This window comes from Gemmatimonadota bacterium, from assembly GCA_041390105.1.
In the GTDB taxonomy this organism is placed as follows: domain Bacteria; phylum Gemmatimonadota; class Gemmatimonadetes; order Longimicrobiales; family Gaopeijiaceae; genus JAGQIF01.
In genome coordinates, this window is the sequence record JAWKQO010000002.1 from 1 (window position 1) to 57,671 (window position 57,671).

The 57,671-nt window shown below is 68.6% G+C and carries 44 protein-coding genes (1 of these 44 running past the window's edge); 21 read left to right on the plus strand and 23 right to left on the minus strand.

Going from position 1 to position 57,671, the window contains the following annotated elements:
• The 4 genes from R3E10_09425 to R3E10_09440 all read left to right on the plus strand — a co-directional run.
• Positions 1-1,185 (plus strand): TonB-dependent receptor (locus R3E10_09425; GenBank protein ID MEZ4415966.1); only part of this gene is annotated, 1,185 nt, incomplete at its 5' end.
• A gap of 16 nt (positions 1,186-1,201) precedes the next feature.
• Positions 1,202-2,572, plus strand: a complete 1,371-nt coding sequence (locus R3E10_09430) for a RagB/SusD family nutrient uptake outer membrane protein (GenBank protein MEZ4415967.1) — start codon at positions 1,202-1,204, stop codon at positions 2,570-2,572.
• A 206-nt stretch (positions 2,573-2,778) separates the two neighbouring features.
• A complete protein-coding gene (locus R3E10_09435) occupies positions 2,779-5,829 on the plus strand; it encodes a SusC/RagA family TonB-linked outer membrane protein (protein ID MEZ4415968.1) in 3,051 nt (1,016 codons plus the stop codon).
• Between the two features lie 22 nt (positions 5,830-5,851).
• Positions 5,852-7,132: a RagB/SusD family nutrient uptake outer membrane protein gene (locus tag R3E10_09440; GenBank protein ID MEZ4415969.1), complete on the plus strand. Its 1,281-nt coding sequence runs from the start codon at positions 5,852-5,854 to the stop codon at positions 7,130-7,132.
• A 99-nt stretch (positions 7,133-7,231) separates the two neighbouring features.
• Here the strand turns inward: R3E10_09440 and R3E10_09445 are convergent, their stop codons facing one another.
• The 12 genes from R3E10_09445 to R3E10_09500 form a co-directional block, all read right to left on the minus strand.
• Positions 7,232-7,714, minus strand: coding sequence for a hypothetical protein (locus tag R3E10_09445; protein MEZ4415970.1), 483 nt, complete (start codon positions 7,712-7,714; stop codon positions 7,232-7,234).
• Between the two features lie 72 nt (positions 7,715-7,786).
• Positions 7,787-8,179, minus strand: coding sequence for a hypothetical protein (locus R3E10_09450; protein MEZ4415971.1), 393 nt, complete (start codon positions 8,177-8,179; stop codon positions 7,787-7,789).
• Between the two features lie 124 nt (positions 8,180-8,303).
• On the minus strand, positions 8,304-9,458 hold the full coding sequence (locus R3E10_09455) for a serine hydrolase domain-containing protein (GenBank protein ID MEZ4415972.1): 1,155 nt from the start codon (positions 9,456-9,458) through the stop codon (positions 8,304-8,306).
• Positions 9,459-9,528: 70 nt separating this feature from the next.
• On the minus strand, positions 9,529-10,653 hold the full coding sequence (cax, locus tag R3E10_09460; GenBank protein ID MEZ4415973.1) for a calcium/proton exchanger: 1,125 nt from the start codon (positions 10,651-10,653) through the stop codon (positions 9,529-9,531).
• 177 nt (positions 10,654-10,830) lie between these two features.
• Complete coding sequence (locus R3E10_09465) at positions 10,831-11,613, minus strand: 2,3,4,5-tetrahydropyridine-2,6-dicarboxylate N-succinyltransferase (protein ID MEZ4415974.1); 783 nt, start codon at positions 11,611-11,613, stop codon at positions 10,831-10,833.
• Between the two features lie 74 nt (positions 11,614-11,687).
• On the minus strand, positions 11,688-12,587 hold the full coding sequence (dapA, locus tag R3E10_09470) for a 4-hydroxy-tetrahydrodipicolinate synthase (GenBank protein MEZ4415975.1): 900 nt from the start codon (positions 12,585-12,587) through the stop codon (positions 11,688-11,690).
• Entirely contained in the window at positions 12,580-13,353 is a 774-nt protein-coding gene (dapB, locus tag R3E10_09475) for a 4-hydroxy-tetrahydrodipicolinate reductase (GenBank protein ID MEZ4415976.1), read from the minus strand. The genes dapA and dapB overlap by 8 nt, the downstream gene beginning before the upstream one ends.
• Positions 13,350-14,747: an aspartate kinase gene (locus R3E10_09480; protein ID MEZ4415977.1), complete on the minus strand. Its 1,398-nt coding sequence runs from the start codon at positions 14,745-14,747 to the stop codon at positions 13,350-13,352. The genes dapB and R3E10_09480 overlap by 4 nt, the downstream gene beginning before the upstream one ends.
• Positions 14,744-15,814, minus strand: coding sequence for an aspartate-semialdehyde dehydrogenase (gene asd / locus R3E10_09485; protein MEZ4415978.1), 1,071 nt, complete (start codon positions 15,812-15,814; stop codon positions 14,744-14,746). Before asd ends, R3E10_09480 begins: the two co-directional genes overlap by 4 nt.
• On the minus strand, positions 15,811-16,818 hold the full coding sequence (locus R3E10_09490; GenBank protein MEZ4415979.1) for a M20/M25/M40 family metallo-hydrolase: 1,008 nt from the start codon (positions 16,816-16,818) through the stop codon (positions 15,811-15,813). The genes asd and R3E10_09490 overlap by 4 nt, the downstream gene beginning before the upstream one ends.
• On the minus strand, positions 16,815-17,663 hold the full coding sequence (locus R3E10_09495; GenBank protein ID MEZ4415980.1) for an exonuclease domain-containing protein: 849 nt from the start codon (positions 17,661-17,663) through the stop codon (positions 16,815-16,817). The genes R3E10_09490 and R3E10_09495 overlap by 4 nt, the downstream gene beginning before the upstream one ends.
• Positions 17,660-17,902 (minus strand): hypothetical protein, encoded by a 243-nt coding sequence (locus R3E10_09500; protein ID MEZ4415981.1) that lies wholly within the window; start codon positions 17,900-17,902, stop codon positions 17,660-17,662. The genes R3E10_09495 and R3E10_09500 overlap by 4 nt, the downstream gene beginning before the upstream one ends.
• Before the next feature lie 204 nt (positions 17,903-18,106).
• Between R3E10_09500 and R3E10_09505 the strand changes: the two genes are divergently transcribed.
• Complete coding sequence (locus R3E10_09505; GenBank protein MEZ4415982.1) at positions 18,107-19,435, plus strand: hypothetical protein; 1,329 nt, start codon at positions 18,107-18,109, stop codon at positions 19,433-19,435.
• A gap of 42 nt (positions 19,436-19,477) precedes the next feature.
• Here R3E10_09505 and R3E10_09510 read toward each other — a convergent pair whose 3' ends face one another.
• Entirely contained in the window at positions 19,478-22,366 is a 2,889-nt protein-coding gene (locus tag R3E10_09510) for a 2-oxoglutarate dehydrogenase E1 component (GenBank protein ID MEZ4415983.1), read from the minus strand.
• A gap of 131 nt (positions 22,367-22,497) precedes the next feature.
• On the opposite strand from R3E10_09510, the gene R3E10_09515 reads away from it, so the two are divergent.
• The 3 genes from R3E10_09515 to R3E10_09525 all read left to right on the plus strand — a co-directional run bounded on the left by R3E10_09515 (position 22,498) and on the right by R3E10_09525 (position 23,929).
• Positions 22,498-23,235, plus strand: a complete 738-nt coding sequence (locus R3E10_09515) for a polyphenol oxidase family protein (protein MEZ4415984.1) — start codon at positions 22,498-22,500, stop codon at positions 23,233-23,235.
• Between the two features lie 229 nt (positions 23,236-23,464).
• Positions 23,465-23,656: a hypothetical protein gene (locus R3E10_09520; GenBank protein ID MEZ4415985.1), complete on the plus strand. Its 192-nt coding sequence runs from the start codon at positions 23,465-23,467 to the stop codon at positions 23,654-23,656.
• Positions 23,657-23,929, plus strand: a complete 273-nt coding sequence (locus R3E10_09525; protein ID MEZ4415986.1) for an OsmC family protein — start codon at positions 23,657-23,659, stop codon at positions 23,927-23,929.
• On the opposite strand, the gene R3E10_09530 is transcribed toward R3E10_09525, so the two are convergent.
• Genes R3E10_09530 through R3E10_09540 form a run of 3 tightly spaced genes read right to left on the minus strand, consistent with a single transcriptional unit; the run spans position 23,901 to position 28,437 of the window.
• Positions 23,901-24,755, minus strand: coding sequence for an alpha/beta hydrolase (locus R3E10_09530; protein ID MEZ4415987.1), 855 nt, complete (start codon positions 24,753-24,755; stop codon positions 23,901-23,903). The two genes, R3E10_09525 and R3E10_09530, sit on opposite strands and share 29 nt — an antisense overlap.
• Complete coding sequence (locus R3E10_09535) at positions 24,752-27,184, minus strand: AAA family ATPase (protein MEZ4415988.1); 2,433 nt, start codon at positions 27,182-27,184, stop codon at positions 24,752-24,754. Before R3E10_09535 ends, R3E10_09530 begins: the two co-directional genes overlap by 4 nt.
• Positions 27,181-28,437, minus strand: a complete 1,257-nt coding sequence (locus tag R3E10_09540) for a DNA repair exonuclease (protein MEZ4415989.1) — start codon at positions 28,435-28,437, stop codon at positions 27,181-27,183. The genes R3E10_09535 and R3E10_09540 overlap by 4 nt, the downstream gene beginning before the upstream one ends.
• Before the next feature lie 179 nt (positions 28,438-28,616).
• Between R3E10_09540 and R3E10_09545 the strand changes: the two genes are divergently transcribed.
• Entirely contained in the window at positions 28,617-33,536 is a 4,920-nt protein-coding gene (locus R3E10_09545) for an NAD-glutamate dehydrogenase (protein ID MEZ4415990.1), read from the plus strand.
• Between the two features lie 54 nt (positions 33,537-33,590).
• On the opposite strand, the gene R3E10_09550 is transcribed toward R3E10_09545, so the two are convergent.
• Complete coding sequence (locus R3E10_09550; GenBank protein ID MEZ4415991.1) at positions 33,591-35,174, minus strand: Ppx/GppA phosphatase family protein; 1,584 nt, start codon at positions 35,172-35,174, stop codon at positions 33,591-33,593.
• Positions 35,174-35,779 (minus strand): hypothetical protein, encoded by a 606-nt coding sequence (locus R3E10_09555; GenBank protein MEZ4415992.1) that lies wholly within the window; start codon positions 35,777-35,779, stop codon positions 35,174-35,176. The genes R3E10_09550 and R3E10_09555 overlap by 1 nt, the downstream gene beginning before the upstream one ends.
• Positions 35,780-35,989: 210 nt before the next feature.
• Between R3E10_09555 and R3E10_09560 the strand changes: the two genes are divergently transcribed.
• Positions 35,990-37,570, plus strand: a complete 1,581-nt coding sequence (locus tag R3E10_09560; protein MEZ4415993.1) for an alkaline phosphatase D family protein — start codon at positions 35,990-35,992, stop codon at positions 37,568-37,570.
• 83 nt (positions 37,571-37,653) lie between these two features.
• A complete protein-coding gene (locus R3E10_09565) occupies positions 37,654-38,709 on the plus strand; it encodes an amidohydrolase family protein (protein ID MEZ4415994.1) in 1,056 nt (351 codons plus the stop codon).
• 344 nt (positions 38,710-39,053) lie between these two features.
• Here the strand turns inward: R3E10_09565 and R3E10_09570 are convergent, their stop codons facing one another.
• The 4 genes from R3E10_09570 to lhgO form a co-directional block, all read right to left on the minus strand.
• The gene (locus R3E10_09570) at positions 39,054-39,884 is read right to left on the minus strand and encodes a DNA-formamidopyrimidine glycosylase family protein (GenBank protein MEZ4415995.1); all 831 of its coding nucleotides are present in this window, start codon (positions 39,882-39,884) and stop codon (positions 39,054-39,056) included.
• Positions 39,877-44,361 carry a crosslink repair DNA glycosylase YcaQ family protein gene (locus R3E10_09575; protein MEZ4415996.1) on the minus strand — a complete coding sequence of 1,495 codons (4,485 nt, stop codon included), beginning with the start codon at positions 44,359-44,361 and terminating at the stop codon, positions 39,877-39,879. The genes R3E10_09570 and R3E10_09575 overlap by 8 nt, the downstream gene beginning before the upstream one ends.
• 117 nt (positions 44,362-44,478) lie before the next feature.
• Entirely contained in the window at positions 44,479-45,084 is a 606-nt protein-coding gene (locus R3E10_09580) for a YidC/Oxa1 family membrane protein insertase (GenBank protein MEZ4415997.1), read from the minus strand.
• Positions 45,085-45,221: 137 nt separating this feature from the next.
• Positions 45,222-46,415: an L-2-hydroxyglutarate oxidase gene (lhgO, locus tag R3E10_09585; GenBank protein MEZ4415998.1), complete on the minus strand. Its 1,194-nt coding sequence runs from the start codon at positions 46,413-46,415 to the stop codon at positions 45,222-45,224.
• A 274-nt stretch (positions 46,416-46,689) separates the two neighbouring features.
• On the opposite strand from lhgO, the gene R3E10_09590 reads away from it, so the two are divergent.
• The 8 genes from R3E10_09590 to R3E10_09625 all read left to right on the plus strand — a co-directional run bounded on the left by R3E10_09590 (position 46,690) and on the right by R3E10_09625 (position 53,279).
• Complete coding sequence (locus R3E10_09590; protein MEZ4415999.1) at positions 46,690-47,226, plus strand: RNA polymerase sigma factor; 537 nt, start codon at positions 46,690-46,692, stop codon at positions 47,224-47,226.
• Complete coding sequence (locus tag R3E10_09595; protein ID MEZ4416000.1) at positions 47,201-47,656, plus strand: hypothetical protein; 456 nt, start codon at positions 47,201-47,203, stop codon at positions 47,654-47,656. Before R3E10_09590 ends, R3E10_09595 begins: the two co-directional genes overlap by 26 nt.
• Positions 47,653-48,111: a hypothetical protein gene (locus tag R3E10_09600; GenBank protein MEZ4416001.1), complete on the plus strand. Its 459-nt coding sequence runs from the start codon at positions 47,653-47,655 to the stop codon at positions 48,109-48,111. The genes R3E10_09595 and R3E10_09600 overlap by 4 nt, the downstream gene beginning before the upstream one ends.
• Positions 48,112-48,143: 32 nt before the next feature.
• Positions 48,144-49,256 carry a hypothetical protein gene (locus tag R3E10_09605; GenBank protein ID MEZ4416002.1) on the plus strand — a complete coding sequence of 371 codons (1,113 nt, stop codon included), beginning with the start codon at positions 48,144-48,146 and terminating at the stop codon, positions 49,254-49,256.
• Positions 49,257-49,368: 112 nt separating this feature from the next.
• Complete coding sequence (locus R3E10_09610) at positions 49,369-49,992, plus strand: outer membrane beta-barrel protein (protein MEZ4416003.1); 624 nt, start codon at positions 49,369-49,371, stop codon at positions 49,990-49,992.
• 73 nt (positions 49,993-50,065) lie between these two features.
• On the plus strand, positions 50,066-50,752 hold the full coding sequence (locus R3E10_09615; GenBank protein MEZ4416004.1) for a hypothetical protein: 687 nt from the start codon (positions 50,066-50,068) through the stop codon (positions 50,750-50,752).
• A gap of 173 nt (positions 50,753-50,925) precedes the next feature.
• On the plus strand, positions 50,926-51,477 hold the full coding sequence (locus R3E10_09620; protein MEZ4416005.1) for a Rieske (2Fe-2S) protein: 552 nt from the start codon (positions 50,926-50,928) through the stop codon (positions 51,475-51,477).
• Complete coding sequence (locus tag R3E10_09625) at positions 51,474-53,279, plus strand: cytochrome b N-terminal domain-containing protein (GenBank protein MEZ4416006.1); 1,806 nt, start codon at positions 51,474-51,476, stop codon at positions 53,277-53,279. Before R3E10_09620 ends, R3E10_09625 begins: the two co-directional genes overlap by 4 nt.
• A 9-nt stretch (positions 53,280-53,288) precedes the next feature.
• Here the strand turns inward: R3E10_09625 and R3E10_09630 are convergent, their stop codons facing one another.
• Positions 53,289-54,608 (minus strand): Na+/H+ antiporter NhaC family protein, encoded by a 1,320-nt coding sequence (locus R3E10_09630; GenBank protein MEZ4416007.1) that lies wholly within the window; start codon positions 54,606-54,608, stop codon positions 53,289-53,291.
• Positions 54,609-54,733: 125 nt separating this feature from the next.
• Here R3E10_09630 and R3E10_09635 point away from each other — a divergent pair, with 125 nt between their 5' ends.
• Both R3E10_09635 and R3E10_09640 read left to right on the plus strand, forming a co-directional pair.
• A complete protein-coding gene (locus R3E10_09635) occupies positions 54,734-56,656 on the plus strand; it encodes a CocE/NonD family hydrolase (protein ID MEZ4416008.1) in 1,923 nt (640 codons plus the stop codon).
• 455 nt (positions 56,657-57,111) lie between these two features.
• A protein-coding gene (locus R3E10_09640) for a DUF222 domain-containing protein (protein MEZ4416009.1) crosses the window boundary here: on the plus strand, positions 57,112-57,671 show its start. Its footprint extends 862 nt past the window's final position; only the first 560 of its 1,422 coding nucleotides appear in the window; its start codon is at positions 57,112-57,114; its stop codon lies beyond the right edge, outside the window.

Consider the following 57,671-nt stretch of genomic DNA (forward strand, 5'->3'; position numbering starts at 1 on the left):
CGTGTGGACGGGAACAGCGCGTTCGGTCAGGACCTGGGGCTGCAGGCCTATCCGAAGGTGTCGGCGTCCTGGGTGGTGTCGGACGAGGACTTCTGGAACGACAGCTACGGACAGTTGAAGCTGCGCGCGGCCTGGGGCCAATCGGGTCGTGCGCCGGGCGCGTTCGACGCGGTGCGGACCTACGACCCGGTGGGTTGGGGTGGTGACCCGGCGTTCTTCACGCGCAACGTGGGGAACTCGGAGCTGGGCCCGGAGCGGACCGCCGAGTTGGAGTTCGGCTTCGACGCGTCCTTCTGGGACAACCGGCTCTCCATCGAGTACACCCACTACAACCAGCACACGACGGACGCGCTGTTCAACGTGCGGCAGGTGCCGTCGTTGGGCTTCCTGGGCTCGCAGCTGGAGAACGTGGGCGAGCTGAAGAACCGCGGTCACGAGCTTGGGTTCAACGTGGCGGCGATCCAGGGCGAGTCGTTCGGGTGGGACATCGGCGGCTCCGTCTACACGAACGACTCCGAGGTCGCCGTGCTGCCGTCCGAGGTGCCGAGCTTCTCGTTGGGTGGTTTCGGATGGGTGGTCGAGGGTCAGCCCATCCCGGTCATCCAGGCCCGCTGCGTCACCAACCGCGGGCAGGCGGCCGATCCCATCATCGATAACGAGTGCAACTTCGGGCCCAACCAGCCGACGCTGACGATCAACGGCAACACGTCGTTCAGCCTGCCGGCCGGCATGTCGCTGACCATGCGCGGCGAGTATCAAGGCGGCCACTACATCGCCAATGGCGCTGCCGGTGCGGCGATCAGCCGCTCGGTGCGTTGGCCCGGCTGCTTCGAGGCCTACCGGATCGACGAGACCCAGGGCCGCGCCGCGGTCCCGGCCGAGCTCAAGGCCCTCTGCTTCGGCGCCCCGTTCCGGGACGACTACACGATCGACAAGGCGGACTTCTTCAAGATCCGTGAGGTGACGTTGTCGATGCCGGTGCCGGAACGGCTGCTGGTGGCGGGCGCGAGCAGCGCCACGCTGACGTTCTCGGGCCGCAACCTCTGGCGTTGGGTGAACAGTGAGTGGGGCACGTTGGATCCGGAGATGGGCAACAACGGCGGGTTCGACGAGCAGGTACGCTCGCTGCTGGAGCACATCCCGGCGCCGGCCGTCTATACCATGTCCCTGCGTCTTTCCTTCTGAGAGGGCTGAAGAAATCATGACTTCGACGAAGAAGACGATGAAGGTGGGCCTGGGGCTGGCGGTCGTGGCCGCCAGCTGGGCCTGCAACTTCGATGTGACCAACCCCGGGCCCATCCAGCAGGAGTTCCTGGCCGATCCGGACGCGCAGCCCGCACTGGTGTCGGGAGCGGGTCGGGCGCTGTCGGATGGTCTGAACTGGATCTCCTATACCAGCGCAGCGGTGGCGCGTGAGATCCACCCGTCGGGCTCGACGGGGAGCTTCGGGATCACGCAGCGCTGGCAGAACGGGGAGCTGGCATCGGACGACCCGGACCTCGACACGCACTGGAACCTGGCGCAGCGTGCGCGCTGGCTGGGTGAAGAGGCGATCCGCATCATCGACGAGAACGGGGAGTCCGAGCCCGGTCTCAAGGCACAGGCCAACCTGTGGGTCGGGTATGCGAACCGGCTGCTGGGTGAGAACATGTGCCGGGCCACCATCGATGGCAGCGCCCCGCAGGCGAGCACCGTGTTCCTGGATCGCGCCGAAGCGGCGTTCACCGCGGCGGCTTCGGCCGGCAGCGGGGCCGTGGCCACGGCGGCCGTGGCCGGCCGTGCGTCGGTGCGGGCCCAGAAGGGCGACTGGGCCGGTGCGGTGGCGGACGCCGCGCAGGTGGCGGATGGGTTCTCGTACAAAATGCCCTACTACGCCGGGTTCGGGGACGACCAGCAGAACCGGATCTTCCGGGCCATGGCGGGGAACCCCTACCGGGCGCACTCGGAGTGGAATACCTGGGTGGAGGACTACGGACTGTCCGCCAAGAACCCGAACGGTGACCCACGCGTGCCGTATACCTATCAGCCCGGGCAGAAGGGCGATGCGGCCACGGAGTGCTGCGGCTCGACCGAGTTCTATCCGCAGCAGAAGTTCAAGGACGGGGCCGCGGCCATCGAGCTGTCGTCCGGTGCGGAGATGCGGTTGATCGAAGCCGAGAAGCTGCTGATGGATGGCAACTTCTCCGGCGCGATGGACAGGATCAACGCGCTGCGCACCGCGGCCGGCATGCCGGCCGAGACGGCCGCCTCGGTGGCGGAGGCCTGGGGCTTCCTCAAGCGCGAGCATGCCATCGAGATGTGGCTGGAGGGGCGGCGCCTGGCGGCGCTCCGCCGCTGGCACGACGCGGGCCTGACCGAGGCGGACCTCGATCCGCTCGAGCAGGTCTCGGGGCGGTCTCCTCCGGGTCGCACCTGCTGCAGCGCGACTACTGCTTCCCGATCTCGGTGTCGGAGCAGCAGACCAACACCAACGTGGGCGTGGGCGGCTGAGTCCAGCCTCCACCCGCTGGGTGTGAAAACGCCCGGGTCGGCTCAGGCCGGCCCGGGCGTTTTGCTGGTCGGGACGAATTAAGTGTCTCCATGACAACCACATAGAAGGCTTTCCCGATCCCGCGGGTTTGACAGGCCCGTCACACCGAGTCTACAGTGACCCGTTTCCCCCTGCCCCCGGGGGGGTCCCGGGGACAGGTGTGTCCGGAGTGAAAGCCGGCGTCCTGCCATCAGGGCATCGACCGCGCTTCGGGCGCCATCTTCGTACTTCTTGGACGAGGAGACGCCATGATCGTCCCCGTGTTCGCACAACGGGGGGCTCGGGCCGTGGCCCGGGGCCTCCTGGCGTTCGGGGTCGCTTCTTCCCTGATTCTCGGTGGAGCCGGCAGCGCGACTGCGCAGGCGACCGGAACGATCACGGGGCGAGTGACCGACGCCACGACCCAAGCGCCGATGGCCTCCACACAGGTATTCCTGGTGGGAACGGGCCTCGGCACACTGACGTCCGCCAACGGACGCTACATCATCCTGAACGTGCCCGCGGGCACGCACACGCTGCGCGTGGAGCGGATCGGCTTCACGACGATCGACCGCCAGGTGACGGTGGGCGCGGGCCAGTCCTTGACGGAGGACTTCGCGCTGGCGCTGGAGCCACTGGGGTTGGACGAGATCGTGGTGACGGGGACGGCGGGAGCCGCCCGTCGGCGCGAGGTCGGGAACTCGGTGGCGCAGGTGGACCTGACGGAGGTGAAGCAGCCGTCGCAGACGGTGGAGAACCTCCTGCAGGGCCGGATCACCGGCGCGACGGTGACGCCGAGCACCGGCAATATCGGCGGTGGTAGCGCGATCCGCCTGCGTGGGAATGTATCGGTGGCGATGTCGAACCAGCCGATCCTGTACGTGGACGGGGTGCGGGTGCGGAGCGACGGGTACGCGCGCAACGTACCGGCGGCGGGCTCGACGCTGCGGAGCAACAACGACATCGCGAGCCCGCTCAACGACATCTCGCCGAGCGACATCGAGCGGATCGAGGTGATCAAGGGTGCAGCAGCGACGACGCTGTACGGGACGGAAGCGGCAGCGGGCGTGATCCAGATCTTCACGAAGCGGGGCCACACGGGCCGCGCGCAGTGGACGGCGCAGATCGATCAGGGGTTTGCGCGGAACTGGGCGTTCGGGCCTGACCTGAGCAACGGGTTGCCGCCGAGCGAAGTGGGAGTGGACGGCAACGGGATGTTGGCGTCGGGTGCGACGCCGGAGTTCATGTACATCGACCCGTGGCTGAAGGGGAACCTTCCGAGCTGTGACCTGAGCACGTTGGAGCCGGGCCAGCCGTGCGACAGCGGGTTGTTCAGCGACTGGGGCGCGTGGCAGCAGCGGTATTCGTTGTCGGTGGCGGGCGGCAGCGAGTCGCTGCGCTACTTCGTGTCGGGGTCGTTCGACAACAACGAGGGCGTGCTGCCGCTGGACGAGCAGAACAAGTACGTGATCCGGGGGAACTTCACGTTCAACCCTGTGGAGGACCTGCAGCTGCAGTGGAACACGTCGTTCACGCGTGACGACCTGCAGAACACGCCGGCCGGCAACAACGCGCAGGGCCTGACCCTGAACGCGTTCCGCCGTGACCGCAACTATGCGCGCTCCGAGGTCTTCAGCGACATCGACGCCGTGGTGCGGAACGCGGACGGTAGTCCTGCTTTCGACATCACGACGGATCTGAAGCACCTGATCACGGGGATGACGGCGACGTACACGCCGCGGACGGGGTTCACGAACCGGTTGACGGTGGGCTACGACCTGGCGCAGCAGGACAACCGCAACCTGCGTCCGTTCGGGTTCCCGCTGCAGCCGGCGGGTGTGCTGAACGACGGGCGCTTCGAGTTCTCGAACCTGACGTTCGACTACGTCGGGTCATTGGACTTCCGCCTGAGCGAAGACGTGCGCTCCAGCTTCAGCTGGGGCGGTCAGAGCGTGACGACAGAACGGAACTCGACGCAGGCGTACGGGGAGAACTTCCCTGGCCCCGGTGAGCCGACGGTCGATGCCGGCGGCACGACGCTCGGATTCGAGAACCGGATCCGTGTGGTGAACGCAGGCTTCTTCGTGCAGAACCTGTTCGACTTCAAGAACCGCTACTTCCTGACGGCGGGTCTGAGGGTGGACGGGAACAGCGCGTTCGGTCAGGACCTGGGGCTGCAGGCCTATCCGAAGGTGTCGGCGTCCTGGGTGGTCTCAGACGAGGACTTCTGGAACGACAGCTACGGACAGCTGAAGCTGCGTGCGGCCTGGGGTCAGTCGGGTCGCGCGCCGGGCGCGTTCGACGCGGTGCGGACCTACGACCCGGTCGGTTGGGGTGGTGACCCCGCGTTCTTCACGCGCAACGTGGGCAACTCGGAGCTGGGCCCCGAGCGGACCGCCGAGTTGGAGTTCGGCTTCGACGCGTCGCTGTGGGACAGCCGGCTGTCGCTGGAATACACCTACTACAACCAGCATACGACGGACGCGCTGTTCAACGTGCGGCAGGTGCCGTCGTTGGGCTTCCTGGGCTCGCAGCTCGAGAACGTGGGCGAGCTGAAGAACCGCGGTCACGAGTTCGGGTTCAACGTGGCGGCGATCCAGGGCGAGTCGTTCGGGTGGGACATCGGCGGCTCCGTCTACACGAACGACTCCGAGGTCGCCGTGCTGCCATCCGAGGTGCCGAGCTTCTCGCTGGGTGGCTTCGGATGGGTGGTCGAGGGTCAGCCCATCCCGGTGATCCAGGCCCGCTGTATCGCCAATGCGGGCCAGGCGGCCGATCCGATCGTCGACGACGAGTGCAACTACGGGCCCAACCAGCCGACGCTGACGATCAACGGCAACACGTCGTTCAGCCTGCCGGCCGGCCTATCGTTGACCATGCGCGGCGAGTACCAGGGCGGGCACTACATCCAGAACAACGCGGCCGCGGCGGCGATCAGCCGTTCGGTGCGTTGGCCCGGTTGCTTCGAGGCCTACCGGATCGACGAGACCCAGGGCCGCGCCGCGGTCCCGGCCGAGCTCAAGGCGATGTGCTTCGGCGCACCGTTCCGCTCGGACTACACGATCCACAAGGCGGACTTCTTCAAGATCCGCGAGGTGACGCTGTCGATGCCGGTGCCGGAGCGGCTGTTGGTGGCGGGCGCGAGCAGCGCCACGCTGACGTTCTCGGGCCGCAACCTCTGGCGTTGGGTGAACAGTGAGTGGGGCACGTTGGATCCGGAGATGGGCAACAACGGCGGGTTCGACGAGCAGGTACGCTCGCTGCTGGAGCACATCCCGGCGCCGGCCGTCTATACCATGTCACTCCGTGTCTCCTTCTGAGAGGGCTGAGATCATGACTTCGATGAAGAAGACGATGAAGGTGGGCCTGGCGCTGGCGGTCGTGGCCGCCAGCTGGGCCTGCAACTTCGATGTGACCAACCCCGGTCCGGTGCAGCAGGAGTTCCTGGCCGATCCGGACGCACAGCCCGCGGTTGTGGCGGGAGCGGGTCGCGCCTTGGCGCACGGCCTGAACTGGATCTCCTATACCAGTGCAGCGGTGGCGCGTGAGATCCACCCGTCGGGTTCGACGGGGAGCTTCGGGATCTCACAGCAGTGGCAGAACGGGGAGCTGTCCTCGGACGACCCCGATTTGAACACGCACTGGAGCGAAGCGCAGCGTGCGCGCTGGTTGGCCGAGGAGGCGATCCGCATCATCGACGAGAACGGGGAAGCCGAGCCCGGGCTGCGGGCACAGGCCAACCTGTGGGTCGGGTATGCGAACCGGCTGCTGGGCGAGAACATGTGCCGGGCCACCATCGATGGCAGCGCCCCGCAGGCGAGCACCGTGTTCCTGGATCGCGCCGAAGCGGCGTTCACCGCGGCGGCTTCGGCCGGCAGCGGGGCCGTGGCCACGGCGGCCGTGGCGGGCCGTGCGTCGGTGCGGGCGCAAAAGGGCGACTGGGCCGGTGCGGTGGCGGACGCCGCGCAGGTGGCGGATGGGTTCTCGTACAAAATGCCCTACTACGCCGGGTTCGGGGACGACCAGCAGAACCGGATCTTCCGGGCCATGGCGGGGAACCCCTACCGGGCGCACTCGCAGTGGAGCACCTGGGTGGAGGACTACGGACTGTCCGCCAAGAACCCGAGCGGTGATCCGCGCGTGGCCTACACCTACCAGCCCGGGCAGAAGGGCGATGCGGCCACGGAGTGCTGCGGCTCGACCGAGTTCTATCCGCAGCAGAAGTTCAAGGACGGGGCCGCGGCCATCGAGCTGTCGTCCGGTGCGGAGATGCGGTTGATCGAAGCCGAGAAGCTGCTGATGGATGGCAACTTCTCCGGCGCGATGGACAGGATCAACGGACTGCGCACCGCGGCCGGCATGCCGGCTGAGACGGCGGGCTCGGTGGCGGAGGCCTGGGGCTTCCTCAAGCGCGAGAATGCCATCGAGATGTGGCTGGAGGGACGGCGCCTGGCGGCGCTCCGCCGCTGGCACGACGCGGGCCTGACCGAGGCGGACCTCGATCCGCTCGAGCAGGTCTCGGGAGACATCTCGTCCGGGTCGCACCTGCTGCAGCGTGACTACTGCTTCCCGATCTCGTTGGGGGAGCAGCAGACCAACACCAACGTGGGCGTGGGCGGCTGAGTCCAGCCTCCACCCGCTGGGTGTGAACACGCCCGGGTCGGCTCAGGCCGGCCCGGGCGTTTCTCTATTTGGATGGAGCGGGTGTCGTGGGGCGGAGCCCTACCAGGGGATCGGGATTCGCAGCGGGATCCGCATGTCCACCTCTCCACCGGGCGGGGGTGGTCCTTCGCCCGGTCCTCCGTGCAGTTGCGCGATGAACACGGCCAGACCCGTTCCCAGGATCAGCGCGACCACCGTGCCCGTGCGGGTTCGGTTGAGCTCCTTCAGCTCGACCTCCAGCACCTGGTTGGGCGTGAGGGACACGCGCTGATTGAGGGCTTCACCCCGTCGCTCGACGGAGGAAACCACAGGGACGTCCAACGTCAGCCCGGTTGCTCCGGTCTCGACCACTGTCCCGTCCAGCTCCCTGCGCTCGTTCCCGCCCAGCACCTCCGCCAGGCGCTCGGCCTCGGCGGCGGAGATGCGGGCCCGCACCTCGGCTCGAGGGGCCAGGTCCGTCAGTTCCACCGGGCGGTAGGTATAGCAGCCGGCGTACACGAGCGTGAGTGCCAGGGCCGTCCAGCGAACGGGGCGAGAGTGCATCGATCCTCCTGGGAGCATGTCCGGACTCGGACGGGTCGGAGCAGGGGGTTCTGGAACTGTGCCGTTGGTCCTTCAGACCGTGCTTTGAAAGACCCCGCGGCCGAGGGCCAGGATCCCCCCCACCAGCAGCGCCAGCGCAATGAGGCCCCCCACCAGATGAGGAACGAACGAACGCTCGGCGGGCGGACGGCGGCGCATCACCGAAGGGGGAAGCTGGGCCACGACGGCGGCCAAGGCCATCACCAGGAAATGGAGGAAGACCCCGGTATAGAACCGACCGCTGAAGAGGACGGCGAACCCCAACAGGACCTGCAGGTGGAGCGTTCCCGCAAAGGCGGTGGCCAGGATCCGCATGCCTTTGTCGTAGGGGCGACGCGTCAGGACGCCGAACAGAGCGTACACCACGCTAGCGACCCCAAGAGCAAGGGCCAGATACCGGATCCCGGAGTGTGCGGCAAAGAACATGGCTACACCTGGTAGGAAGCGGAGGCGAACGAAGCGGAGGTGACCGACGGACGGTGGAAGCTAGCGCCAGCCGCCCCCCGCCCTCCAGATCCGGGGCCATCCACGACGGGGGATCGGAGGCTCTTCATCGAGCTCGCGCAAAGCGGGCGGCCACGCGCGCCGCGGTCTCGGTATGGCCGATGGAATCGAGGTTGGCCAGGATGGCCACGGCGACCCGGTGCTCCGGGTCCATCAGCAGCACCGTGCTTCCTCCCATGGCGCCTCCTGTGTGGAAGACGTAGCGCCGGCCCTCGATCTCCCGTGTGAACCAGCCGATCCCGTATCCGGTGGATTCTCCGGCCGTGGTACGTTGGGGCCTGAACAGCAGGTCTACGGTCTCCGGTCTGAGAATGTCCCCGTCCATCAGTGCGGAGGCCAGCCGCACCAGGTCGGAGGCCGTGGAGAGATAGCCGCCGCCTGCCCACTTGACGCTGTTGTCCACGTAGGGCGCATTGACCAGTCGGCCGTCGTCGCCCCTGAGGTAGAAGCGTGCGCGGTGGAACAGGATCGAGTCCGGATGCTCCGCGACCGTGGAGCGCAGGTTGAGGGGCTCGATGATCTCTTCCCGCATGAAGTCCAGGAAGGGTCGGCCCGCGGTGCTCTGCACCACCGCGCTGATGAGGTTCCAACCGTACGTGGAGTAGCTGTAGCGTTCACCGGGTGGCGAGAGGAGCGGGTCGTCCTGGAAGACCGCGAGGGCCGCGACCACGTCGTCGTAGTGGACGGCGCTGGCGAATTCGTCGCCTCGATAGTGACGGATCCCGGCGAGGTGACCGCCCAACTGCCGGGTGGTGATGACCGCTCCCTTGTCCGGAAAGCTCGGGACGTAGCGTTGCACGGGCGCGTCCAGATCCAACTGACCACGCTCCACCAGGAGGCCGACCGCAATGGAGGTCATGGCCTTCGAGATCGAGGCCACCCTGAACTTGCTTTCGGGCCACGCAGGTACGCGGTTCTCCAGGTCCGCGAACCCGAAGCCCTCCTCCCACACCACCTCACCGTCCACGGCCACGGCTACGGACAGGCCCGGTGCTCCCGTGCTGTCGGCGTGCCGGGCCAGCCAGGGGCGGGCATCGGAAACGGCCCCGTTCCAACGCCCCGGCGCAGGGGCCCAGGCCACTTCCTGAGCGGTCAGGGAGGGCGTGCCCGGCGCGGCCACGAGCAGCAACAGGGAGAGCAGAGCGGCCGGCGCACGGGGGGTGCGCGGCCCGGTCGCTGGGTGCAGCGGATGTGTGTTCATGCCCGAAGGTGGCACGCGCAGCGAAGGGCGGAAAGCGGTGCAGGCGCTTGCCCGACCGAGCGCGTCGCGCTCAGCCCGGCAGAAAGAAGAACGCGATGCCGATCACCAGATAGACGGCGAGAAGCTGCAAGCCCTCCATCCAATGGGACTCACCGTCCTGCGAGATCTGCGCCATCACCAGCACCGAGATCGCCACCGCGACGACCTCGAAGGTGGTGAAGAGCAGGTCCATGGGCTGAGGACCGATGACGTAGCTCAGAAACACCAGGAGGGGTGCCACGAAGAGGGCCACCTGGATGGAGGAACCCACAGCAATGTTGATGGCCAGGTCCATCTTGTTCTTCATCGCCATCAGCACTGCGGTGGAGTGCTCGGCGGCATTCCCGACCAACGCGACCAGAATGACACCCACGAAGACCTCGCTCATGCCGAAGGCGTGCGCCGCCTCTTCGGTGGCTCCCACCAACAGCTCGCTCATGACGCCGACCAACGCCGCAGCGACCACGAGCACCACCACGGCCACCCACGCCGGCCACGGATGATGTGCGTGCTCGGGTCCGGGGGAGTCGCTTCGTCCCTCGGCCGGCTCCGGAGGTCCGCTCTGCGCTCGGATCCCCAGGTACAGGTGGGAGTGGGTCTTGAGCGTGAACAGCAAGCTGGCCACGTACGTCACCATCAGCACCACGGAGATGTCCAGACTCAGACCACGCTCCGAGGCCGCGAACCCTTCGCCCACCACGAGGTGGAAGACCGCCGGGATGACCAGTCCGACGGCACTGAGAAGCAAGAGCGTGGCGCCGTTGGCCGCGGCCGTGCGGTTGAACTGCTGGCGGGCTCGTTTGAACCCACCGAGGAAGGCGGCCAGCCCGAAGACCAGCAGGATGTTGCCGATGATCGAGCCGGTGATGGAGGCCTTCACCAGATCGTACAGACCAGCGCGCAAGGCGATGATTGCGATGATCAGCTCGGCGGCGTTGCCGAACGTCGCGTTGAGCAGCGCCCCCAGGCCGGCGCCCAACCGTTCCGCCAGATGCTCGGTGGCGCGACCCATCCAGCCGGCCAGTGGGACGATGGCCAGGGCGGAGGCGAGAAACACCCACGGTGCTGCCGCGTGTGCGCCGTGCTCCAGCCAGAGCCCGATCGGCACGAAGAGCAGCAACAGCGAAAGGCCGTATTCAGACAAGAAACGCCGCATGTGCCGCCGAGGTTGTAAGCCCGTCCGGCGCTCGTCGCCGGACAGGTCTCAGTGACTGCGCGAGTTGTAGCGCGAATCGCTAGCGCGCGCCAGGGAGACGAACGCGTTCAGCGGAGCCACTGGAAGGGAGTCGCTCGCCGGTCCACGTCGCCTCGCGCGGTCGGTTGGTGGGGCCTGCTACCGCAGCGCGTCCTCCAGCGCCACCGCCGCATCCGTGTCGGCGTCACGGTATTTCACGATCACCGGCACGTAGAGCTGCACGCCCTGCTCCCCGGCGAAGTCGCCGCGGGCGGGGCGGCTTCCTGGCACCACCACCGCTCCCTCCGGGATCCGCAGCGGAGCACTCTCGCTGGCCGCGATCACGCGCCCGTGCACGAGGTCGTAGACGCGCGTGGCCCGGGTCAGGATGGTCCCGGGTGCCAGCACGGCCCGCCGCTCCACGATCGCGCCTTCATAGACTCCACAGTTGCCGCCCACCAGCACGTCGTCCTCGATGATGACGGGCATGGCTCCGACGGGCTCCAGAACGCCACCGATCTGGGCCGCGGCCGACAGGTGCACACGCTTGCCGATCTGGGCGCAGGAGCCCACCAGGGCGTGCGAGTCCACCATGGTCCCCTCATCCACATAGGCGCCCACATTGATGTACATGGGGGGCATGCAGACCACCCCGGGGGCCACGTAGGCGCCAGTGCGCACGGAGGACCCGCCGGGTACGATGCGTACGCCGTCTCCGGCCGCGAGCGGCCGCACCGGATAGGTGTGCTTGTCGAAGAAAGGGAAGCCCGCCGCCGAGTAGTCGTGCATGCGGCCCAGCCGGAAGCCCAACAGGATGCCTTGCTTGACCCAGGTGTTCACGGTCCATCCGGCGGGCCCCGGTGAGGCCGAGCGCACTTCACCGCGGGTCAGCCGGTTGCGAAGCTCCGTGAAGATGTCTTCCGCGTCTTCCGGGAGATCCATGGTCGGCAGGGCCGCCAGTGCGCGGATGCGCTCGGCCAGCTGCTCGACGCTCCAGGTGGTCAGCGACGTCGCCGTCATGGGGCCACTCCGGACAGGAGCCCGACGCGCCTGAGCTCTGCCTCCAGCGCAGGTCGGTTCTTCTCCTCCAGCGGAACCAGAGGAAGGCGATAGCGGGCTTCGCAGAGCCCCAGCATGGACGCGGCGGCCTTCACCGGAATCGGGTTGGACTCCACGAAACACAGCGCCATCAGTCCCGACAGCTCGTGATGGAGGCGGCGGGCCTCGTCGTACTGGGCGGAGCGCACCGCGCCGACCAGACGGCTCATCCGATCCGGGTCCAGATTGGACACGACCGACACCACACCCAGGGCGCCCAGCGCCATCATGGGCAGCGTCATGGAGTCGTCTCCGGAAAGGACGGTGAAACCCTTGGGTGCGTCTTTTAGGATGCGACTCACCTGCTCGAGATCACCGGAGGCCTCCTTCACGGAGCGGATGTTGGCGTGCTCGGCGAGCTCCAGTGTCACCTCGGCCGGCATGTTGCGCGCGGTGCGCCCCGGCACGTTGTAGAGCATGAGAGGCGCGGGAGATGCGTCGGCCACCGCCCGAAAGTGCGCCAGCATCCCACGCGGTGTGGGCTTGTTGTAGTAGGGGACCACACTCAGCACCGCGTCCGGCTTCAATCGTTCCAGACGGCGTACGAACTCCACCACGTCCTGCGTGGCGTTGCCACCGGCGCCGGCCGTCACCGCTACCCGCCCCTCGGCCTCCTCGATGACGATCTCGATGACCCGGAGTTGTTCGGCACGGGTCAGAGTGGCGCCTTCGCCAGTGGTGCCGCAGGCCACGATCCCGCTCACTCCGCCGTCCACCTGCCTGCGGACCAGGGCGCGCAGCTCGGGCTCGTTGACGGTGCCGTCCGGTGAGAACGGCGTGATCAACGCGGTATGGGTCCCACGGAAGGCGTCAGGCATCGTCACTCTCTCCGAACAAGGCATCCTCGATCGAAAACACTCCGCTGCGTCCCTGGATCCACTCGGCGGCGAAGACGGCCCCCTGGGCGAAGCCCATGCGGCTCTTGGCTTCGTGCATGAGTGTGATGCGGTCCACCTCTCCGTCGAAGCCCACCTCGTGGAGTCCGAAGGCGTGGCCTGCCCGCACGCTGCTCACCTGGAGGGCATCCTCGGCGATGCGCCCCTCCGGGTTGCCCACCTGCAATCTCCGCTTGCGACCGAGCGTCTCCAGCAGACTCCTCGCCAAGGTCTCCGCGGTGCCGCTCGGCGCGTCGACCTTGAGTCGGTGGTGGTACTCCAGCACGTAGGGATCGTAGTCGGCGAAGCGGTCGAACAGCCGGCCCGCGTTCCGGACGATCCGAGCGAACAGGTTGGCCCCGATCGAGAAGTTGGAACCGTGGAGCAAAGCCCCGCCGGCCTTCTGTACGCGGGTACGCGCCTCTTCCAGGTGGTCCGACCAGCCGGTGGTGCCCACCACCAGGGGGACCTGCGCGGCCAGGGCGGCATCCAGGTTGGGGAGCACGGCGTCCGCCGTGGTGAAGTCGATCAGCACGTCGGGTGCCTCCGCGCGGAGGCGAGCCGTCAGGTCGGTCGGGGCGGTGGCCGCCCCCACGGCGCCATCCTCACCCTGGGGGTCCACGCGCAGCACCACCAAGTGCCCCCGGGCCTGGGCAGCCTGCTCCACCATGCGGCCCATGCGGCCGTATCCCAAGAGACCGATCTTCATTCCGTTCCCTCTCCGGGGTGCGTGGGTCGGGAGTCGCCACCTTCGAGGAACGCCCGATGGAGCGCGCGCACCGATCGCTCCGCATCCGCCTCGTCCACCACGACGGAGAGGCTCAAGGGCGAGCTGCCTTGCGCGATCATGTGGATGCGCATCCCGCCGAGTGCCGCCAACGCGCGCGGCGCGATGTCGGGTGCGTTCTCAAGCCCGGCACCCGCGACCGAAACCAGCGCGCAGCGATCCTCGCGCTCCAGGCGTGCGCCCTCCTCGAGCTCAGCCAGCGCTCGGGGATTCAGCGTGGCTGTGGTCAGCGCCAGCGCCACGCTGCGTTCGCTCAAGGTAGCCAACTCCAGGGAGGCGTCGTTCCGGGCCAGCACGTCCAGCACCCAGCGGGCGAAACCGTCGTGCGTGAAGGTGCCGTGCGCGGGGCGCACGCGCAGGCTGGTGATTCCGCGGAGTAGCGCCACCGAGCGCACGGCGTCCGCGCCGGCGGGCGACTCGTCTTCGCTCAAGAGTGTGTTGCCTGAATCCGGCGCGCGCGAGTTGAGGATGCGGACGGGAATGCCGCGGTCGGAGGCGGGTCGTACGGCGTCGGGATGGATGACGCGCGCGCCCAGGTGCGCCAACTCCTCAGCCTCCGCGAAGGAGAGGGCGGGTAGCGTCCGGGCCTCCGGAACCACCCGGTTGTCGGCCGTGAGCATTCCGGAGACATCGGTCCAGATCTGCACCTCCTCCGCCCCCAGCATCGCGCCCACCAACGTGGCCGTGAAGTCGGAGGCCTCGAACCCCATGGTCGTGGGAACCCCCTCGGCAGTGGCCCCGATGTACCCCTGCAGCACCGGAACGCGACCGCTGGCGAGCACGGGAGCCACCGTGTGCAGCGTGCGGCGTCGCATCTCGCCCAGGTCGGGGCGGGCGCGCCCGAAACGGGAATCCGTGATCACGATCTCGAAGGCGTTGAGCAGCACGGCGTCCACGCCGTGCGCGCGCAGAGCCTCGCACAGCAGATGGGAGGACATGCGCTCGCCGAACGTAGCCAGGTGGTCCCGGGTGCGGGGCGTGCACTCGCGCAGCACGTCCACGCCCCCCAGCAGCCGGAGGATCTCGGTTTCGAACGCGTCGATGCGCGCCAGGATCAGTGCCTCCTCGGGACCCACCTTCAGGTCGGTCACCACCGCGCGGTGTCGATCCATCAACGCGGCCACCTCGGCGCGGGCTTCATGGATCTCCCCGCGCGCCGCGGTCTCGCCCACCGCGACCAGCGTGGCCGTGGCCCTGGCGATGGCCGAGACCACCACTAGAGGCTGGCGGGCGGTAGCACCGCGCACGATGTCGACCACGCGCAGGGTGGCGGCGGCGTCCTGGACGGACGTGCCGCCGAACTTCAGGACGATCACGGGCGTGCGCCGAGCAGGCCGCGAGCCGTCATCAGCTCCGCGTTGAGCACGGAGCCGGGCCCGGCTCCGCGGATCGTGTTGTGACCGAGGGCGACCATCTTGTAGTGGAGCACCGGACAGGGGCGCAGGCGCCCGATCACGGTGGCCATGGAGCGCTCGGTAGCGAGGTCCAGCATGGGCTGGGGTCTGTCCCGCTCGTCGAGCAGGACCAGGGGCCGCTCCGGTGCCGATGGCAAGCGCAGCTCCTGGGGGAGCGCGCGGAACTCGCGCAACGCCGCCCGCACCTCGTCGATGCCGGGGTCGGCCGCGAGCTCGAAAGAGACGGCTTCGGTGTGGCCGTCCAGAACGGGTACGCGGTGCGTCTGGGCCGACACGCGCATCGGCGCTGGCTCGACAGTGCCGTCCACCAATCGTCCCAGCATCTTCTGCGTCTCCGACTCGAGCTTCTCCTCCTCGCCGCCGATGAAGGGGATCACATTGCCGAGGATCTCCATCGAGGAGACCCCCTTGTACCCGGCGCCCGATACCGCTTGCAGCGTCGCCACCATGACCTTGGTCACTCCGAAGCGCTGGTGCAGAGGGGCCAGGGCCATGGTCAGGAAGGTGGCCGAACAGTTGGCGTTGGTGACGATGCATCCGTGGCCCGGAAAGCCGCGGGCCCGCCGCTGGGCGGGAAGCAGCTCCAGATGATCCGCGTTCACCTCGGTGATGACCAGCGGAACGTCGGGGGCCATGCGGTAGCTGCGCGCGTTGGAGAAGACCGCCACCCCCGCCTGGGCCCAGGCCGGCTCCACCGTGTCGGCGACGGCGGCATCCAGCGCCGAGAACGCCAGATCGATCGACGGATCGGGAGTCATGTCGGCGACCTCGAGTCGGGCCACCGCTTCCGGTAGCGGGCTGGGCAAGCGCCAATCGCACGCCTCCCGGTAGCTGCGCCCAGCGGAGCGCTCCGAGGCGCACACGCGAACGACCTCGAACCAGGCGTGCCCCGCCAGATGCTCGATGAGGCGCTGCCCGACGTTGCCGGTCGCGCCCAGGATGGCCACCCGCTTCTTGGGGGAGGTCATGATGCCAGCAGCCTTTCCGCCAGTCGGACGTAGATGTCGACGGCGTCCAGTAGATCGCGCTTGGCGATCCGCTCACCGTCGGTGTGTGCAACGTGAATCGATCCAGGACCGATCAACAGCGGTCGGCCCCAGCGGTCGAGATAGAACAGGTCGCTTCCGAATGCGACCGGCTCGCTCGGGAATCCCTCGACCGTATGACAACGTACCGCGTCGCTCCGGGAAACGATCCGGGTCTGGACGGCTGGATCGTCGCCCAAGGCCTCGTGCAGACGGTCCAACGCATCCGACGCGGACCCGACGAGTCGGATGGCGACGGTGGCGCGGGCCGAGGGTGCGACCACGTTCATCGCCACGCCGCCCTGTATGGTGCCCACGTTCAGGGTGGCCTCTCCCAAGACCGGGTCGGAGCCCCAGTCCAGAGTTCGCAGGCGATCCAGCAGGTCGAGCAGGCGGTGGATGGCGGAGTCTCCAAGATGGGGGTACGCCGAATGGGCGGCCCGTCCCTGCACCGTGATCTCCAGTGCCAGCACACCCTTGTGTCCGCTCGCCAGCGTTCCCTGGGTGGGCTCTCCCACCACGACGTAGGCGACCTCGTTGTCCAGCGTGTTGGCGACCCGCGCCCCCTGGCTGTCCGTCTCCTCCCCGACCAGGAACAGGAGGCCCACGTCTGTATGCCCCCGCTCGTGCAGTCGCTGCGCAGCCACCACCATGGCGGCCAGGATGCCCTTGGCGTCGCACGCGCCTCGGCCGTGGATCCAGGTGTCGTCCTCGGAACTCGGGATGTAGGGGGCCACCGTGTCCATATGGGTACAGAAGACCACCCGCGTCTGCGGTTCCAGCACGTAGACGTTGCGCCTGTGATCGTCGACGCTCTGAAAGCGAGGATGGAACCGCCGCGCCGACAGCTCGGCCGCGATCAGGCTTCCTACGGCTTCCTCGTCGCCGGTCACGGAGGGAGTGTCGATGAGGCGCCGTGTCAGATCGAACAGTGCGCGTTCGCTCATGGTGCTTGGCCGCCGTCGGGCAGGGGGAGGGGTTGCTGGTTGGGGTCCGGGGCAGGGCTGCTCAGCGCGCGCTCGACGGCCGCCAGCACCTCCGGATCCATGTCCTCGGCACCCAGCATCCAGTGCAGGTAGTCGGTCTCCTGCGCCGCGACGTCGCGGAGCCGCTTGCCGCGGTGCTTTCCACGCTTGAAGACCAACAGGTTCTCCTCGTCCCGCTCGAACCAGCGGTCGAACTCCGTCTCGAAGGGGGAGATCTCGTCGCAGTAGCGGTGGAGCCCGGCCAGGTCGCGCGGGAGGTGTCGGTAGCGCTGCAGCTGCGCGGCGAACACTTCGGCGGAGGTACGAATGTCCGCCAGGGCCGTGTGCGCGTCCGTGGGCGTGCGGTCCAGGTAGAACTGAGCGGCGGCCGTGAGGTCGCGGGGCTCTTCTTTGTGGAAGATCAGCTGCACGTCGATCAGGCGACGGCCGCGCACGTCGAAGACCACGCCGGCTCGGCGGAACTCGTTGATCAGCATCGGCAGGTCGAAGCGCCGGATGTTGAACCCGGCCAGGTCACAGGGCTCGAGCAGGTCGGCCAGGCTACGGGCCCGCGCCCGAAAGGGCGCTTCATCCGCCACATCGGCGTCGGTGATGCCGTGCACCCGGCTCGCTTCCGGCGGGATCGGCATCTCCGGGTTGAAGCGGCGCTCCCGTTCCTCGATCCACCCCTCCGGATGGATGATGAGCACCGCCAACTCCACGATCCGATCGTTCTTGAGCGAAAGTCCCGTGGTCTCCAGGTCCAGGAAGGCGACGGGACGATCGAGGCCCGCCCCCAGCGCTTCGTGCAGCGCGTGCGCGCTCATCGGAGCGGGCCTGTCGGCGGCCGGATCAGAGGTGGGATGGAGACCAGTGCCCAGACGCCTTCCAGGATGATGAAGCCCCAGCGGTTGTCGACGATTGCGACCCATCCGAGCAGGAGGGCGCCGATCAGGTTGACGAGGCTGTAGGCCCGGTGCCGGGGACCGAGCCAGCCGCGCTGGTTGGCCACGTACGCGGACAGGATCAGGAGCGCTCCCACGAGGGAGACGATCTGCATCTGCATGGCGGGTCGATCGTTGGGAGCTCGAAGTCCGGCGGTCGGGTCGGGGCGGCGCCACGCCCGGCGCAAAAGTAACTGCCCCGTGTGAGCGGTGCACCCGTCGCCTTGCCCACCCGTTCGGGCCATCTCTACGTTGGCGCTCTGCAAGCAGAACAGGGATGTCCCCCTCCGGAATCATGGCTCCGGGCGTTCCTCGGAAGGACGAACATGCAACAGCTGATCACCGAGCTCTGGGCGTGGTTCCTGGGCTCTGCCGTGGTAGGTGCAGCAGTCGCGTGGCTGCTCACGCACTGGGGAGCGTCGCGCCGACTGCGTGACAACGAGGACGGCTGGCGCCGCCGCGTGCGGGCCATCGAAGAGGGCTGGCTGGCCAAGCTGGAGAACGTGCACCGCGGTCACCAGACGGAGCTGGACGAGCGCGAGGGCCGCATCAACCACCTGAGCACGGATCTGGAAGCGCAACGCGGCCGGGTCACCGCGCTCAAGGACGACCTCGACGCGGAGGCGCGACTGCTGGCGGAGCGCGACGGCGAGATCGCCCACCTCAAGCAGAAGCTGGCGCAACTCGACGACCGCCTCGCGGATGCCCTGGAGCGCTCCGACCAGTACGAAGTGGAGTTGCGCGCCATCCGGGTGGAAGCCGAGGCGGCGGCGCGTGACCGGAACGACCTCGCCACCAAGCTCTCCCAGCGCGGGACCCGCCTCCAGGAGCTGGAGAGCACCCTGTCGCATCGCGAGGAGCGCATCCAGGCCCTGGAGCCCCTGGTCGACCGCCTACGCGAGCGGGAGGACCAGATCGCGCTCGTGCAGAAGGAACACGCTGTCGAGACCGGGCGCCTCGGCGAAGAGGGGGCTCGGCTGCGAGCCCGCGTCGCAGAGATCCCCGGGCTGGAGCAGCAGCTTCGCGAGCGCTACGCCGAGCTGGAAGCCCTGAGGGGCAAGGTGGCTCGCCTGGAGCCCCTCACCGTCGACCTGGAAGCCGCCCACGCCGAGAACGCGCGCCTGCTACAGACGGCGGAGCTCTCCGATCGTGACCTGGCCGCCCTGCGCGAGAAGGTGGTCGCCCTCGACGCGAGGCTTGGCGAGGAGCGGGAGCGCTCGGCCGCCCTCGAGGGGCGCAGCGCCGACCTTGCCATCCGGGTCACCGAGTTGGAGGCGAGCGCCGAGGCGCTGGCTGCCTGTCGCGCCGAACGGGACGCACTGGGAGCACGCCTGCGGGAGGCCACGGACGCGCGTGGACGCATCTCGGCGGAGCACTCCGCCGAGATCGCCGGGCTTCGGGCCCGGATCGCACAGTTGGAGCGACGGCCCCTTCCCACGCCGGACGATCTCAAGCGCATCAAGGGCGTCGGCCCGGCCCTGGAGAAGCTCCTGCACTCGCTGGGGATCCGCAGCTATCGCGACATGGCCGTCTGGAGCGAGGCCGACATCGAGCGGATCGATGGCCAGCTGGGAGAGTTCCACGGACGCATCCGGCGCGAGGGCTGGGTGGGTCAGGCCGCCACGCTGCAGCGGGAGAAGTACGGCGAGGACTGATCCGGGGCCGCACGCTCCGGTGGGAGCGTGCGGCACGCTTCGTCAACGTCCTTCGAGCGTCACCAGAGCGTCGTGCACGAGGCGCGCCTGCTCGGCGTTGTGGTCCTGTGCCTTTCCTTCCGCGGGAGACGCGCGTTCCGGGCGCGATACGTGGCGCAGCGGAATCGTGCGGGGGATGACCACCCGCAGTCGCGGTCCGACGAAGGACAGCGCTCCCATGTTCCGGGGCTCCTCCTGAGCCCAGACCACCTCATCGAGCGCAGGGTAGCGGCGCACCAGGTCCTCCAGCTCCTCTCCGGGGAAGGGATAGAGCTGTTCCACCCGGGCAATCGCCACATCACTGGCCTGGGAGCGTAGCTCGCTTTCCGACAGGTCGTAATAGAACTTGCCGCTACACAGCACCAGGCGTCGGACCCGCTCGCGGTGGTGTTGCTGCACCGGGTCGTCCAGGAGCGGCTGGAAGCGACCCTCGGACAACTCGGCGGCGGGAGAGGCGGCTGCGGGAAGCCGCAGCAAGCTCTTGGGCGTCATCACCACCAAGGGATGCTCCGGCAGCGTGTGCGCTTGTCTGCGGAGCAAGTGGAAGTGTTGCGCCGGTGTGGTGGGGTAGGCGACGCGGATGTTCTCCTCGGCGCACAGCTGCAGAAACCGCTCGAGGCGTGCACTGGAGTGCTCGGGTCCCTGCCCCTCATGCCCGTGCGGCAGCAGCAGCACCAGCCGGGAGTGCTGGTCCCACTTGGTGGCCCCCGAGCTGATGAACTGGTCCAGGATCACCTGGGCCACGTTGACGAAGTCGCCGAACTGGGCCTCCCACAACACGAGATCCCTGTCCGCGGCCACGCTGTACCCGTACTCGAATCCGAGCACGGCGGTCTCGGTCAGCGGAGAATTGTACACCTCGAAGCGTGCACCCCCCATCTCTTGCAGGGGTACCCACTCGGACCCGGTCTTGGCGTCGTGGAGAACCAGATGCCGCTGAGAGAAGGTGCCCCGCTCCGCGTCCTGGCCGGAGAACCGCACGGGGATCCCCTCGGCGAGCAGCGAGGCGAAGGCCAGGGTCTCGGCATGGGCCCAGTCGAGGCGTGCCTCCGGACCGAAGCCCTCCACCCGACGCTCGAGCTGCTTGACCAGCTTCGGATGGACGGTGAAGTCGTCCGACCAGCTGAATGCTTTCCGATTCAGTTCGGCCAACTCTGCCCAGGGGAGCACGGGTACGTCGCTACGTGGTGCTTCGTCGCCCGGCTCCGGCGGCGGAGGTGCACTGTCGTCGGCTTTGAGCACCTCCTGCACGGCGCGCAAGCGGGCCGTGTAGTCGTCCTTCATCTGCTCGGACTGCGCCTCGCTGACGACACCTTCGTCGATGAGTCGCTGGGCCCACAGCGCCCGTACGGTGGGATGCGAACGGATGATCTCGTACTGGCGCGGCTGCGTATAGGCTGGTTCGTCGCCCTCGTTGTGGCCGTGCCGACGGTAGCCGATCAGGTCGATCAGGATGTCGTCATGGAACTGCGCGCGGTACGCCATCGAAAGCCGGATGGCGCCCAGGCAGGCCTCGGGGTCGTCTGCGTTGACGTGGAGGACCGGGATGTCGTAGCCCTTGGCCAGGTCGGACGAGTAGCGGGTGGACCGCCCTTCCTGGGGCTCCGTGGTGAACCCGATCTGGTTGTTGACGATGATGTGGATCGTGCCCCCGGTCCGGTAGCCGGCCAACCGTGCCAGGTTGAGCGTCTCCGCCACCACGCCTTCCGCGGCGAAGGCTGCGTCACCGTGGATCACGATGGGAATCACCGAGCGCACGTTCTGGTCACCGAACTCGAGCTGTTCGGCGCGAGCCATTCCCTCCACCACCGGATTGACGAACTCCAGGTGGCTGGGATTGGGGGCCAGGCGCACCGCCACGTCGCTCCCGTCTTCGAGGAGGTAGGTGCCGGAAGCGCCGTGGTGATACTTCACGTCACCGGTGCCGGCTTCCACGGCGCCGAGCGCTTTGCGCGGGGCGCCCTCGAACGAGGCCAGCATGCTCTCGTAGGGCACACCGACGATGTGTGTCAGCACGTTGAGCCGGCCGCGGTGGGCCATGCCCAGCACGACCTGCTCCGCACCATCCCGGGCGCCTTCGCGAATCGCCTCGTCCAGCATGGGGACCAACATGTCCGTGCCTTCGAGCGAAAAGCGCTTCTGGCCGAGATAGGTGCGATGGAGGAACTGCTCGAAGCCCTCCGTCTCCGTGAGTCGCTGCAGCAGCCCGATCTTCTCCCGCTCCGTCAACGACTGCGTGTACTGGCGCGTCTCCACCGCATCCCACAGCCACTGTGCTCGCACGGGGTCCTCGAGATGCTCGAACTGGAAACCCATCGAGCCGCAGTACACCTGTTGCAGCAGCCGCAGCTCGCTGGCCAGCGAGCCCTCGGCGTCGGGGCCCAGGACCACCGACGACGGGATGCGCTCCAACTCCTCCATGGAGGTCCCGAAGAACTCGGGATCGAGCTGGGGATGGCCGGGAGGCTCGCTTCCGAGGGGGTCCAACAGTGCGAGCTGATGTCCGTGGTCGCGGAAGGCCTGCACGAACGACGTCCCCCGCGCCACGACCCGCAGGAGGTGCTCGTCCAGGGTCGGGGTCGCGACGGGGGCTGCGGCCGCGGCGCCGGCTGTGCGGGGGGGCGGCGCCTCGGCCACGGCCGCGGCCGCGGCGGGGGCCGGAGCCGGTACGCTCGGCGCCACGGCGGGTGGAGCGGGCGGAGCTACCGGAGGGGCATAGCGGCCATTCCCGCCCAGCGCCTCGGGCTTCAGCAGCCCGGCTTCCTGCGTGAGCGCGGCCTCCTTGAAGATGCGTCGCCAGGCTTCCGGCACCGAATCCGGGTTCTTGGCGTACCGTTCGTACAGGTCCTGGGCGTAGGCGGCGTTCGAGGCGTCGAAGAGGATGTCGTTCATCGTCCGGGGTTCGTCCGGTCCGCTGGAGAAAGGCAGAGCCGAGTGCAGTGGCCTAAAGCTAAGGAAAACAGCGTCGGGGGCGAGCGCCCCTGCGGCAGCCCCAGCGTGTCCCCTCCGAGGAGGCGCGACGCATGAGCGGGGCCACGGGCGGGGCTACGCCCTGGCGGGCGGTCGCGGATTGGGAGGAACGCTGGCCGTGGCTCCTGGCGCGCGTCACGCACCCGGGAACCGGCGGCCACCCCTTCGATCTGCGCCTGTTCGGCGGGGGCTCCGTCGGTGCGGCCGATCGCTGGCTGTCGCTCCGAGCCGAGAGCGGCTTCGCCACGGTGGTGCATGCGCCCCAGGTACACGGAGCCCTCGTCCTGGTGCACGACCACCTGCCGGACGGGCTGTGGATCACCGACCCCGCCGACGGTCATGCCACCGCCCGGCCGGGGGTGCTGCTCACGGTGAGCGTGGCGGACTGTGTCCCTGTGTTCCTGGTCGATCCCCGCCGCCGCGCCTTGGCGCTGTTGCACGCGGGGCGAAAGGGAGTGGCTGCCCGCATCCTCGCTGCGGGTCTCGAGCGCTTGCAGGCGTTGGGATCCGACCCGGCCAACGTCCACGTGCACCTGGGACCGTCCATCTGCGGACGGTGCTACGAGGTGGGCCCCGAGATCCACGAGGAGCTGGGGCTTTCCCGTCCGGACGGCCCCACCCCGGTCGATCTGCCCGCTCTGCTGCGGAGTCAGGCCGAGGCGGGCGGCGTCCGCAGCGATCAGGTGTCCACCTCGGGGGAGTGCACCCGCTGCTCGCCGAGAGGCCGTTGGTTCTCGCACCGTGCGGGTGACGCCGGGCGCCAGGTCGGTCTTCTGGGGATGCGCGCGTGACGATCGGTCTGTGCGCTCGCTGCGCGCATCACCGCGTCATCGAGAGCCGGCGGGGCTCCCGCTTCCATCTCTGCGAGCGTTCGCGCACGGATCCCCGCTTCGCCCGTTACCCTCCGCTCCCGGTATGGACGTGCGAAGGCTTCGAGCACAGGATGCAGGATCCACCGTCGCCAGCGGATCCCCGGGAGCCCGGCGCCGAGGAGCACGGTTCCCCCAACGAAGGAAGCACATGAGCGAGCCTCTCTACACCAGCCGTTCTCAGGTTGCGAAGGTCGAAGGCGTGCACCGACGCGCCCGGCTGGAAACGGGCACCACCTTCGAGATGGGGGTGCACGGCGCCATCAAGCGGCACTACGGACTGGAGGATGCGCGGGACCTTCCGCTCCCCGTGGACTACATCGTGGCTGCCACCGGCGGCTGAATGCTGGGGACACTCAATGGCGCACTGGAGGTGCGCGGGATTCGGCTGGCTCCGGACGCGATCGAGGCGGACGTCACCGGGATCAACGAGGAGCGGGATCGCATCCCGACGCTCGTGGAGATCCAGGTGGCGTATCGACTGCGGATCCCGTCTGGAAGTCGTGAGACGGTGGACCGGGCTCTGGAGCGGCATGCGCAGAAGTGCCCCACGGCGCGTTCGCTCGAAGGAGCGGTGCGCGTGACGTTCAGCGCGGAGATCGAAGAGGAGGAGTAGCGGGCAGGGGGTGTCGGGAAAGCCACTGCCGCATCGCCGCCAGTGACGCGCGCGGGCGTTCCTCCGGAACGACGTGACCGCAGCGGTCGAGGACCACCAGTTCCGCATCGGGAAGCGTGCGGCTCAGACGCTGGCCGATGGAGAGGGGCACCACGATGTCCTGCCGACCCCAGAGGAGCAGGGTGGGCAGCGTCATGGCGGGGTAGCGGTCGGTCAACGCGTCGAGATCCGGTGGGAGGATCTGGCGTGCGCTGGTGAGCAAGCCATAGCGCCCTCCCCGTCGTCCCAGCGGTTCCGCGTAGTTGTGGACCCACACCTCGTCCACGGCTGCTGGGTCGAATACGATGGACGACAGAGCCATACGGATCACCCGCTCGGGCGACAGCAGGCCGAGCGCCACCCGGCCCAACAGCGGTACCCGGGCCAGCGAGATGAACCGCGGCAACGGCTGCGGGAAGGCGGGGCCCGCCACGATGACCAGGCGCTCGACGCGGCGTGCGCTGCGCTCCTGCTGGAGGGCGCTCAGCAACGCCACCCCGCCCCCGAGGGAGTGCCCCACCAGGGTGATGCGCTCGAGGCCCGCCCAATCGAGCCACGCGTCCAGCAAGGCCGCGTGATCGTGCGGGGAATAGCGGCCGTCCCGCGGCTTGGGCGAGTCTCCGAACCCCTTGAGGTCGAGCGCGAAGACCTGATGGTCGCGCGACAGGTCCGGCACCCAGAATCGCCAGGTGCTCTGGTTGCCTGCGAACCCGTGCAGGAGCACGAGCGGTGGTCCTCGTTCACCGGTCCGCCGAAACGCGAGGGGCGAGTCGGCCGGGTCGGTCACCAGAGCTCCACCTGCTCGCCGTCTCCCAGCCGCACCACACGCGCCCCGAGCGTGTCCAGGCGATCCGCCAGATCGCGATGGCAGGTGAACACGAAGATCTGACGGGAACGCGACAACTCGCGCAGCAGGCGGAAGCCCTGATCGCGGCGCTCCGCGTCCCAGTTGACGAAGCTCTCGTCCAGGAAGAGCGGCAGTCGTTCGCGGCCGCTGTCGAGGTGGTCGACGACCGCCAGGCGGAGCGCCAGGTAGATCTGCTCCTTGGTCCCGGTGGACAAGGGTCCAGCCACGTCGATGCCGGGCCCGCCATTGTGCTTCACGTACAGCATGGCGTCGCCCGGCCCTTCGCCCGTGGTCAGGGAGCGGTAGCGCCCGCTGGTGATGCGGGCCACGTAGTCGGCACCGCGCCGGACCACGTCCGGCTGATGTCGCTCCCGGAAGCGGCGGTCGGCCTCTTCGATGATCCGAGCCAGCAGCACCTTGCGGTCGCGCTCCCGCTCCTGACGCGCGCGCTCTTCCTTCAGGCTCTCGATCTCGGAGTCCACGTCCGCGACCGAGGGCCCGCTCTTCAGGTGCGTGAGGTCCTTCTCCAGTCCGGCGACCTCGCCCCGCAGGTCCTCGATCTGTTCGGTGAACTCCTGCACCTGCGCTCGGGCCTCGGCCAGGGCCTCCTCACGCACGGGGCCCAGCTCCGCCGCGTGACGCTCCAGCTCCACCCGCAGGCCGGCAACGCTGCCGTGGCGAGCTTCGATCTCCGCGGTCAGTCGCCGCGCCTCCCCGCCCTGGGCACGGGTCTGCTCGACCGTCTGGATTCCGCGCTCCAGATCCCCTTCTCCAAGACGCTCGAGTCGGTCCACCAGGGCGGCACGGGCATCCTCGGTCTCCCGTTGACGAGCGCGGACGGCCTCGTGCTCCTCGGCGAGGGCCTCCGCGGTTTCGGCGAGCGAGCGTGCTTCGGCGGACCAGGCGCCCGCCTCGGTGCGGCGGCGTTCCAGCTCCTCCAGGGTCCGGGTCAGCCCTCCGCCCCCGAAGATCCCGAAGCGCTCGGCCAGGGACTCGGCTGCTTCCGAGCCCCGCTCGACGTCCTGCAGGAGGGAGGCGCGGCGCTCCTCGAGCCGGCGGGCCTCGTCCAGTCGGGTCCGACGCCGCTCGGCGGCCAGCTCGGCGTCGACACGGGCTCGCCGCTCCTGCGCCTGCCGCGACCAGGCCCAGGCCCCGGTCGATCCGGCCAGGAGGGCCAGGGCGACGCCCACGATGCCGGCCAGGCCGCTCCCGGAGCGGGCCCAGACCAGCAGCGCCACCAGGGCAGCGGCGCCGGCCAGTGCGGCGATCCAAGCGGGGAACCTGGCCGCGGGCGGCTCCACCACAACGGAATCGAGGTCGGCCGGAGGGCGGGGTTCCCGGTCCAGGGCGGCCAGCTCGGTTTCGGCCGCCAGTGCCCGCAGGGCCTCTGCGCGCACTGCCCGCCACTGGGCCTCGGCCTCGAGGACCGGGGCCGCGCGCGCCCCCAGCTCCGTGGCCCGCTCGACCCGGCCGCGGCGGCTTCGCTCCAGCTCGGCCACCCGCTCCCCCAGCCCCGCGGTATCACGCACCAGACGCTCCAGCTCGCCCCGCGGGTCCAGCGGGAGGCTGGCCGTTCCCGGGGCGGCGGCGCGGGCAGCGAGCGCTTCGAGACGCTGCAGGCGGTGGGAGTCCGGTAGCAGACGCTCCAGCCGCTCCACGTGTGCGAGGCAGGACGCGCGCTCGCTGCGCAAGCGGACCAGCGTCTCGCGTCGCTCCCCCCAGGTGCGGTCCAGCGCGCGCACGCGGGTATCCCTCTCGGCCGCCTCACGGCGCCGTTGCTGGAGATCCCGGATCTCGTCGGCCAGGGCGCGGCTGCTCTGGTTGCCCCGCCGGTTCGGGCGCCAAAGGCCGCCCGCCTCCGCCAACAGCTCCTCCAGCACCTCACTGGCCGGCCGGACGTCATCGGCGATCAAGGAGGCGATCATGCGGTCCTGGATGGCCGACCAGGTGGCCCCCTCCAGCCGGCCCAGCTCTGCCAGCGTCAGCGCGTACACCTGTGTGAACACCGAGCGGGGGACATGCTCGACGAACGGAAGCGGACGGTTGCGCAGGTCCGTCTCCGCGGCGGCGACCTCCAGCCGACCCCAGGGGGCGCCGAGCAGCCGGCGCTTCAACACCAGCTCGGTGCCGTCATCGAGGCGAAGCGCGGCCTCCCCCTCCATCTGCACGCCCGTCCAGGGTGCGTAGGGGTGGCGCTCCAGGGCCGCCGGCGAGAACCCGTAGAGGAGCGTGGTCAGGAACGAGAAAAAGGTGCTCTTGCCACTCTCGTTGGGCCCCGTCACCACGGTCAGCGGGGCCAGGGGCTCGGGCCCGGAGTCGAACCCCTCGAAGCGCCCGAATCCGCGGATCGCCACCCGCTCGATCTTCACGCTCCCGTCTCCGGATCCGGGATCCGCAGGAGCGCCACCAGGCCGGGGCCCGCGTCCATCAGCAGGCTGCGCAGATAGTCATCGCGCCTGGCTCCAGCGGGCTCGTCGCAGCCGGCCAGCTCCCCGGGATCGACGCGGGAGAGGGATTCCTTCCCCGCCTCCAGGTTCGCGATGAGGCGGAGTGCTTCGCCCAGCACGTCGTCCCGGTCCAGATGGTCCTCGACACGGAGCACGGGATGGGTGGACGACCACACCTCCACCGCCAACGCGCCCAGGCGGCCGGCCAGCTCGTCTTCCAGCACCCGCAGGTCGTCTGCCTCCGCGAGCTCGCGGCTGAGGGGGCAGGGGCCGCTCAGCTCCACCCGGACGATCCATTCGTCGGCCCCGGAGCCCTCGGAGTCCAGGCGGTGCCTCCAGGAGGCCTCGACGGTGCGCACCAGCGCGTCCAGCGAGTGGCATTGATCGAGGGCATCCACGGGGAGGGTCTCGAACCGCAGTCGGGCCGTCTCGTGGAAGCTGACCTTCGGCGCCCGCGGGTCGGTGAGGTCCAGCAGCTGGACGCCCCGCGGCCCGGTCTCGTTGAAAGTGCGACCCTGCGGGTTGCCGCAGTAGCTGATGAGCGGGCCGGTGTGGAGAACCTGGCGGCGGTGGACGTGGCCCAGGGCCCAGCAGTGGTATCCGGTCCGCAGCAGGGCTTCCAGCGTCGTCGGCGCGTAGGGATGGTGGCGATCCGACGATTCTGCGCGCCGTACCTGGGTGTGCAGGACCGCGACCTCGGGAAGTCGCTGCTGGGGCGGTGGCGGCAGCAAGTCCGAGAGGTCCCGCGTCTCGTGGGAGGTCGGGTGGCCGATGGCTGTGACCGCGCCCACGGGCGTGCCGTCCGGCGCGCTGATCTCGACGCGCACGGGCTCGGCCCGCGCCACCACGGTGAGGGACTCGGGCCAGGGGAGCTCGAAGGCCCTCGACCCCAGCTCCGGGGCGTCGTGGTTGCCGGTGGCGTAGATCGCAGGGATTCCGGCCTCGGCGAGTCGGCCCATCTCGGCGAGCAGGAAGCGTTCGGTGTCGAAGGAGAGGCGGGACCCGTCGAACAGATCTCCGGCGATCACCACCGCGTGGACCTGCTCGGCCAACGCCAGGTCCACGGCGCGCCGCAGGGCGTCGCGCGATGCGCTGCGCAGGCGTTGCCGCACCAGCTCCGAGCGACCCGGAGAGGGTGTGTCCAGATGGACGTCGGCCAGATGCAGCAGTCGCATTCCCTAAGCTATCGGGCGCAGGGGACACGCTGAAGGGCGATGGGGGCCCGCGCGTGCGTGCCGCGGAACCGTCTTTGCATGGAGATTCGCAGGCCCGCGGCCCATTTGCGTCGCTGGGACACATACATAGCTTTTGGACACTCCACATCTCCCAACCGCTACGGTTCTCTTCCCCGACCATGAGCCAGGCCACCGAGGCCGCCGTCCAATCCATTCGGGCCAAATCCCCCGAGGCCGGCGCTGTCTGCGACCTCCTCCTTGAACGCGTCGCTCCCGATGAAGCAGGCTTGGCCGTGCGCCTGGCTGAACGCGTCTTCACCCGCGCCCGCCCCGAGTTCGCGCGGGAGCGCAGCGCGGAGTCGCTCGCCCAGCTGATCCTGGGCATCCTGCGCTTCCTGCAGGCCAGTCGCCCCGACCGCGTAGACGTCCAGGTCATCAATCCGGATCTGGACAACGAGGAAGGCTGGTATGCTCCGGTGACGGTCATCCGCACCAACGTCTCCGAGCGACCTTTCGTGGTGGACACGCTGCGCGAGTTCCTGCACTCGCAGGGCATGGAGATCGAGAACTACATCTATCCCATGCTCCAGGTCTCGCGTACGCCGCAGGGCCGCGTCTACGACGTCCGCCCTCCGGAGGACCACGACCTCGAGTCGCTCATCCACTGCGAGGTGGGTCGCGTCACGGATCCGGAGACGCTCGAGTTCCTGGAGGCGGAGATCCGCCGGCGGCTGACGGACGTGGTGGCGGCTACCGACGACTTCGGCTCCATGATCACCGCGGCCAATCGCGTAGTGGATCGGTTGTCGTCGTCCGCTCAGGACCTTCCGTCCCTGGCGAGCGAGCTCCAGGAGATCGAGGAGTTCCTGCGTTGGCTCCGTGACGGGGGGTTCGTCTTCCTCGGCTACCGGGCCTATCGCATCGAAGGAGATCCGACGTCTCCCGAGAAGCGTGTCCAGGTCGAGGACGGCTCCGGCTTGGGCATTCTGCGCGACGAGTCCAGCTCGTCGTTCGCGCGACCGGTGCCCGTCTCGCAGATCCCGAGCGGCATGCGTCCCTTCGTCGATCAGGGTCCGACTCTGATCATCAGCAAGACGAACGCCGAGTCGACCGTGCACCGACGCGCCCGCATGGACTACATCGGCGTGAAGCGGCTGGACCAGGGCGGTCGGATCGTAGGCGAGGACCGCTTCCTGGGGTTGTTCACGTCCAAGGCGTTCGGGGAGGACGCGGCGCGCATCCCCATCCTGCGCACCAAGCTGCAGGAGATCCTGTCGGCATCGGGCGTCAATCCGGGCTCGCACGACTACAAGGAGATCATCACGATCTTCAACTCGATGCCGAAAGAGGACTTGTTCCTCTCTCCTGCATCGGTGGTGGGCAGCGAGATCCAGACCATCCTCAAGGCCTACCACACGCACGACGTGCGGGTCGCGACCCGCGAGGACCGGCTGGGCCGTGGTGGCGTGGTGACCGTGATCCTCCCGCGTGAGCGCTTCTCGGCCGAAGTGCGTAAGAACGTCGAGGCGCTGCTGAAGGAGCGCTTCGCGGCCGAAGTGCTCAACTACCATCTGGCCTTGGGGTCCGGGGATCAGGCCCGGCTGCACTTCTCGTTGGCGGCACCGCCGGACCGCTTCCACAACGTCGACCGCGAGGCGCTGGAGCACTCGGTGCTCGCGATCATCGTGAGCTGGGCCGACCGCGTGGCCGAGGAGCTGGCGCAGGTGCGCTCTCCCGACGAGGCCCGCCGCCTCGGTCAGTGGTACGGGGAGGCGTTCAGCCGTGAATACCGCGTCGCCACCGACGCTGGCACCGCGATCCGCGAGATCCTCGAGATCGAGGCCATGATCGCGGACGGCAGGAGCGAGTCCATTCTGCTCTGGAACCCCGCCGAGGAGGGGGACGGCGAGCGCTGGACGTCCCTCAACCTGTACCTGCGTGGCAGCAAGCTGGTCCTGTCGGACTTCATGCCGATCCTGGACAACATGCGCCTGCGAGTGCTGGGCGTGACCCCCTTCGATCTGACGGATTCCAGTGGGGTCAAGACCGTCATCTACGCGTTCCAGGTCCAGGGGTCCGACGGCTCGCCCATCACGATCAGCGAGGTGGGCACGCTGCTCTCGGATGCGCTGTTGGCGGTGCGAGCGGGCGACGCGTCCAACGACGCCTTGAATGCATTGGTGGTGAAGGCCGGACTCACCTGGCGTGAGGTCGAGGTGCTGCGTGCCTACGCGACCTATGCCTTCCAGCTCGGGGCCGTGCCCAGCCGTCAGATCCTCCCAGCGACCTTGATCCGCTATCCGGATCTGGCCGCGTTGCTGTTGGAGGCGTTCCGTACGGCCTTCAATCCGGACGGTCCTCCGGACCGGGAGTCGCGCAACGCGGAGCTGGAGACGATCGAGGCACGCTTCAGGAGCAGCTTGAAGCGAGTCGATTCGCTGGCCGAGGATCGTGTGCTCCGTAACGCCTGGACGCTGGTGCGGGCGACGGTGCGCACCAACTACTACCGGCATGGTGGCCGGGCGGCCACGGGGCGCTCCGGCGGCGTGCCGTACATCTCGCTCAAGTTCGATTGCACGCGCATGCCGGACCTCACCCGGCACCGCCTGCTCTACGAGGTGTGGGTGCGCTCCCCTCGCATGGAAGGTGTGCACCTGCGGGGAGCCAAGGTCGCGCGCGGCGGGATTCGTTGGAGCGATCGCCCGGATGACTTCCGCACGGAGATCCTGGGCCTGGTCAAGACCCAGATGGTCAAGAATGCCGTGATCGTGCCCGCCGGCTCCAAGGGCGGCTTTGTGACCTTGCGGCGTTTCGACGACCGCGAAGCCCAGGCCGAGGAAGCCAGGACCCAGTACCAGACCCTGATCCGCGGGCTGCTGGACCTGACCGACAATCTGGTGGACGGACACGCCACGACGCCTGCGGGTGTGTACGCGCACGACGACCCGGACCCGTATCTGGTGGTCGCGGCCGACAAGGGAACGGCCACGTTCTCCGATGTCGCCAACGCCATCTCTGCCGAGTACGGCTTCTGGCTGGGTGACGCCTTCGCGTCCGGAGGTTCGAACGGGTACGACCACAAGGCCGTCGGCATCACGGCCCGCGGCGCCTGGGAGTGCGTCAAACGTCACTTCCGCGAGAAGGGCAAGGACATCCAGAGCGAGCCGTTCACCGTGGTCGGGATCGGCGACATGAGCGGTGACGTGTTCGGTAACGGCATGTTGCTGTCGAGACAGATCCGGCTGCTCGCCGCCTTCGACCACCGCCACATCTTCATCGACCCCGATCCGGATCCCGAGCGCTCCTTCCTCGAACGAGAACGGATGTTCAAGCTCGGGCGCTCGAGTTGGGCAGACTACGATCGCACGGTGATGAGTCCGGGAGCGATGCTGGTGCCGCGCGGGGCCAAGGAAGTGGAGTTGACGCCAGAAGCACGCTCTGCACTGGGCCTGACCGCGGACGTACCGGTGGGGGATGGCGAAGCGTTGGTGCGGGCCATCCTGAAGGCTCCCGTCGAGCTCCTGTGGAACGGCGGCATCGGGACCTATGTGAAGGCGTCCGGCGAGAGCCACGCCAACGCCGGCGATCCGCCCAACGACGCCGTGCGCATCGACGCTCCCGAGCTTCACGCCGAGGTGGTGGGCGAAGGCGGGAATCTGGGCCTTACGCAACGCGCCCGTGTCGAGTATGCGCTCCGGGGGGGGCGCCTGAACACGGACGCGCTGGACAACTCGGGTGGCGTTGACCTCTCCGACCATGAGGTCAATCTCAAGATCCTGCTCAACGCTCTGGTCACGGATGGGCGCCTGGGCTTGGATGGCCGCAACCAGTTGTTGGAGGACCTGACGGACGAGGTGGCGGACGCCGTGCTCGCCGACAACGACTCGCAGAGCCTGGCCGTGTCGCTGGACGAGCTACGTGCTGGGGAGAGCCTCGACGACTTCCGCCACCTGATCTCCGGCTTGGAGCGCGAAGGCCTGTTGGACCGGGCCGCGGAGACGCTCCCCACCTGGGAGGAGCTGTCGGAGCGACGGGACCGCAATCAGAGCCTGACGCGGCCCGAGCTGGCCGTCCTCCTGTCCTACGCCAAGATCCACGCGACACGGGCCACGCTGGACAGCGGCGTGCCCGATGACCCTGCGGCGGCGTCGTACCTCGTGCACTATTTCCCGCCCCGCGCGGCTCAGATGGCCGGCGCCGAGGTCCTGCACGGGCATCGCCTGCGCCAGGAGATCATCGCCGGGCAACTCACGAACGACCTGGTGGACCTGATGGGCGCCACCTTCGTCTACCGGCTGGCGTCTGAGACGGGCCACAGTGCGGGTGAAGTGGTGCGGGCCTGGTTGATCTCTGCCCGTCTGGCGGACCACCACCGGGTGTTCAAGGCCCTGGATGAGCGACGCGACCTGCCCGCCGCCACCGCCTACGCCTGGCGCATGCGACTGGCCCGGGTGTTCGAGCGCACGACGCGGTGGGTGTTGGAAAATGCCAACGCGGATGAAGCCGTGGCGACGATCGTGGAGCGCAATGCCGCCTCGCTGGAGGCGCTCCGCCGCGCATTCCCGGACGTGGTGCGGGGATTCGACAAGTCGGTCTACGAACAGCGCGTCGCCGAAGCCGTCAGCCAGGGTGCCGACCCGGCCTTCGCACGTGATGTGATCACGCTTCGCTACCTCGACCATCTGCTCGAGATCCTGGTCATCGCCCGGGAGACGAAAGCCGAGGCTGTCGACGCGGCTCGTGCCTTCTACGCGGCCTCCGAGGTGATGTGGTTGCCGTGGCTACGCCAGGAGATCTTCCGCACGGCCGGCCATGGCCACTGGGAGCAGCGCGCGGCCCAGGCGCTGAATGGAGACCTCGGACGGGCCCATCGCACGGTGGTGGCGCGTCTGATGGAGATGGTGAGCGAAGGCGGCGTCGAGGAGGCACTGTCCACGCTGCGCAGGACCGAGCAGCGGGGTGCCGCTCGCATCGCGCGCCTGGTCGAGGAGATCCAGACCGAGAACGCCCAGGGGCTCGCGCCCCTGTCGGTGGTGGTGCGGGAAGTGAGCGCCCTCGGCCGTCGCGTGGGCGGCAACGGCGGGGATGCCCGTCCTTGAGGGTTCGGCCTGAGGAACAGGGCGGGTAGGCCACGCGGCCCTACCCGCCCTGGCTCAGTCTGCGGGAGCCCGGTTCCGGACCTTCACTTTCAGCCCGAAGGTCTCTTCGAAGAGGTTCTTCTTCTTGGTGAGCGCCCAGCGCTCCAGGAGGAGATCCCCGCGCCCGGTCATCTCCAGCTTCAACCCCATGCCTTCCACGCGAGCCTGCACGTCGTCGACCATGCCCGAGTGCTGTCGGTCCAGTGCGTCTGCCAGGCGCAGCAGCGCGCCCAGCTGCGTCACCCGCACCCGATCGTCGTCGGGTAGCGCCATGTAGTGTTCGTGGTGCGGTGCCGGTCCCGACTTGCGGTGGTAGCGGGCCACGTTGGCCACCACACGCATCTCCTCCGGCGAGAAGCCTGGAAGCTCCGAGCCACTGATGATGTACAGCGAATGGTGGTGGTGACGCTTGTAGGAGATGAACAGTCCGATGTCGTGCAGGATGGCGGCGGCGCGTAGGACGAGTCGGTCGCGAGCCTCCAGGCCGTGCAGGGCGCCGAGCTGTGTGAAGAGCGTGTCGGCATGCCGTGCCACGGTGAGTCCGTGTGCCTCGTCGAAGAGGAAGCGTCGTCCCAGGGCCACGGAGGCCGTCGTGATCTGGTCGAGCTGACGCTCCTCGTGCTGGCGGCGCGACAAGAACTGGTCGACGAGGTCGAGCAGGATGCCTTCCTTGACGCCGACGAAGGGCACCTGGATCTCCCTGACCTGAGCCAACTCAGCCACCCGCGCGTACACCATGGCCGCGGGTAGGATGACGTCGGCCCGGTCGTCGCGTAGCCCCAACTGCTCCACCTTGTCGTTGAAGGAGAGGCGCGCCAGCAGCTCGATGGCCGAGGTGAGGTCATCCACGTCCAGGCGGGCCACACCTCGCTCGTCCGGCGTCGCATGCACGAAGTCGGCGAGCGCTTCGATGTTCCCTCCCGTCGCGATCAGGCCGGCCGGCTGCCAATAGGCGGCCGCGGAGGGAAGCCGTAACACCGACACGTACTCGCCGAGCAGACGACGGAACCGTCCGGGATCGTCGCCCGCCACGGACAGCTCCTCCAGCAGTCGTACCGATCCCATGGTGTGCGATTGCGCCCACAGCATGCCGACATCGTCGGCCAACGAGACCTCGACGGATCCACCTCCCACGTCGACCAGAAGCCACTTCTGTTCGCGCAGATCGATCCGTCGACCGACCGCCAGATGGACGAGGCGGGCTTCCTCGGAGCCGCTGATCATCTCCAGCTCGATTCCGGTCTCCGTCAGGATGCGCTCGACCAGTTCCTCGCCATTGCGGGCTTCGCGGACGGCGCTGGTGGCAACCGCCCGGAAGTGGGTGATCTCCAGGCGGTCGAGGTGCTCACGGAAGCCGGCGAAGGCCTTTACGGCGGCGTCTACGTGCTCGGCCGCCAGGCGCCCGGACAGGAAGACCTGGTGGCCGAGGCGGATGGGCACGCGCTCGTAGTGGACGGGGTGCCAGCGGGTCTCGCTGAAGAAGTCGGCCGCCAGGAAGCGGATGGCATTGGAGCCCGTGTCGACACAGGCTACCCGGACCGGGAACGTGAGCGCGTCCCCGAGTGGGGCCGCCAGCGTGGAGGCTTCAGCCGTCGCCATCAGCGGCGCTCCACCGAGAGGGACAGTGCCGCCGTGGGGCCGCCCAGGTCACCCGGGACCAACCCCGGCAGGTCCTCCACCCCCCAAGCCTGGCGGAACCCCAGGGCCGCGCCCAGGTGAAGGCGTCCACCGAGGAACCCCCGGCGGGCGCGCAGGCTGGGCTCCAGCAGGAAGGCGTTGTCGGCGCCCTTCTCGAAGCCGACCAGCGCATCGCGCAGGCGGGCCCGACCGGCGCCCACCAGAACGCCCAGGTCCACATCCGCACCGGGGCGGCTCCACGCGCGTACTCTCACCTGCAGGCCTCCATACCCGAAATGCAGCCGCTCCTCGCCTCCGGCCCGCTGCAGGTCCAGAGCATCCGGGAGACTGCGTCCCTGTCCGCCGAGGTAGAAGCGACGGCCGATCCAGACACCGGCGGACAGACCCCAGAGAGGAACGGCCTTCCCCGTGAGGGACGTCGCCCCGACCGAAGCTTCCAGCGCGCCCTCCACCCGACCCGGATCGACGTCTCCCTGTTGTCCTTGAACCGGTGGAGGGTGCAGCGTGCTCAAGGCCAACAGAATGGCGGAGAAGGCCAGACGGAGCGTATGGGATGGGCTCAGCACTCTCGACCGGTTCGGCCCGCCTGCTCCTCCGAGATTCGGCCATGCCCGTCTGCAGCGCGCTTCGTCGTGGTCACGGACCGGAAACGAGCCGACGACGGTGGTGGCATCCTCCGGCTCCCTGGCGGCATAGTATGACACACCCTCGACCCGGCTAAGGTACTCCGACCGGCCTACGGCGACCACGCCCCGCACCGCAAACCTGAGACGCGCATGTCGATGTCGAACCCGGTTCTTCCACTCTTCCACGCGGTCGGTCCCGGCACCCGCCGGGAGTTCCTGCGCCGTGTTCGGGATTTCGGCGCGCTCCTCGCCCTGGGCTCGCTTCCGTCCTGCCGGGGGGACCGTCCGAGCCGGCTGGGCATCGATCCCTTCGGGTTGGGGGTGGCCTCGGGGGATCCCACCCCGGACGGCATTGTCCTGTGGACGCGCCTGGTGGCTGATCCGCTGCGGGGCGACGCGCTGCTCGAGGGAGTCCAGACGGTGGCCTGGGAACTGGCGGCGGACGAGTCGTTCCGTCAGATCGTGCGGTCCGGGTCGGAGACCGTCCTCCCCGAGCTCGCGCATTCGCTCCACCTGGAGCTGGACGGGCTGGAGCCGGGCCGGGACTACTGGTACCGCTTCATGACGAACGATGCCACCAGCCCGGTGGGACGGGCGCGCACCGCGCCGGCGGCCGGCGGGATGAGCGACCGCTTCCGCTTCGCGTTCGTATCCTGCCAGCACTGGGAGCAGGGCCTCTACACGGCCTACCAGCATCTGGCTCAGGAAGACGTGGACCTGGTCGTACACCTGGGCGACTACATCTACGAATACGGCCCCGACCTGCGGGTGCGCGAACACAACGGCCCAGAGATCATGAGCCTGGCCGACTATCGGCGGCGCCTGTCGCTCTACAAGAGCGATCCCCTGCTGAAGACTGCGCACGAGCGGGCGCCCTTCGTGGTCACCTGGGACGATCACGAGGTGGACAACAACTATGCGGGGGCAATCTCTCAGGACGACGATCCCCGGGATGCCTTTCTGCTCCGCCGCGCCGCTGCCTACCAGGCCTACTGGGAACACCAGCCGCTGCGGCGCGCCCAGATGCCCACCGGGCCCGACGCGCTCCTGTACCGGCGCCTGCGCTTCGGCGGCCTGATCGAGATGAGCGTGTTGGATACCCGCCAATACCGCACCGACCAGCCGTGCGGCGACGGTCGCAAGCCCCGCTGCGCCGAGGCCTATCTGGAGGAGGCCACCATGATGGGCGCTGAGCAGGAGCGCTGGTTGATGGAGAACATGGCGCGTTCCGACGCGCGTTGGAACGTTCTGGCCAATCAGGTCATGATGTCCGAAGTAAAGGCCATCGTGAACGGGGCGGAGTCGTATTCGCTGGACCAGTGGGCGGGGTACGTGGCGCCCCGCCAGAGGTTGACGGGTTTCCTCGCCGAGACCCGGCCCTCCAACCCGGTCGTGCTTACCGGGGACATCCACAGCAACTGGGTGGCCGACATCAAGGTCGACTACGAGGATGCGGTCGCGCCGGTGGTCGCCACCGAGTTCGTGGGCACGTCCATCAGCTCCGGCGGCGACGGTCAGGACTCCTACGAGTCCATCCCGCAGACGCTGTCCATGAATCCGCATGTGAAGCTCTTCAACGGCCAGCGTGGCTACGTCTCCTGCACCGTCACCCCCGACGAGTGGCGCGCCGACTACCAGGTGGTGGACTACGTGTCCCGTCCCGGCGCGCCGGTGCGCACGAGAGCCAGCTTCGTGGTGGAGAACGGGAGGGCTGGAGCCCAGGAGGTCTGAGCGGGGCCGGGGCGACGAAACCTTCCGGGGCCGTCGGGGATCCCAGAAGAGGATCCTCGACCCCCTGGAAGGTAGGAAGCTCGTTGCAGACTGCGCGGACCTCTCGTTCGCTGCCCGCGGTGGCACTGTTGGGCCTCGTCACGCTCGCCTGCGACTCGTCGCCCGCCCCGCCGGTAGCGCCGCGGATCGACCACCATCTCCACCTGCGTTCCGAGGCTGCAGCAGACCTGCTACTCACGCTCGACGTGGAGGGAGAGCCCGCTCCTGAGCCGGATGGCACCGGTGCCCTCATCGCCGAGGACGTGCTGCGGGCCATGGACCAAGCCGGTGTCGAGCGAGGACTGGTCCTCTCCAATGCCTATCTGTTCGGGATGCCGGATCAGAACGTCCCCGACGAGCTCGGCCTGGTGCGTGCCGAAAACGACTTCGTGGCGTCGCAGGCGGCCCGCTATCCCGATCGCTTGACGGCGTTCTGTAGCGTGAATCCGCTGCGCGACTATGCTGCGGCCGAGGTTGAGCGCTGTGCCGCCGATGTGCGACTCTCCGGGCTCAAGCTGCACTTCACAAACTCCGACCTGGATCTGCGCAACCCGGACCACGTCGCGCGGCTGCGCGTGCTCTTCGAGCGACTGGATGCGCTTGAATTCGCGGTCGTGGTGCACATGCGCACCCGGAGAGACGACTATGGCGCCCAGGATGCACGTATCTTCATCGACGAGGTCCTGGCGCAGGTGCCGGATCTCCCGGTGCAGATCGCCCACGTGGCGGGCTGGGGCGGCTACGACGACGCCACCGATGCCGCGCTCGGGGCCTTCGCCGAGGCGTTTCGGGAGAGACGTCTGAATCCCGCGCGGATCAGCTTCGACGTGGCCGCCGTGGTATTCCAGCCCGAGGCCGCTGGTGCGGACACCGCGTTGGCCGCGCGGGTGCGGGGCGCCAACCAGCGGTTGGCGGAACGCATACGTGGCATCGGGATCGAGCGCTTCGTCTACGCCACCGATTGGCCCTCGTGGCCACCCGTGCCTGATCCAACCACCGGTATCGAGGCGAACGTCCGCCTCCTCAAGAGCGCGCTGCCGCTGTCGCCCGTCGAGATGGGCAAGCTGTTCGACAATGTGAGTGTCGTGCTGCAGCACTGAAGTGGCTCGTGGAAAGACAGAAGCCGGAAGGCCTGGGGCCTTCCGGCTTCGTTGTCCACTCCCGGAGCGGCTTACGAACGGGGGCTGCAATTCGCCTGGAAGTTGTTTCCGTTCCCGTTCACGCTCGGGCCCACGATGGTGCACCCATCGCTGGAGCCGGAAAAACCCACCTTCGTGAGTTCCCGGAGGGACCCGAAGGCCTGCAAAGCGGGCCTCTCGTACTGAAGCTGCATCGAACCTATCCGGTGCAGTGACCCCGACGTCCGGAGCCGGTGAATTCCAACTCGCGCGCCGAAGTTCGCAAGATGTCCAGGTTGAGGCAAGCCGAACGCCAGGTGAGCAGTTTACCCGCTGCTCTCAAGGCCCGGTTGGAACGCCCTGGTCGCGGGCCCGCTCGCCTGACAGATCGGACAGAAATAGGTGGAACGTCCGTCCGACCCTTGCCGTCGCATCCGTACCACAGTGTGACAGCGCCGGCACGGTCTTCCGCTGCGGCCATACACCCACAGAGGCTCCCCGTCCAGCGAGCGGCGGGTGGTTCGACGTCCTGGCCCTAGGTTGGCCGACATCAACGAGCGCGCACAGGCTGCGATCCCCTCCAGCGTGGAGTGGGAGAGTTGGCGCACCGGGGCGAAGGGGTCGATGCCCTGCAGGAAGAGGACCTCGGACTTGTAGACGTTCCCGATCCCGGCGGCCAGGTGCTGCCGCATGAGCGCGACCCCGATGGGCAGCTCGGGCACGGAGGCCCAACGACGAGCCACGGCTGCCGCATCGAACTCGGGAGCAAGCAGGTCCGGGCCGAGCACCTCGGCCAACGCTCGCTCGTTGGCGGCGGAGCGGAGCAACTGCACGTCCGGTGCGTTGAAGCACACCGCGATCCAGTCGCTCGTTTCCAGGGCGGCGCGCGCTCGAGCTCGCGGCTTGCGCCAACGCTCGCCCGGACGGTAGAGGTGCCACGAACCGGTCATGCGCATGTGGCTGCGCAGGACGAGCTGGTTCTCGAACGCGATCAACAGGTGCTTTCCTGACGCGCGGACCGATGCGACGCGCTGCCCGTCGATCGCCTCGAGGTTCGGGCCCTGGTGCCTCGGGAGAGCCGCGCTGCGGACCACCTGGCCCTCGAGCACCTTGCGCAGGGTCGCGGCCGCGCGATGGATGGTGTCGCCCTCAGGCACTTCCGCGCCCCCGGCGCCTGAGCCACCCCTTGGGAGAGGGCCGGAAGCCGGCTTCGACCAGCGCTGCGGCCAGCGGCGAGGTGTCCGGCGCCACACCGTCCACGGACTCGAGGACGATCGCGGCCCGTGCCCGGGTCTCGGGCAGGGTCGCGAGTCCTTCGGCCACCGAGGCGATCCAGCGGGAGCGCTGGGGCTCGTCAGCGGGCAGGAAGGTCAGGACGCGTCGGGCACCGGGCGAGATCCAGGCCGCCAGCCGCCCTGCGGTCAGGATGACCTGCGCGCCCGCGGACCGGGAGGCTCGGGCGCCGGTCCGCTCGGGCCAGGGGAGCTGAGCGCCGTAGGGATTGGCCGGATCTGAGGCCCAGAGGACCGTCGCGGTACCGCCCTCGTCGCCCTCCTGGTCGCGCGCGCGCCGCAGCCGGTCTTCCACGCCGGCCCGCCCGAACTGGGCGCCGCCCAGCCCCTCGACGAAGTAGCCGCGCCGTACCTTCCCCACCTCCTCCATGCGCCTGAGAATCGGATACACGCTGGAGAACCCGCCGCGCAGCGCCTCCGCTCGCGCCACCTCCCGCGTCACCAGGCCGTGGCGCTGCAAGAGTTGCTCGGCCAGGGCGGTGGCGCGTTCGGTCTCGCTGGGGACGTCCGCGGGCCACGGGAAGAGCGACCAACGTCCCGCGCTCCCCGGCGGCAGAGCGAGGCTCCGGCGCAGCCCCCGCGTCCGTCGGGTTGCCGAGCGCGCGCGCCGCAGGGAGCGGAGCGGTGCCAGCGTGTCGTTGGTGACCGTGCCCGACCACACCAACCGCCAGAGCGCCGCCAGCACCTCGGGCTTGAAGCCGCCGGTCAGCGACAGGAGCTCGGGAAAGAACAGCGCACCGCGCCCGCGCAGTGCCTCGACGATGCGCGCTTCGAGCTCGCCGGGGAGCGCGGTGGGCGCCGTCGCCAGGAGCGGGATCTGGTCGCGCAACAACAGCACGATGCGCCCGTCGTGCTCGCCCAGCGGCTCGACACCTTGCCAGACCAACTCCCCCGTGGTGAAAAGCTCGTCGAGGTCGCGGGGGTCGTACCCCAGGACCCGCGCGGGCAGGATGCCACGCTCCAGGTCGGAGGCCGGTAGCGGCGCCCCCTGCAGTTGTTGCACCGCTTCGAACACCGCGTCGATCCCGCGCGAGGGTGCGCCCACTCCATGCCAGTCGAGCAGGAACCGCGCATAGGCGTCAGGCTCCACCGGCTCCACCTGGGCACGCAAGTGCGCCAGGGAGCGACGCTTGATGTCGCGCAACACGCCGGGGTCACACCACTCACGACCGTGACCACCGGGAAGGAAGTGGCCGAACGCGAGGTGGCCGCGGGCTCCCAACTCCTCCAGCGCCCGCTCCACCGGTGCCGTGCCCAGGCCGAAACGAGTGGCCGCCGCCTGCACGGTGAAGGGCCCGTGCGTACGAGCATAGCGGCGGAGCAGATCGCCCAAGGGGTCGGGGCCCGACTGCAGGAAGGCGGTGGGAAGGCCCGCGGGGGGCTGCACACCCAGCGCGTCGCGGTAGCGCGCGGCGTCCTCGGCCGCGATGAAGCGCTCCTGTCCGGCGATCTGTGCCGAGAACACACGGCGGGACAGGATGAGCTCGCCCAGGGTGACGGCCATGCGCTCGGGCTGCAGCGCGCGCGCCTCCACCTCTGCGAGCGTCAGGTCGCCCAGCGAGATCAGGGCGTCGTGTACGTCGTCGTGGTCTCGTAGCGGCCGGCTACCGTCCGTGCGGGACGCCCGTGCGGACGCGGCGGCAATGGAGTCCGGATCGAGCAGCTCACGCAGCTCGGGCTCACCCAGCAGCTGGAGCAGCTGCGCGTGATCCAGCATGAGCGCCTGCGCTCTGCGCTCGGCCAGAGGCACGTCCCCCTCGTAGAGGAAGTTGGCTACATACCCGAACAGCAGGGACGCCGCGAACGGCGATGCCTTGCGGGTCTGCACCGTGCTCACCGCCACCTGTCCCTCCTCGATGCCCTTCAGCAGCTCGATGAGACCGGGGAGGTCGAAGACGTCGTTCAGGCAGTCGCGGTAGGTCTCCAGCACGATGGGAAAGTCGGCGAACTGCGCGGCGGCCTTGAGCAGGTCTGCCGAACGTCGGCGTTGTACCCAGAGCGGCGTGCGTCGGCCCGGTCGTTGCCGCGGCAACAGGAGGGCGCGGGCCGCGTTCTCGCGGAAGCGCGAGGCGAACAGCGCCGTGCTGCCCAGCTGATCCACGACGATGTCGCGTACCTCGTCCGACTCCGGAAGGAAGAGCTCGGAAGGTGGGGGCTCCTCGATGTTGGGCAGCTTGAAGACGATGCCATCATCGGTCCAGAGGGTGTCCACCTCCACGTCGTACTGGCGCCGCAGGCGGGCGGCGGCGGCCATGGCCCAGGGCGCATGCACGCGCGTACCGAAAGGCGAAAGGATCGCGACCGTCCAGTCCCCGACCTCGTCGACGAACTGCTCGATGACGATGCGGTCGGCGGCCGGCACCTGCCCTCCGGCTTCGAACTGGTCCGCCAACAGCGCCACGAGGTTGGTCGCCGCGTTGGTGTCGAGCCCGTGCGCGCTGGCGAGACGGGCGCGTGCAGCCTCCGGATCGAGCGCACGCACCTCCTGGATCAGATCACCGATGGCGCGGCCGAACTCGATGGGGCGTCCGGGACCGTCACCTCGCCAGAAGGGCATCTTCCCGGGTTCGCCCGGCGCGGGGGAGACCAAGACGCGGTCGTGATCGATCGACTCGATGCGCCAGGAGGAGGCGCCCAGCAGGAACACCTCGCCCTCCCGCGACTCGAAGACCATCTCCTCGTCCAGCTCTCCGATACGAACCGGACGCTCCGCGCCCGCCAGGAACACGCCGTACAGGCCTCGGTCGGGGATGGTGCCCCCTGAGATGACCGAGACCATGCGTGCACCACGCCGCGCCTCCAACTCGCCCGTGATGCGGTCCCAGGTGATCCGGGGGCGCAACTCGCGAAAGTCGTCCGACGGATAGTGGCCGGACAGCATGTCCAGCACGCGCTCGAACGCTTCGCGCGGAAGGTCCACGTAGGGCGCGGCGCGACGCACCAAGGCGAAGAGCTCGTCGACGTGGAGGGGCTCCTCGGTGACCGTGGCCACGATCTGCTGCGCCAGCACGTCCAGCGGATTCCGTGGATAGGCCGTGGACTCCACCCACCCGTCGCGGACGGCTCTGCCGACGGCCGCACAGGCAAGCAGGTCCACTCGGAACTTGGGAAAGATCACGCCCGTGGACACTGCGCCCACATGGTGACCGGCTCGCCCGAAACGCTGGATGCCCGACGCCACCGAAGGGGGTGCCTCGATCTGGATGACCAGGTCGATGGCACCCATGTCGATGCCCAGCTCCAAGGAGCTGGTGGCCACCAGCGCGGGCAGCGCACCCCGTTTGAGCCGATCCTCGATGTCGGCGCGCTGGTGGGGCGCCACCGAGCCGTGGTGCGCCATGACGATTTCTTCTTCCGCCAGCTCGTTGAGCGCGGTGGACAGGCGCTCGGCCAGTCGGCGGCTGTTCACGAAGATCAAGGTGGAGCGGTGTTGACGGATCAACTCCAGGAGCCGCGGGTGGATCTGCGGCCAGATGGAGGCGCGCTGCGGGCCGGCGGCGGCGGGCCCGGAAGTGACATCGGCCAGCGGCTCACCGAGCGCGGCCATGTCTTCGACCGGCACCTCGATCCGCACGTCGAATGTCTTGGGTGCGCTCGCGTCGACGATCTCCACCGGTCGGGGATGAGCGTCCTCCCTGCCGGGTGCGGTCTCGAAGCCGCCCAGCAGCCTGGCGATCTCCTCGAGGGGCCGCTGCGTGGCGGACAGACCCACGCGCTGCAGTGGCGCGCCCTGCTGGCGCTGGCGCTCGAGTCGCTCCAGGGAGAGGAAGAGATGGGTGCCCCGCTTGGTGGCAGCGATGGCATGGATCTCGTCGATGATCACCGTCTCCACGCCGCGCAGGGTTTCCCGGGCGTTGGAGGTGAGCATGAGGTAGAGCGACTCCGGTGTGGTGATCAGGATTTCGGGCGCCTGCCGGATCAGCTCCCGGCGCTCGCGGGGAGTGGTATCGCCGGTGCGCACACCCACGCGGGGGAGGTGGAAGGGCAGGCCCAGCCGCTCCGCCTCCGCGCGAATGCCGGCCAGCGGGGCGCGCAGGTTGCGCTCGACATCCACGCCCAGCGCCTTGAGCGGTGAGATGTAGAGCACCCGTGTGGAGTCGGGGTCGGTGGCCGCCGGCCCGAACATCATGCGGTCGATGGCCACCAGGAAGGCGGCCAAGGTCTTGCCGGAGCCGGTCGGTGCCAGCAGCAGCGTGGACGCCCCGCTGGCGATGGCCGGCCATCCGAGCGATTGCGCCCGGGTGGGCGCGGCGAAGCTGCGTTCGAACCAGGCGCGCGTGGCGGGCGCCGCGAAGCTCAGCGCGGGGGCACTACCGTCCGGGGCTTCTGACGGGGAAGGCATCCCCGAACGCTCGCGCTCCCATCGGGCCCAGTAAAGTCGAAGGTCGGTACCGAGGGCGAGCGCTGACCTCGCCCGGGGTCACCGGGCTGGCGCACCCGACCGGACGGACGACTCCCCTCAGCTCTCGCCGGTGATGGCCGGTCCGTCCCGCATCAAGAGGCTCTGCAGCAGCGACCCTGAGTAGAAGGCCAGCAGGTACCAGCCGATCCCCGCGCCCAGCCAGGCACCGATGCCGATGGGCAGGATGCCGCTGATCGCGAGCAGCACCGGTCCGCCCTGACCGCCCAGCACCGTACCCAACACGGAGACCGCTCCAGCCACCACGCCCAGTAGCAGGCCACCCGAGGCCAGTCCCGTCTCCTGGGACACGTGGAAGACCGCCTGGAACAGCGCGATCAGGATCGGGACCTGGATGAGCGCGCCCAACAGGCCGGCCTTGTCGATCATGCCGATCCCTGCTTCCTGGTGCAGCGCCTTCAGCTCCCGGTTCAGCTTCCCAGGCTCGTCCTTCAGCTCGCGGCTGAGCTCCTTGATCCGTGGCTTCAGCATGCCGGCCACCCGCTGGTGCTCACGCGTACGGCGCGCCAGCGGCAACATGATCGGGATCAGGAGGATACGGATGACCAGCACCGTGACGAAGATCCCCAGCGCCAGGGAGCCGCCCAGTGCGTCGCCGGTGCCGTGGAGCAGACGTTCCAGCGCTGAGACGAAGGCGGACCACATGTACGGGGTCTCCGGGTGCTAGGGAAGCTCTGACCTGTGGGGTCCCACGCGCCCGCACGGCGCTGCGGTCCAGCCCGGTTGGGGCCGGGGATGGATGGGCCGCCGGGGCGGGGCGCGCAAGGAGAGGCGCCGACGCCTCAGTCCACTTCGGCCAAAGCCACCACCGTCTCCCCGATGCTCAGCGCTGAGGTGGCGGCAGGAGAGGGCGCGTTGCAGACATGGATGATGGGGCCCTCCCGTCGGATCAGATAGTCGTCCACCAGGGAGCCGTCCCGTCCCAGCGCCATGGCCCGCACACCAGCCGGGGCGGGGCTCAGCTGCTCGGCCCTGATCTCTGGCACCAGGCGCTGGAGGGCCCGCACGAAGGCGGACTTGGACCAGCTCCGCCACATCTCTCCCAGACCCGTCTCCCAATGCCGAGCGAACAGGCGCCAGACGCCGGGCCAGCCCAGCGCCTCGAACAGGTCAGCGACGTCCACGTCGGTCCGGTGATAGCCCTCCCGGGCGAAGGCGAAGACCGCGTTGGGGCCGCATTCGACGCCCCCGCCCACCATGCGAGTGAAATGGACGCCCAGGAAGGGGAAGGCCGGGTCCGGTACGGGATAGATCAGGTTCCTGCAGAGGCCGCGCGCCTGCTCACTCAGCTCATAGTATTCGCCCCGGAACGGCACGATCTGGACGCCGGGGTCGAGGCCGGAGGCGCGGGCCAGGCGGTCGCTGAACAGGCCGGCGCAGGCCACGGCCCTCGTTCCGATCTCCTCGCCCTCCGGACCGTGGGCCACCACCTGCCCCGCCCGCACCTCGAGGGCCGTGACCGGGAAGGCGGTGCGGATGCGGCCCCCGTGCTGCTCGATACGCTCCCCCAGCCGCAGCGCGACCTCCCGGTAGTCGACGATCCCGGCGCCCGGCACGTGGATGGCCTCCAGCCCGGCCGCGTGGGGCTCGAGCTCCTCGAGCTCGGCCGCGTCGATCCGACGGCAGTCCACGCCATTGGCGTGCCCCCGCTCCAGGATCTCGGCGAGGCGGGGCCGCTCGGCCTCGGTGGTGGCCACGATCACCTTCCCGCAGGTCTCGAAGGGAATCCCCTGTTCCCTGCAGAACGACTCCATCAACTGCTTGCCACGAATGCAGTTACGAGCCTTGGCCGACCCGGGGCGGTAGTAGATGCCGCTGTGGAGGACGCCCGAGTTGCGTCCGGTCTGGTGGGTGGCCAGGCCCGGCTCCTTCTCCAGCACCACCACCTCATGGGCCGGGTGGCGCTGCAGCCAGCGCTCGGCCGTAGCCAATCCGACGATCCCGCCGCCGACCACGAGCAGCGTCTCCGCGGGCATGCGCTTCCTGGGGGTTGAAGGAGCCGTACGGCGCGGCGGACGATAGCTGGCCGGCTCCCCCCCGAAAAGCCAGGTTCGGCGCTGCCGGCACGGCCCCTGCCTGAACCCCGCACGGGGCGGCCCGGAACCTCTGGAGGGAAGGGCGCGCTCCACGGTCCGGCCCCCCCAAGACCCACGGGGGGCGGTCCGTTCCGACCCCTGTCATATGGTTCGGGGGGGCCAGGCTACCCATACACGAACACGGGGCGATGCGAACTCCGGAAGGCGCCGGTTGATGACTCCTACCGAGCTTGAAGCGCAGCTCCGCTGGCTCCACAAGGAGAGCTACGGATGGGCGCTCAATTGCTGCGGTCGGGAAGAGGCCGACGCCGAGGACGTGCTCCAGACCACCTACCTGAAGGTGATCGCCGGGAGCGCGCGCTTCGAGGGTCGCTCCGCGTTCAAGACCTGGCTGTTCGGCGTGATCCGCCGGACCGCGCAGGAGCACCACCGCCGCGCGAGATCGCAGGAGAGGCGCGCCGAACGCTTCGCGGCGGAGGAGCAGCAGGACGTGGCCTCCGAACATCCGGAACGCGATCTGTTGCGCGCAGAGGGCAGCAGGGAGTTGCTCGAGGCGCTGGAACTCCTGTCGGACCGTCAGCGTGAGGTGCTGCACCTGGTGTTCTACCAGGATCTCACGATCGCGGAGGCTGCCGAGGTGATGGAGGTTGGATTGGGATCGGCTCGGACGCACTACGAACGGGGAAAGGCACGCCTGCGTGGCATTCTCCAGGAGAGGAGGAACCGTGAGCGACCCGCGGCTGGACGGTGAGCTGAAGGAGGGCTTTCAGCGGCTCCGCTCGGAGGACCGGGCAGCCGCGCCGGACTTCGCCCGCATGATGGCGGAGGTCCGGGCCCAGGTGGAGGAGGGGACGTGGAAGGAGACGCTGCAGGACTCGAGTGTCTCCGTGGGAGGAAGCCGGCATCGGGCGGGGCCCCGCTCGGGCTGGCTCTGGGCGGGCGGATCGCTGGCGGCGGCCGCCGCCGCCGCGGCGCTGCTGCTCTTGAGTCCGCAGGCCCGAGCCGATCGGGAGTTCGAGCAGACCGTTCGAGCGTTCACGACCGCGACCGCGGGATGGCGTACGCCGACCGACGAGCTGCTGGACATGCCCGGGATCCAGATCATGAAGACGGTCCCCAGCATCGGGGGCTGGAACTGGCCAGGTGGAGCGGATGGCGCTCCCGCAGGAGATCGATCGTGAATGCGTTCAAGCTGAGCAGGATTCGCATGTGGGTGCTCGCGCTGGCCTGGCTGGCGTTGCCCGGATCCGTGGCCGCGCAGGCCACGGCCGGACCGGAAGCCGACTGGGCCGAGGGGCTGTTCGAGCCGGAGCTGGTCATGCAGCACCGGCGAGCCATCGATCTGAACGACGAGCAGCGGGACGCCATCAGCCGGATGATCCAGGAGCTCCAGGGACGTGTGGTGGGGCTGCAGTGGGAGCTGTTGGACGAAATGCAATCGCTCAAGGAGATCCTGCAGCGGTCCCGGATCGATCAGGACCGTGCTCTGGATCAGATGGAACGTGTGTTGGACATCGAAAAGCGGATCAAACGGACGCACCTGGAGCTGCTGATCCGCATCAAGAACGTGCTCCGGCCGGAGCAACAGCAGGAGCTGGCCCGGCTGCGTGAGCGGGATAGTGGTGGTGGACTCTGAGGGGTCCGCACACCGAGCCAACGGAGAGAGGGATGATGAGGATGCGATGGAAGGGGTGGATGGGACTCGCGCTGGCGGCGGGAGCCTTGACTGCGTGTGATACGGGGACGGGGCCGGTGACGCTGGATTCGTTCGACGCCGAGGCGGCGCTCGACGACTACCAGGCGATGGACCAGGTGCTGGGCAGCGAGGGGTGGAAGGGGTTCGTGGCGATGGGTGGAGCGGTTTCTCTCGAAACGTTCGGACCGTCGGTGCAGATCGCGTTGGGCAGCGCCATGGACGTGGCGGAGCTGAGAGGGAGTGCGCAGGGAGGTGCGGCCGCGGCCCGCCGCTTCGCAGGCCGCATGGTGGAGCTCGGTGCGATGAGTCCACGTGCGGCTGCAGCACCGATCATCTCGACGCTGCACCGAGGCAAGACCTTCGTCTACGACCCCGACGCGGGCCGCTACATGGTGGACGAGTCGTTGACCGGCGCTCCGGCGACGGGCGTGCGCTTCATCGTGTACCGGGACGTGGGTGGCAAGCCCGACGTAGCACAACCGCTTGGCCATGCCGACCTGATCGACGAGGGCGACGGCAGTGTTCAGGACATCGCGCTGCGGCTCCTCGTGGTGGAAGGAGACCGGACGGTCCTGAACTACCGGGCCACGCTGGATGAGAACGCTGGGCACGGTGCCATCACGGTGGGCGGCTTCATCCGCGGCGACGTCGACCAGCTCGATTTCAACATCGACGTGAGCGGCTCGGAAGGTTCCGACCAGTCGGCGCTCGACGTGGACTTCAACGTGCGCATCGACAACCGAGCCTTCGAGATCCAGGGCTCGGTGCACGGCGTAGAGCAGGGCAAGAGCGAGATGGGCGACGTGGACCTCACCGTCCGTCACGGCAGCGAGTCGCTGCGGGTCGACGTCTCCGGCACAGAGTCCACCGTGAGCGGGACGTTCTATCTGAACGGTGATGTGTTCGCCACCATCAGCGGGGACCCGGACGAGCCGACCTTCACGTCGGCGGACGGCGATCCGCTCACCGGAGCCGAAGCGCTGGTCCTGCACCGCATCGTAGATATCGTGGAAGACGTGTTCGACCTGTTCGAGGACCTGCTCGATCCGGTCGATGACCTGCTGATCCTGGCTGTGATCCTCTGACTTCGGAGCCCGGTGGGTGACTCGTGCACCCGCCGGGCCCCCGGGGCCCTCATGGCCTGAACCCTGCATGGGGCTCATACCCTGTGCGCACACCGACATCCCGAGGGAGACCATGCTGAGCCCCAACTCGATGCGTTCCTTGACCGCGCTGGCCACGTTGACGGCGGCGTCGGCCCTCCTGAACGATCTATCCGCGCAGAACTCGACCACCCGCGGCTTCAACTTCGGGTTCGCGCTCGAGGGCGCCGGGCTCACCGTGGAAGGCGGCGATCAGGCGAACGGCGGCGGCGCTGGGCTCCGGATCGGCTACGGGATGAACCGGATCGTGACCTTCTTCGTGGGTGCCGATGGCACCGCCTTCAACGTCGAGGATCCGGATGCCCCCAACGGCGATTGGACCATGGCGCACGTGGACCTGGGCGCCCGCTTCCACTTCGCCAACGCCCTGCGGAGCTGGGTGCCCTACCTGGAGGGCGCCTTCACCGCCCGCGCGGTTCGGCTGAACGACGCCATGATCGGGGGCAACAACGTCGGCGATCTCAGCTTCAACGGCGGCGCCTTCACCGTGGGCGGTGGATTGTCCGTGTACTTCTCGCAGACCTTCGCTCTCGACCTCGAGCTCATGGGCAGCGGCGGCGACTTCACGTCCATCACCGTGGATGCGGGCACCATCAACATTCCGGACATCCAGGCTACCTCAGGCCGCTTCCGCATCGGGCTGCTCTGGTGGAAGTAGCCTGACCCAGCGGATGCTCCGTCCGTAGGATTGCGGATACCGGGCGGCGGACGCGTGGGCCTACGTTGGCGCCATGCGCACCCCGGTCCACTTCATCCCGATCCTGACCACGCTGGTCGCGATTCCTTTCGCGATCACGCTGTTCCGCCACTGGCGTGCCACCCGCGGCCTGCACGTCCTTTGGTGGGCGGTGGGGGTGGCGCTGTACGGAGTGGGTACCTTCACCGAAAGCGCCGTCACTCTGCTGGGCTGGTCTCCGCCGCTGTTCCGGGCCTGGTACATCTCGGGGGCCCTGTTGGGGGGAGCGCCGCTGGCGCAGGGCACCGTCTATCTGCTTCACTCCCGGCGCTTCGCCAACCTCACCGCCGCTCTGTTGGTCACCGCTGTGTTGGTGGCCTCCAGTTTCGTGCTGCTGACGCCCATCGACATGTCGCTGGTCGAGCCGCACCGTCTCAGCGGTCGGGTGATGGAGTGGCAGTGGGTGCGGCTGTTCAGCCCGTTCATCAACACCTACGCCTTCATCTTCCTGGTGGGTGGGGCGCTGGTTTCAGCCTGGCGCTACCGCTCCCAGCGGGACAGCGCTCACCGCGTGATCGGCAACACGCTGATCGCGGCGGGCGCCATTCTCCCGGGCATCGGAGGGACCGCCACGCGCATGGGCCACACCGAGGTGCTGTACGTGGCCGAGCTGGTGGGGCTGCTTCTGATCTGGTGGGGCTACCGCTGGAACGTGAGGGGGCCCGTCCAGGTGGGCTCCTGAAGGTAGATGGCGTCTTGGAGGGCGGTCCAAGCCAGGCGTCCGGAGCCTCTCTCCGCCGGACCCTTGCCCGGTCGCTGGGCTCGACCCACTCCGCCGCCTGGCTCGCACCCGCGCCACCCCCTATTCTGGGTCGACTCCGAACATCCCCCTGCTGACGTCGTCTGGACCTTGGTATGAGTTCCTCTTCCGATCCCCAGGAGACCCCCGCGCGCCGGGGGTTCCTGGCGAGTGTCCTCGCCGTCGCAGCCGGTGGTGTCGCCGGGCTGGCCGCGGTGATCCCCGGAGCGGCCGTCCTCCTCGATCCGCTCAAGCGATCACGCACCGATCCCGATCTGCTTTTCGTCACGAAGCTGGCGGCGGTACCGGAGGATGGGCTGCCCAAGAAGTTCGCGGTGAAGGCCGACCGGGTGGACGCCTGGAACACCTACCCGAACACCCCCGTGGGGGCGGTCTACCTGAGGCGCACCGATTCGGGTGAGGTCGCTGCCTTGAACGTGGTGTGCCCGCACGCAGGTTGCTTCGTGGGCATCGCGCCGGACCGCACGCGCTTCGCGTGCCCTTGCCACAAGAGCAGCTTCGCCTTCGACGGCACCATCAACGACCCCGCCAGCCCCAGTCCCCGCGCCATGGACTCGCTGGACGTCGAGGTGAGGAACGGCGACGAGGTCTGGGTCCGCTTCCGGAGCTTCCGGCCAGGCACGAAGGAGAAGGTCGCCGTCGTATGAACGCCTTCTTGGACTGGCTGGATCATCGCACCGGGTTTCGGGGCATCCTCAAGGGTGCGCTCTACGAGTCGATCCCCGGTGGTGCGCGTTGGCGCTACGTGTGGGGGAGCACGCTGACCTTCGCCATCGCCGTGCAGTTCCTCACGGGGATCGTGCTCTGGACCGCCTATAGCGCCAACGCCCAGGGCGCGTGGGAAAGCGTCTATTTCATCCAGAACCAGATGTGGGGCGGATGGCTGCTGCGCGGCGTTCATCACTACATGGCGCAAGCGACCATCGTGCTGTTGGTGCTCCATCTGATGCAGGTGGTCATCGATGGCGCCTATCGCGCTCCGCGCGAAGTGAACTTCTGGTTCGGGTTGGGTCTGCTCGGTGTGGTGCTGGGCCTATCCCTCACCGGCTATCTGCTGCCGTGGGACCAGAAGGGCTACTGGGCCACCAAGGTGGCCACCAGCATCGCGTCCATCACGCCCGTGTTGGGCCCCAGCCTGCAACGGCTGATGGTGGGGGGCGCGGAGTATGGGCATCACACGCTTACGCGCTTCTTCGCCCTGCACGCCGGCGTACTGCCCGGAACGCTCGTCCTGCTGATCGTGGCGCACGTGTATCTGTTCCGCCGGCACGGCGTCACCGTCAAGCAGCCAGCCCAGGGCCCGGAAGGCATGTTCTGGCCGGACCAGGTGCTGCGCGATGCCGTGGCCTGCCTGGCCGTGATGGCAGCGGTGCTGATCCTGGTGCTGCGCTCGGGGGGTGCGGAGCTGGGCGCGCCCGCCGATCCCAGCGAGCCGTACGCCGCGGCCCGTCCCGAGTGGTACTTCTTGTTCCTGTACCAGTGGCTCAAGTACTTCCCCGCCGGCTGGGAAGTGCTGGGCGCGATCGTGGTACCCGGCCTCGTGGCCGGCGTGATCGCGCTCATGCCCATCATCGGTCGCTGGCGGCTGGGGCACCGCTTCAACCTCGGCACGCTGGGCGTGCTGCTGGCGGCGATCGGTCTGCTGACCTGGCGCGCACGTGCGCAGGACGGTGTGGACACGGAGTTCGCGTTGGCCAAGGTGCAAGCCGAGGACAGCGCGGAACGCGTGCGCGAGTTGGCCCAGGCCCCCGAAGGAATCCCGGCCACCGGCGCGCTCACGTTGCTCCGCCATGACGCCTACACGCAGGGCCCCCGTCTCTTCGCCAGCAACTGTGCGAGTTGCCATCGTTACGATGGACACGATGGCATGGGGATCATCCCCACGGACGAGCCTTCCGCGTCCGACCTCCACGACTTCGGAAGTCGCGCGTGGTTGGAGGGCCTGCTGGATGCGGACCGCATCGATGGGCCCGACTACTTCGGCGGGACCGCGCTGGCCCGTTCCACGCGCATGGTACGCTTCGTCAAGCGCCAGTTGCCCCAGTGGGACGACGCCCAGAAGCAGCAGCTCTCCAAGGTCGTGATCGCGCTCTCGGCGCAGGCCCACCTGCGCACGCAGGCAGCCCAGGACGCTGCGGACGCCGCCACCATCGCCGAGGGCCTCGAGCTGCTCAAGACCGAGGAGATGCGCTGCATCACCTGCCACAGCTTTGAAGGCCTGAACGAAGAGCCCGACGGGCCCGATCTCACGGGCTGGGGCTCGCGCGCCTGGATCATGGGCATGCTGCACAATCCCGAGCACCCCTCCTACTACGGCGATCGCAACGACGGGATGCCCGCCTTCGGTGAGGAGGAGATCCTCACGGAAGAGGAGATGGGCATGCTGGCGGATTGGATCCGAGGGGAGTGGTATCGGGCGGAGGATGCGGTGGTGGCGGTGGAGGAGTAGGGGGATTCCTCAATACGCCAGCGCCATCGCCACGAACCCGACGATCGCGACCAGCAACAACCCCGGCACCGCAAACCGCAGCCAGCGCCCGTAGGGCACCTGGGCCGCCACCAGCATGGCCAGCATGGCCCCGTTGGTCGGGATCCATGCATCGGAAAGGGCTCCCCCGGTCTGGTAGGCGATCACCGACACCTGCCGGGAGAAGCCCAGGAGGTCGGCCAGCGGTGCCAGGATCGGCATGGTGAGCACGGCCTGCCCGCTGTTGGAGACCACGGGGATGTGAAGGAGCGCCTGCACGGCCACCATCAGGCCGCCGGCCAGAAACCCCGGCGCGTCTTCGAGCGGTGTGGCGAGACCGTACAGGATGGTATCGATGATGCGACCGTCCGTGAGCACCACCGAGATCGAGCGGGCCAGGCCAACGAAAAGTGCTCCGGTCAACATGGTGGCCATCCCGGCCAGATAGCGCTCGGTGGTGTCGCGCAGCCCCAGCCCACCCACGAGCCCGACCGCGTAGGCGGCTACCAGGAACAGGGCGGACAGCTCGTTGAAGCCCCAGTCCAGCAGGAGCACGCCGTACACGTAGGGGCCGAACGGTAGCAGCACCAGCGCAAGCATCAGGGCGTCGCGTCTCGTCGGAGGATCCAGAGAGGGCGCAGTCACCTCCGGTCGCACGTCGTCCTTGCCCACCTGGGACAGCGTCCATGCAATCCAGATGGCGAGCGCGGCGATCAGCATGCCCAGGCGCAGGCCGCCGCCGCTCAGCGGCGAGAGCCCTGCGATCTTGAGCGCGATGCCGGCCGCGAAGGGGTTGGTGGGTCCAAAGGCGGCGCCCACTACCGCGGAGCCGAGACTCATCGCCAGCGCGGTCACTGCGCCGAACCCGAGGCCGCGACTGAGCACCAGCATCACCGGCACGAGCGCGATGATCTCCTCGTGCATGTTCTCGAGCGCACCCAGGGTCGCGAATCCGGTGCTCACCGCCGCGACGATCATGAAGGGGCTGCGGGTGCGCCCTACCAGCCCACCGACGAGCCGAGCCAACGCACCGGTGCCGTCGAGAAGGGCGAAGGCGCCTCCCACGAAGAGGATGACGACGATCACGTCGGCTCCGGCGACGATGCCCAACGGCACGGCCAGCAATGCGCCCATGGGGCCAACCGGGCTCCGCTCCGCCGTCGCGTAGCTTCCGGGTACTACGACCTCGCGTCCGGTCGCGGCGTCGAGGACGCGCTCGTAGGAGCCGGCCGGCAGGATCCAGGTGAGGGCAGCAGCCAGCCCGATCGTGGCCAGCAGGAGCACCATCGGATGCGGGAAGCGCAATCGCATCGCAGTCTCTTGGTGTGGGGGTTGGGCAGAGAGTGCTACGCCCGCGGCGCCGGTTCTGGCAAGTCACCGGCTTGCCTGCCTAGGTTGTCCCGGCCCCCAAACCTCACCTCTCCAGGAGCGTCCCCATGCGTACCTGGCCTGCCGTCGCCGCCCGGGTCGGGCTCTCCACCGCCCTCGCCCTCGCGCTGTCGGCCGCACTCCCACTCCTGGTCCCCTCTTCGGTCGCTGCCCAGGCTTCGACACCCCGCTACGGCGTGGCCGAGATGCGCGACGTCATGGTGGCCATGCGGGACGGCGTCCCCCTGGCCACGGACATCTACCTGCCTACGGTGAACGGTGCGGTGGTGCGCGAGCCGGTGCCGGCCATCGTGACGCGCACGCCCTACGACAAGAACGGCAGCCGGGAGATGGGTCGCTACTACGCTGCGCGGGGCTATGCGTTCGTGGCGCAGGACGTTCGGGGCCGCTACGCGTCGGAAGGCACCTGGCGTTGGATGGATGACGGCCCCGACGGTGTCGACGCATTGGCGTGGATCGGCAAGCAACCGTGGTCCAACGGCAAGGTCGGGATGATCGGTACGTCCTACGTGGGCGGCACCCAGCACGCGGTGGCCCTGGAGGGAGCGCCCGAGCTCGCTACGGTCATTCCCGTGGACGCCGTCTCGAACCAGGGGTACCAGAGCGTGCGCAACGCCGGCGCCTTCGAGCTCCGCTTCTGGAACTGGATCGTGGCCATGAGCAGCCCGGCCGGCAGCCACGCGGCCCGCGACCCCGGCACCCAGGCGGCCCTCCAGGAGATGGCGGACCACAAGGTCGCCTACCTGGAGAACCTGCCGCTCCGCCGCGGCACCACACCGCTCAAGCTCGCGCCGGAGTACGAGGACTGGCTGGTGGAAGCCATGCGCCATGGGGCCAACGACGAGTTCTGGAGCCAGAACAACATCATGGACCACCCCGAGCGCTACCAGGACATTCCGGTCTACCTGGTAGGGGGCTGGTACGACTCATGGGCCGGCAACACCGCCCGCAACTTCGTCGCGTTGACCAAGGCCATGACCGGGCCCGTGTATCTCATCATGGGGCCATGGATCCACGGGCAGCAGGGTGCGTCCGCGCACGGTCAGGTGAGCTTCGGTCCCGAAGCCGCGATCGCCGATCCGCTGGGTTGGCGCCTGGAATGGTACGATCACTGGCTCAAGGGAGTGGACAACTCAGTGGGGAGGGCCGCGCCGTTCGCCACCAAGGTGCGGATCTTCGTGATGGGCACGGGGGACGAGTCCCGCGACGCCAACGGACTCAAGAACCACGGCGGCTACTGGCGGGACGAGAACGAGTGGCCGCTGGCGCGCACCCGCTACACTCCGTTCTACCTCGGAGGGGATGGCGGTCTCTCGACTACGGCACCGACCGCGGCTTCGTCATCGACCCGCTACGAGTTCGACCCCAAGAACCCCGTACCCACCATCGGCGGCAACACGTCCTCCGGCGGCGGGATCATGCTGCAGGGCGCATGGGACCAGCGAGGCGGCGAGTACGTCTGGAACTGGCAGGAGCCGATTCCGCTGTCGGCCCGCCACGACGTGCTGGTGTTCGAGACGGAGCCGCTCACAGAAGATGTCGAGGTGACCGGCGAAATCGAGGTGAAGCTCTGGGCGTCTTCCTCTGCGTTGGACACGGACTTCACCGCCAAGCTGGTGGACGTGCATCCACCCAACCACGACTTCCCCGGTGGCTTCGATCAGAACATCGCCGACGGCATCGTGCGAGCCCGGTTCCGTGACTCCCTGGCGGAAGAAAAGCTGATGGTGCCCGGCACCGTCTATCCGTTCACGATCCGCATGTATCCGACGTCGAACGTCTTCAAGAAAGGTCACCGGATCCGGGTGGATATCTCGAGCTCGAACTTCGCGCGCTTCGACGTGAACCCGAACACGGGTGAGCCTCTGGGCGACAATCGCAGCTGGGCAGTGGCCACCAACACGGTCTATCACGATCGGGAGCATCCGTCGCATGTCATCCTGCCGCTGATTCCGATCGGGTCGCGGTAGGGGGTCGGCATCGTCGAGCATCGCTCGACCCGCCTCCACCGCCACCCGCAAGCCGTCGGCTGTCGCTCATACGATCTGCAGCGTCCGTTCGTGGGGACCGTCGAGCACAGACAGGGCCGTGTCCGACGAACCGAGATACCTGCACGGCGTCCGATTCTGCTATGGACGACTTTGGACGGCGGGCATCGGGGGCGAGCCGGGACACGCGGCTGAAGTCGCGCTGGAGAGCCGCTCGAACCGCTGCACGGCTCATCGCGACGCCGGTCACTCTTTTTGATCCTCCGACATCGCGTTTGTCGCTCGACGCGCCTTCAGAAGAGCCGCGAAACCCTCCCATATCTTTGATGCGTTCGCTGCCCACGTCGGGTGCTTGGCACGCGCTCTCCGCGCCAACCGCGCCCCTACGCAGCGGCTGTCGCTCGAATCGGGTATCCTTCGCTTCAAGGTGCTTCCTCATGGGTTTCGCCCCCGCCTCCCGCGCTGTTCTCGTTTCCAGCTCCACGACCGTCGATGCCTTCCCTCCAGCTGAGCCCCACCCCTCCCCCTTCGAGCTCTCCAACCACGAGCTCGACGCACTCGAGGACCTTAGCGACGAGATCGCGAGCTTGGCTGCCCAGATCAGCTCGGCCACCCACCGCCAGCTCGTCCTGATCGCCGAGTTCGATCAGCGGCGCGGCTGGGAGCTATCCGGTTATATCACCTGCGCGCACTGGCTGGCCTGGCGCACCGGCATCGATCTGGGCGTGGCGCGAGAGAAGGTCCGGGCTGCCCGAGCGCTGGCCGGCTTGCCGCAGATCAGCGCCGCCATGTATCAAGGCGACCTATCGTTCTCCAAGGTCCGCGCACTCACCCGCGTCGCAGACGCGGACAACGAGACCGAGCTGTTGGAGATCGCGCTCACTTCGACCGCCCACCAGTTGGAGCGGGTGGTGCGCGGCTGGAAGAGGCACGACCGGCTGGATGAGCAGGAGCGTGAGCGGCTCCGTCACCAGAGCCGGTCACTCTCGGTCTTCCC

Bases quoted from the DNA above. Each gene is read 5' to 3' on its own strand.
- R3E10_09430 (MEZ4415967.1), top strand. From the start codon at position 1,202: ATGACTTCGACGAAGAAGACGATGAAGGTGGGCCTGGGGCTGGCGGTC.
- R3E10_09550 (MEZ4415991.1), bottom strand. From the start codon at position 35,174: ATGGCGACGGCTGAAGCCTCCACGCTGGCGGCCCCACTCGGGGACGCG.
- R3E10_09575 (MEZ4415996.1), bottom strand. From the start codon at position 44,361: ATGCCTTCCCCGTCAGAAGCCCCGGACGGTAGTGCCCCCGCGCTGAGC.
- R3E10_09490 (MEZ4415979.1), bottom strand. From the start codon at position 16,818: ATGAGCGAACGCGCACTGTTCGATCTGACACGGCGCCTCATCGACACT.
- R3E10_09580 (MEZ4415997.1), bottom strand. From the start codon at position 45,084: ATGTGGTCCGCCTTCGTCTCAGCGCTGGAACGTCTGCTCCACGGCACC.
- R3E10_09610 (MEZ4416003.1), top strand. From the start codon at position 49,369: ATGCTGAGCCCCAACTCGATGCGTTCCTTGACCGCGCTGGCCACGTTG.
- dapA (MEZ4415975.1), bottom strand. From the start codon at position 12,587: ATGCCTGACGCCTTCCGTGGGACCCATACCGCGTTGATCACGCCGTTC.
- R3E10_09605 (MEZ4416002.1), top strand. From the start codon at position 48,144: ATGATGAGGATGCGATGGAAGGGGTGGATGGGACTCGCGCTGGCGGCG.
- R3E10_09495 (MEZ4415980.1), bottom strand. From the start codon at position 17,663: ATGAGCGCGCACGCGCTGCACGAAGCGCTGGGGGCGGGCCTCGATCGT.
- R3E10_09445 (MEZ4415970.1), bottom strand. From the start codon at position 7,714: ATGCACTCTCGCCCCGTTCGCTGGACGGCCCTGGCACTCACGCTCGTG.
- R3E10_09510 (MEZ4415983.1), bottom strand. From the start codon at position 22,366: ATGAACGACATCCTCTTCGACGCCTCGAACGCCGCCTACGCCCAGGAC.
- lhgO (MEZ4415998.1), bottom strand. From the start codon at position 46,415: ATGCCCGCGGAGACGCTGCTCGTGGTCGGCGGCGGGATCGTCGGATTG.
- R3E10_09450 (MEZ4415971.1), bottom strand. From the start codon at position 8,179: ATGTTCTTTGCCGCACACTCCGGGATCCGGTATCTGGCCCTTGCTCTT.
- R3E10_09455 (MEZ4415972.1), bottom strand. From the start codon at position 9,458: ATGAACACACATCCGCTGCACCCAGCGACCGGGCCGCGCACCCCCCGT.
- R3E10_09620 (MEZ4416005.1), top strand. From the start codon at position 50,926: ATGAGTTCCTCTTCCGATCCCCAGGAGACCCCCGCGCGCCGGGGGTTC.
- asd (MEZ4415978.1), bottom strand. From the start codon at position 15,814: ATGACCTCCCCCAAGAAGCGGGTGGCCATCCTGGGCGCGACCGGCAAC.
- R3E10_09465 (MEZ4415974.1), bottom strand. From the start codon at position 11,613: ATGGATCTCCCGGAAGACGCGGAAGACATCTTCACGGAGCTTCGCAAC.
- R3E10_09540 (MEZ4415989.1), bottom strand. From the start codon at position 28,437: ATGCGACTGCTGCATCTGGCCGACGTCCATCTGGACACACCCTCTCCG.
- R3E10_09560 (MEZ4415993.1), top strand. From the start codon at position 35,990: ATGTCGATGTCGAACCCGGTTCTTCCACTCTTCCACGCGGTCGGTCCC.
- R3E10_09545 (MEZ4415990.1), top strand. From the start codon at position 28,617: ATGAGCCAGGCCACCGAGGCCGCCGTCCAATCCATTCGGGCCAAATCC.
- R3E10_09500 (MEZ4415981.1), bottom strand. From the start codon at position 17,902: ATGCAGATGCAGATCGTCTCCCTCGTGGGAGCGCTCCTGATCCTGTCC.
- R3E10_09525 (MEZ4415986.1), top strand. From the start codon at position 23,657: ATGCTGGGGACACTCAATGGCGCACTGGAGGTGCGCGGGATTCGGCTG.
- R3E10_09590 (MEZ4415999.1), top strand. From the start codon at position 46,690: ATGACTCCTACCGAGCTTGAAGCGCAGCTCCGCTGGCTCCACAAGGAG.
- R3E10_09625 (MEZ4416006.1), top strand. From the start codon at position 51,474: ATGAACGCCTTCTTGGACTGGCTGGATCATCGCACCGGGTTTCGGGGC.
- R3E10_09630 (MEZ4416007.1), bottom strand. From the start codon at position 54,608: ATGCGATTGCGCTTCCCGCATCCGATGGTGCTCCTGCTGGCCACGATC.
- cax (MEZ4415973.1), bottom strand. From the start codon at position 10,653: ATGCGGCGTTTCTTGTCTGAATACGGCCTTTCGCTGTTGCTGCTCTTC.
- dapB (MEZ4415976.1), bottom strand. From the start codon at position 13,353: ATGAAGATCGGTCTCTTGGGATACGGCCGCATGGGCCGCATGGTGGAG.
- R3E10_09615 (MEZ4416004.1), top strand. From the start codon at position 50,066: ATGCGCACCCCGGTCCACTTCATCCCGATCCTGACCACGCTGGTCGCG.
- R3E10_09635 (MEZ4416008.1), top strand. From the start codon at position 54,734: ATGCGTACCTGGCCTGCCGTCGCCGCCCGGGTCGGGCTCTCCACCGCC.
- R3E10_09515 (MEZ4415984.1), top strand. From the start codon at position 22,498: ATGAGCGGGGCCACGGGCGGGGCTACGCCCTGGCGGGCGGTCGCGGAT.
- R3E10_09505 (MEZ4415982.1), top strand. From the start codon at position 18,107: ATGCAACAGCTGATCACCGAGCTCTGGGCGTGGTTCCTGGGCTCTGCC.
- R3E10_09435 (MEZ4415968.1), top strand. From the start codon at position 2,779: ATGATCGTCCCCGTGTTCGCACAACGGGGGGCTCGGGCCGTGGCCCGG.
- R3E10_09440 (MEZ4415969.1), top strand. From the start codon at position 5,852: ATGAAGAAGACGATGAAGGTGGGCCTGGCGCTGGCGGTCGTGGCCGCC.
- R3E10_09520 (MEZ4415985.1), top strand. From the start codon at position 23,465: ATGAGCGAGCCTCTCTACACCAGCCGTTCTCAGGTTGCGAAGGTCGAA.